Source organism: Bacteroidales bacterium (assembly GCA_021157585.1).
Taxonomy (GTDB): domain Bacteria; phylum Bacteroidota; class Bacteroidia; order Bacteroidales; family UBA12170; genus UBA12170.
In genome coordinates, this window is record JAGGWH010000072.1 from 1 (window position 1) to 41,385 (window position 41,385).

A 41,385-nucleotide genomic window follows, 5' to 3' on the forward strand; every position below is an offset into this window, starting at 1 on the left:
ATCTTCTTTCGGTCCCCAGAAAACCAATTGAGCATCGTCTTTCTCTGCTTTAAGTAACTTTCTTATCTTTTTAAAATCGTCTTCTGAAATTATTGGATCTATACTTTCTGACTGTGTCATATTCGGTTTTTCCAAACAAGCTATCACCTTTAATCTATCCGTAATTTCATCGGCAAAAACTTTTCCTGGCTGTGTAAAATGCGAAAGCAATTTATTAAACTTTGGCAAGTTTACTGCCCATATTTGAAAACCATTTTCATTGGCAAAATCAATTTCTTTACTCGGAAACTGAAACAAATAATAGTTAAGTTTTTCTGAATTCATTTTCCAATCTGCCTTGGTAACCCTTGCTTTTAATTCTTTTCGGATTTGCAATAAAGCCCACTGCCGATAAACCTCAACGTGAGTAAGTTCCGGTATCCATTTAGTATGAGCTACTCCTTTTATTTCAACACGTGTACCACCTTTACAGCTCACATTTACATCTTGTCGACCCGCACCAATACCTGTTCTAACCAAACCCGTACTTCTATTTAAAAAGCGGATATAATCACAAGCTTCTTTCACCTCGTCGGGATTTACCATTTCTGGATAAGTCACGGTTTCGATAAGTGGCATTCCCAAGCGATCGGTCTTGTAAATCCTCTTATGACCAATATCAGAAACCTCACGACAGCTATCTTCCTCAATGCTTAATTGAATAAGTTTTACGGTTTTGTTTTTCAGCTGAATCTCTCCTTCTACACCCAAAATTGCAGTTCGCTGAAAACCCGTTGGAATACTTCCATCCAAATATTGTTTCCGTGTAATATGCACCTCTCCTACAATATTCAATCGCGATAGCAATGAGATTTTAAGTGCAATTTCCAAAGCTTCTTTATTGATTGGAAAAGGTGGAGTATCGTCAACTTCATAGGTACAAGCCGTTTCATTTTTAAGTCGATAAGTAATCTCTTTACGCGTTTTAAATTCCATTAACGCGGTTCCATCATACTCGCCTAACTCACTTAAAGTTGGACGCATATGCCGGATTACTTCCGCATCAAAATCGTTATGCTTTTGAAACTGCCCAGCCGGGCAATGACAGAAAAGTTTTTCTTGGGTAAGTAATTGTTGGTGCACTTCTAAACCCGACATAAAACCAATACGGTTATAATCGGCTTGAACGGCATTTTTACGTTCAATATATCCAACGGTTTTTTTAGTGTTTTGGTAGTTCTTGAGAGGATCGAACTTCTTCATCTGTTTATAATTTTATATTTTGGCCAGATGCAGCTCGCATCCTATAATTATTTCTTTCAATAGATAAATAATTTGTCATGGCTTGGTTCATTTGAAAGTGAATTTTACAAAAAATTGTTGAACCGAAATTACTCGATTCTAGTTTATATTTATGTTCCTCAAATGTAGGAAATTTTATCGATAGATTATTCTTTAGAAACCTAAAAAAAGATGAATCACCTTAACTTTTCCTCCAAAAATAAAACTTAGTGACTTTGCAGCTTAGCGAGAAAAATTCATCACGCGAAGACGCAGAGACGCAAAGAAAAATAAAAGAGAAGACTAGCAGCAAATACCTTTGAGCACCTTTGTGGCATCCTTTGCGAACCTTAGTGATAAAAATTTTAATTCAAAAATGAACTGTTTTCACTATTTCAACACTCCTAAGATCCACTCAAATACTTATCATTTCTTTCAAACAAAATACAACACGAAATGTTTTTTCTTACTTTTGACGAAAGTCTAATTTATGTATGCCATCATCGATGTGGAAACAACAGGAGTAAATGCTAAAAGCGATCGCTTAACAGAGATTGCAATTATCATTTTTGATGGCGAAAAAATCGTTAAAGAATATTCCAGTCTGATTAATCCTGAGCGAGAAATCCCCTATTACATCACACGAATAACAGGGATAAACAACAGTATGGTAAACTCAGCTCCCAAGTTTTATGAACTAGCAAAAAGTATTGTTGAAATTACCGAAGGCTGCACTTTTGTTGCTCACAACGCTGCTTTCGATTACCGTTTTATTCGTGCCGAATTTGAAAGCTTGGGCTATAATTACGAACGCGAAACAATTGATACCATAAAACTGGCTCGGAAATCTATTCCTGGATTGAGGAGTTATAGTCTGGGCAAATTATGCAATGAAATTGGAATTGAAATAAACAACCGTCACCGTGCAATGGGCGATGCACAGGCAACCGTAGAGCTCTTTAAACGTATTTATCAATTTTAAGCAAAAAGTATACAAATCATTTATTTTTGACAAATGAATGCTGCAAAAAATAAAAAATAGAAGAGCCACGAAAACACCAATACACCAAATGCCACAAAAAGAATCAACCAAAAAAGCATAACAAACAATGAGAAAATCACTTCTGAATTTAGTCCTTATTATCGTTTCCATCGCAATGTTGATTGGAGCATTTATTTATTTTCAAACAGAAGACAAGAATCCGTCCATCATCTTTGAAACGGAGTTAGGAAATATTACAGTGGAATTGTATTTGGATAAAGCTCCTATTACAGCTGCAAATTTCCTTCGTTACGTTGATGAAAATAGACTTACAGAAGCCACTTTTTATCGTACAGTAAGAGATGGGAACCAAGAAAATAATCCGGTAAAAATCAATGTCATTCAAGGCGGATTATATGAAGATAATCACCCTATGATGCTTGAGCCAATCGCTCATGAAAACACAAAACAAACAGGAATAAAACACTTGGATGGAGTAATTTCAATGGCGAGATATACACCCGGAACAGCCACTTCAGAATTTTTTATTTGTGTTGGAGATCAGCCTGCTCTTGATTATGGCGGCGGCAGAAATAACGATGGTGCAGGCTTTGCTGCTTTTGGAAAAGTGACTGAGGGAATGGATGTCGTTCATCAAATTCATCAGGCAGCAGCCGATGGTCAATATCACAATCCAAGAATTAAGATTTTTTCTATTAAAAGAAAGATTAACACCAATTAATATCCTTTATGATTTGTCTTCGTGATACTTTGTGGTGAAAAAAAATTACCACAGAAACTCTAAGAATATAATCAAGATAAATCAGTTTTTCAAACAAAAAAAGGGCAACCCCAGTATATTGAATTCGCCCTTTTAATCGAAATTTAATTTTACACCTCAACTCTTGGTTTAAAAACATTCGATTTCATTAAAATATCAACATATTGCGCACGTTTATAAGCATATGGGTCTTTAATCTTATCGCGAGAAAGGATAGCACGAAATTCATCTACCGAAGCATAATCGTTCTTATCCATCCAAGACTGAAGATCGTCTAACATTTTGGTAATATGATTGATACCATTTTTATAAAGTGTTGTAACAACCTGAACAACGTCAGCACCGGCCAAAAGCATTTTAATCATATCCTCACCTTCCATAATACCGGTATTAGCAGCAAGACTCATATTTACCTGTCCGGCTAAAAGTCCAACATAACGCAAAGGTAAACGGCTTTCATCTGAATTGGAGAAATTATAAGGGAAATGCATTTTCTGATCATTGATATCAATATCGGGCTGGAATAATTTATTAAACATCACAACAGCATCTGCACCTGAACCTTCTATCATATGCACCATACGAAGTGTATTGGTATAAAATGGACTAATTTTAGCAGCAATCGGTATATTTACGGCTTCTTTCACATCGTGAATGATATTTAGTTGTTCTTGCAAAACATCGTGACCACTTAAACCAAAAGGCTTCGGAGTAGAAAAGAAATTAAGCTCTATTCCATCAACACCCGTTTTTTCTATCTCTTTGGCATAATCTACCCAAGTATACTTATAAACACAATTTAAACTGGCAAAAACAGGAATATTAACTGCTTTTTTAACCTTGCTTAAATTTTCCAAAAACTCTTGAGGTCCAATTTCTCCCATATCAGGAAATAAAGAAATCATTTCTGCATTCCGTTCATTATAGGCATTTAAATCTTCGTCGGCTTCAAAATTTTCAAGCTGAATTTGTTCTTCAAATAAGGATTTATAGACAATAGCACCAGCACCTGCTGCTTCAATTTTTTTAATATTCTCAATATCAGCTACTAAATTACTGGCACCCACAATTAAAGGATTTTTTAATTCGATACCCATATAGGTTGTTTTTAATTCGGCCATATTTTTAAATTTTAAATGATTTTTAATGATAATTATCACCAAAGGTACAAAAATTGAGAGTCAAAATATGACATTTAGGTATTTTATGTCCGAAATACGACATGTAATGGCCTTTTTAGTCAAAATGAGTAATTTACGTCTGATGATTGAATGCAAACGTTTGAAAAAAATCACATAATTCATATCCTTTCTAAATTATATTTTAATGTGATTCTAAACATCATATTCTTTATCAAACAGATTAAAATTAGTACTTTTGTACTCCTTTTTTAAGGAAATACGTATTGCGTTAAAAATAAGAAAGTTAAATATTTTTAAAATGGAAAATAAGAAAAAATTTATTACTTGTGATGGAAACTATGCAGCTTCTCATATTGCTTATATGTTTAGCGAAGTTGCTGCCATCTATCCCATCACTCCCTCCTCAACCATGGCTGAATACATTGATGAGTGGGCGGCTCACGGTCGGAAAAATATATTTGGAGAAACTGTTAAGGTTTCAGAAATGCAATCTGAAGGTGGTGCTTCCGGTGCCGTACACGGTTCCCTACAAGCAGGTGCTTTAACAAGTACATTTACAGCTTCTCAAGGTCTGCTACTGATGATTCCTAATATGTATAAAATGGCTGGTGAACTTTTACCTGCTGTTTTTCATGTAAGTGCTCGTAGTTTAGCTGCTCAAGCACTTTCTATTTTTGGAGATCATTCTGATGTAATGTCTGCTCGCCAAACAGGTTTTGCTTTTTTAGCAACCGGTGGTGTTCAAGAGGTTATGGATTTAGCCGGTGTTGCTCACTTAGCAGCTATTAAAACTCGCATTCCATTTGTACATTTCTTCGATGGATTCCGTACATCTCACGAAATTCAAAAAATTGAATATTTTGAAAATGATGATTTATCTGATTTAATAGATAGAGAAGCTCTACAAAAATTTAGAGACTCTGCTTTAAACCCTGAAAATCCTGTAACCAGAGGTACAGCTCAAAATCCGGATATATATTTCCAAGCTCGCGAAGCAGCCAATAAATTTTACGATAACATTCCTGATGTTGTTGAGGAATATATGCAAGAAATTACCAAAAAAACCGGTCGCGAATATCATCCATTTACATATTACGGAGCTGAAGACGCTACAGATATTATTATCGCAATGGGTTCTGTTACCGAAACCATTAAAGAAGTAATTGACTATAAATTAGCTAATGGCGACAAAGTTGGTTTAATTTCTGTTCATTTATACCGCCCTTTCTCTGCAAAATATTTCTTAAACGTTTTACCAAAAACAGTAAAACGAATTGCAGTACTAGACCGCACAAAAGAATTGGGTGCTAACGGAGAACCATTGTATTTAGATGTTCGTGATTTATTTTACGGAAAAGAAAATGCTCCTGTAATTGTTGGTGGTCGTTATGGATTATCCTCTAAAGATACCACTCCGGCTCAAATTATTGGCGTTTACGAAAACTTACAACTTCCTGAACCTAAAAATGGCTTTACAATTGGTATTGTAGATGATGTTACTTTCTTATCTCTTCCTAAAAAAGAAGAAGTAAGTATTGTTCCGGAAGGAACTTTCGAAGCTAAGTTTTATGGTTTAGGTGCCGACGGAACTGTTGGAGCAAATAAAAACTCTATCAAGATTATTGGTGATTCTACTGATAAATTTGTTCAAGCATATTTTTCATACGACTCAAAAAAATCTGGAGGAATAACTATTTCTCACCTACGTTTTGGTGACAAACCCATTCGCTCTATCTATTTGGTAGGAACTCCCGATTTTGTTGCTTGTCACGTTCCTGCATATCTAAAAAAATATGATATGCTAAAAGGTATCAAAGAAAACGGTACTTTCTTGATGAACAGTAGCTGGGATGCAGCAACTACCTTGGAGCACCTTCCTGCCAAAATCAGAAAAACACTTGCAGAGAAAAACATTACAATGTACATTATCGATGCTACCAGTATAGCCGACGAGATAGGCTTAGGTAATCGTACAAATACCATAATGCAATCAGCTTTCTTTAAAGTATCCGAAGTAATTCCTTACGATTTAGCCGTTGAAAAGATGAAGGCTTTCATAGTAAAATCTTACGGTATGAAAGGCGAAGAGATTGTAGCAATGAACTTTGCTGCTGTTGAACGTGGTGGTGCTGTAACTAAAGTTGATATACCAAAAGAATGGGCTAATATTGATATTGATGCTGAACAGAAAAAAGCTGACGATGCAATTCCTGACTTCATTAAAAACTTTGTAAACCCTGTAAATGCTCAAGATGGTGATGATTTGCCTGTAAGTGCTTTTACCGGACGTGAAGATGGAACTTTCCCTGCAGGAACTACTGCTTATGAGAAACGTGGTGTTGCAGTCAACATTCCCGAATGGCAAGTAGATAGCTGTATTCAATGTAACCAATGCTCTTATGTTTGTCCTCATGCTGCTATTCGTCCTTTCTTAATGGATGAAAAAGAAGTAGCAAATGCTCCTGAAGGAACAGATACTAAAAAAGCAACAGGAAAAGCATTTGCAGGATTACAATTCCGCATTCAAGTATCTGCTTTAGACTGTACAGGTTGCGGTAACTGTGCCGAAGTTTGTCCTTCTAAAGAGAAATCGTTGATTATGAAGCCTCTTGAAAGTCAAATGGTAGAAGCTGACCGTTGGGATTATTTTGCTAAAAACGTTACATATAAAGATACTTTAGTTGATAAAACGAAGACCGTTAAGAATTCTCAGTTTGCACAACCTTTATTTGAGTTCTCAGGAGCCTGCGCCGGTTGTGGTGAAACTCCATACATCAAAACCATTACTCAATTGTTTGGTGATAGCATGATGGTTGCCAATGCTACCGGATGTTCTTCTATCTACGGTGGTTCGGCTCCTTCTACACCTTATTGTAAAAATTCAGAAGGAGAAGGACCTGCTTGGGCTAACTCATTATTTGAAGATAATGCAGAATATGGTTTCGGTATGGCAACGGGAGTTAACAAAATGCGCGCACGCATTCAACTACGTTTAGAAAAAGCACTCGAAAATGGAGTTAGTGATGAAGAAAAAGAAGTTTTTGAAAATTGGATTGCAAACAAGCAAAATCTTGAAGAATCAAAAATAGCTTCCGAAAAACTAAAAGCCGTTTTAAGTGCATCTCCAAATACTGAATTATCCAAAGAATTATTGAGTCTGAGTCAGTATTTTGCTAAACGTTCTAATTGGATCTTTGGTGGTGACGGCTGGGCATATGATATTGGATTTGGCGGACTTGATCATGTATTAGCTGCCGGAGAAGATGTTAACGTTTTGGTTATGGACACTGAGGTGTATTCAAACACTGGTGGACAATCTTCTAAAGCAACTCCGGTTGCTGCTGTTGCAAAATTTGCATCTGCAGGTAAACGCATCCGTAAAAAAGATTTAGGAGTTATGATGATGTCTTACGGTTATGTTTATGTTGCTCAAGTAGCAATGGGATCTAGTAATACACAATTTTTCAAAGCCATTAAAGAAGCAGAAGCTTTCCCCGGCCCATCAATTATAATTGCTTATTCTCCTTGTATCGCTCACGGTATCCGTTCAGGTATGGGAACAACACAACTTGAACAAAAGAAAGCCGTTGAAGCAGGATACTGGACTAATTACCGTTTCGACCCCAGATTGGAAGAACAAGGAAAAAATCCTTTCCAATTGGATTCTAAAGCACCGGATTGGAGTAAATTCAAGCCATTCTTAATGAATGAAGTACGCTATACTTCACTAAAGAAAGCATTCCCAAAAGAAGCTGAGGAACTATTCCAAGCTGCTGAAGAAAATGCTAAATGGAGATACAATAGCTACAAACGCTTGGCTGCCGCCGATTATTCGCTTCCTGAAAACGAGTAATGCTAATTATAAATTTCATAAAACCGGAAGCTTTTGTTTCCGGTTTTTTTATGCCAAATCTTCTTATTTTTACAAAAAAAATAACAAATGAAAAATTATACAATCATTTTATTATCGGCCATCCTACTTGGCTTTACTTCTTGCCAACCTAAAGTTGAAAAACAAAGCAATGATAAAAACGAGAAACTGCTTATGGCTACACTTTATGTGCAGCAAGCTGCCGAATTTAAAGCACTCAATTATCAGGCTTATAATATTGGCAAACTTCGTTTGGATCAAATATTAAGCAAAAAACAAAGCGATAAAAAACTAGCTATTGTTGTAGATATCGACGAAACTGTTTTAGACAACTCCCCTTTTGAAGCAAAAAGTATTTTAGAAAAAACATCCTATCCCATGTACTGGGCTGAATGGTGTAATCTATCCAGAGCCGAATCTATTGCCGGAGCACAAGAATTTTTAAGTTATGCTGCAGAAAAAGGAGTTGAAACATTTTATATCTCCAACAGAAAAATAGAATTATACAAAGGAACTTTAAGCAACCTGATAAATAATGGTTTTCCTTTTGCCGACTCGACTCACGTACTTTTAAGAACAACAACTTCCGACAAAGAACCGCGTAGAAGTATTGTTAAAGAAAACTACGAAATTGTTTTACTCTTTGGCGATAATTTAGGCGATTTCTCCTCCATTTTCGATAACAAAAGTACAGCTAATCGTTATGCAATGGTTGAAGAGCACAAATCCGAATTCGGCTCAAAATTTATTGTATTACCCAATCCAATGTACGGAGCTTGGGATGCTGCTATGTTTTACGATTTGGTAGTCGATAATAAAGACTCTGTTTATAAAGCACGATTGAAAAGTTTTTAATAAGACCTTTTCACTCCAAACAAAAAGCAGCATTGAAATATCAATACTGCTTTTTTTATTTCACAATGCCATCCAAATAAGCCTTAATTTATCTCCAAATCAAAAGGCATTCTGGCTTGAATTAAATCTTGGTTTTGTAAATTGTTGAAATACTTTATGTACTTAGCAAACACACCAAATTCTTTTCCAATAAACACACTACTTTCTCCCGTTAAATCTTCAATCATTTGCATAACAGGATCTTTCTGAACAGGTAGTGATTGAATACGATAATCATCCATTTCGGCTAATTCTGCTGCTGCTGCAATGGCATCCTCTAAGCCCCCAAGTTCATCAACAAGACCTAAACCAATAGCTTGCTCTCCTGTCCACACTCTACCTTGACCAATAGCATCAACATCCTCAAAAGTCATACTTCTGCCCTCAGCGACTTTATTTACAAAACTAGAATAAACATTTTCTATACTTCTCTGAATAACAGCACGCTGAAATGGCGATAAAGGTTTTGTTAAATCCATAAAGTCTGAATTATCATTAGTCATCACCTCATCAAAAGTAATTCCTAATTTATCGTTCATCAGCTCTTTTGCATTTGGAATCATGCCGAAAACGCCAATAGAACCAGTAATTGTTGTCGGTTCAGCAAAAATATAATTAGCATTACAAGCAATATAATAACCACCCGAAGCAGCCACATCACTCATAGAAGCAACTACCGGTTTTTCGGCTTTAGTCAACTCAAGCTCACGCCATATTAAATCAGAAATCAAAGCACTACCTCCGGGAGAATTTATGCGTAAAACAACAGCCTTAACACGATTATTTTCTCTAGCCTTTTTTAGTGCTTTTATAATATTTTTTTCTCCTATATATGTATCATCTCCTTTGCCCTGCATAATCTCTCCCGAAGCATAAATAACAGCAACTCTATCGCGCGATTTACTTCCTTTCTTATAAAAAGAGGTATTAATATATTTTCCAACATTCAATAAATTCAAATCCTTTTTTTCTTTTCCTCCGGAGAAAGAAACAAGATAATCTTCAACCTCATCCTTATATTTTAACTCATCAACAAAACCATAGTCAACAGTCGATTTTGCATCATTCAAAGCTAAATTATCTGCATATCTATTTAAATCATCAACAGTAAGCCCTCGGGATATAGCAATAGGATTTAATATCTCTGTCCAAACCGAATTGATTAAAGCAGTAGTTTGCTTTTTACTTGCCTCACTCATTTTATCAAGTATAAATGGCTCAACAGCACTTTTAAACTGTCCGTGCCTAATAATCTGCATATCTATTCCTAGCTTATCTAAAGCGCCTTTATAAAAAGTTACTTGTCCATGCAGACCATTAAAAAGAATAAAACCTTCGGGATGCAAAAAAAGATGATCGGCAACAGAAGCCAGATAATAAGCTTTCTGATCGAATACAGTAGCATAAGCAACAATAAACTTTCCATCTTCCTTAAAATCTTCAAGCGCATTTCTTATTTCTTGCACACTGGATATACCAGCAAGAATACTTGGCGCACTCAAATATATTCCATCAATATTAGGATCGGCTTTAGCCTTTTTAATAGCACGAATTATTTCGTCTAAACCGGGATTTTTTTTCATCGAAAAATCGGTGAAATCCATTTGAGCAAATGGATCATTACCACCTCTATCGTTAATTTGATAATCCAAATCAAGATGTAAAATACTATGTTCAGTAGCAATTACTTCCTTATCTTCTGCAGAAGAAACAATAGCACCAATAATTCCTAGAAATAGAAAAAACGAAATTATTCCGGCAATAAAAATACCAAGAACAGTTGCGAGTGTATATTTAAAAAACTGTGACATATAGCTTAAATTTTAACGATTAATGTAAGCTGCAAGTTAAGTATTTTTCTTTGTTCAAAGGTTAATGATTTTATTGAACTATGCTAATTCTTTGTTAACAATGGACTGTGAAAACTTTAGTTATTTTCATTTGTCAAATTTTATGCTTTTAAAGCAACTTTGTATTAGATGAGAATAAATAAAAATATAGGAATCTTTCAGACGATAGCTTTAATCTTTTTTCTTCTGTTGGGCTTATATAGTTTAGCCAACAAACCTTACTCTCATTTTAATGCGAGGCATACTGTAAACAATTATTTTTCGATTTACATAATGGATCAGGGACAATGTACAGCACAAGATTTTTGTGCTATGCTATTGTTTTACAACCCAAATCTAAAAATAGAAAAAGCAGAATCACTTGCCAAAATGTATATACTCGAAGCTCAAAAAGAAGGAGTAAATCAAGACATTGCTTTTACTCAAATGTGTTTAGAAACAGGCTTTTTAACCTATAATGGAAATGTAAAATCCCATCAAAATAATTTTGCCGGTTTAGGTGCCATAAATAAAGATGAAAACGGAGAGTGCTTCCCCGATATTCAAACCGGAGTAAGAGCTCATATACAACACCTTAAAGCCTACGGATCAAAGCGTAATTTATTTTCCGATTTAGTTGATTCACGCTTTAGATTTGTAAAACGCGGCAGTGCTCTAACAATTTACGATTTAACCGGTAAATGGGCATCAGATAAAGAATATGCACTCAAACTGGAGGATCTCCTTTCTCGCCTATTTTTTATCCGAAATCAAATTGCTTTCAGAGAATCTTTAGGGATTTATTAAATTTTCCTACACTTAAAACTCCTAAAATAAGCTCCTTATATTTGAAGACTAACAAATGGTTAATAAGTTAGCTTTATCAATGAATTCCTAAGTCCTTTCTTTTTTTATTTTTGCTATTGGATGCATAAAATTACGATACTTTTAGGAAGTAATCAAGGCAATAGAAGAGACTTGATTTTAAGAGCAATACAATTGCTCGAAACCAAACTTGGCAAATACCTAAAAGCATCTTCTATCTATGAATCAAAAGCTTGGGGTTTTGAAGCAGAAACAACATTTCTTAATCAGGTTTTAATATTTGAAACACAATTAAAGCCACAGGAGATTTTACAGATTAGCCTCGATATAGAAAAAGTATTAGGAAGAATAAGAAATACCAAAGGATATGCTTCTCGCACTATGGATATCGACCTGCTTTTCTACGATAATCGAATTATTGAAGAAGCAAACTTACAAATTCCTCATCCCCGATTACATTTACGCCGTTTTACTTTAGAGCCATTAGTAGAAATAATACCAAATTTTATCCATCCAAAATTTAAAAAAAGCATGAGTGAACTTTTGCAAGCTTGCCCAGATAATTTAATGCCAAATAAACTTGAAAAATAAAATGATTCATAATTTTGTTGCCATAGAAGGAACCATAGGTGCGGGGAAAACATCCTTAGCAACTAAAATTGCTGAGGAGAACAATGGAAAACTTATACTGGAACAATTTGCCGACAATCCTTTTTTACCAAAATTTTATGAAAACGGCGACAAATACGCTTTTCCCTTGGAACTCTCCTTTTTAGCAGAACGCTACCAACAACTTAGTGCTCAACTGAGCTCACAAGATTTATTTAAAAATTTTACTATTTCGGATTATTTATTTAACAAATCATTAATCTTCGCACAAAAAACACTTCCTCCCGATTTATTTGGCTTATATAGTAAACTCTTCGGCATTATCAACTCCTCCATTCCAACCCCCGACCTTTTAGTTTATCTTTATTTAAGAGTAGACCGACTAAAAGCCAATATTAAATTGCGTGGACGTTCTTATGAGCAAAGTATTGCCGATGATTATTTGGAATCGATTCAACAAGGCTATTTTGAGTTTATCAGACAGCAACAAAATATGCGTATTTTAATCTTAGATACCAACAATATCGACTTTGTCAAAAATCCCGAAGATTATAAAAAAATAATGTATCATATCAATCAAGAATACTCTGTTGGTATTCACCGAAGAGTACTTTAACAGCTAATTATCAGAATTTTTTAACCTCAAACCACCAATACTAATTCACAAATTAATGTTGATGATTTTCATATTAATAAAAATCTCTTTACAGTTTGATTTGTAACTTTACGTCTAAATGGGAAGTGCATGCAAACAAATACTAAAGTATCAACAATAATTATCACGCTCCTGCTTGGGGCTTTTCTTGCTGCTGCTTGGTTTGGATATAAATTATTATCAACCGAAAGCCTGAATCCTTTACAAGCTTTTCCCAAAAACACAGCTTTTGTCCTTGAAATTCCTAAAGCAGAAAAATTCTTCCGAAAACTAAATAATGAAAATATTTTTTGGAATGATTTATTATTGAACAAAAAAGCAAAGGAATTTAATGACGTTTTTAATGAATTATTGACTGAGAGCCGAAATGATGAAAAATTAAAATCTTTTTTTAATCAAACTTTTTATTTGTCTTTAATCTCTACAGATGAAAATTCAACAGATTTTTTACTAATAACAAAGCATAATAGATTCAATCTAAAATCTTTACAAACAAAACTTCTGAGTAAAATAAAAGGAATACAGTATTATGCTCCAATTAACGATTCTAATTTTGCCAAAATAACAACTGCTACGTCAAGCTATTTTCTTGAAGAAAGTAAAGGTTTATTCTTTATCAGCTCTAATCCAAAAGTAATACAAAAAGCAAAAAAACAGTTAGCAGAAGAAAAAGAGCTAATCAAGTCTGTTGACTTTAACCAATTAAAAACAACTAGAGGAAAACGTGCAGATGCCTACCTTTATATAGAATATCCTTCTATAAACGAAAACCTGAAAAACATACTTAATACCAAGGGAATCGCCAAGCTAAAACCATCTTCCGTAGCTAATTACAGCGTTTTAGATATTATATTAAAAAAAGACGAACTCCTGTTAAACGGATATACTTCGGCTTTCGATAGTTTAAACCAAAACCTAAGCGCTTTCAAAAATCAAAAAGGACAAAAGTCGCAATTAGCAATATCACTCCCCTATTTTACAGAAAGTTTTATTGGCTATAATCTTTCCAACTATCGTTCTTTTATTGAAAAGCAAACTGTTTTATCGCAACTTAAAAAACAGCGTACTGCTATTGATAAAATGATAAATGGAAAATCTTTGGATATTACCGAAAAGTGGTGGGCAGGAGAAGTAGCTTTAGTCGTTGATAATAAGCAAAGAGAATATGTTGTAGCAACGGCAAAATCCGGAAGAGAGGCTTATCGATTATTATCGGATATTGCTCATCAATCGCAACCGGAAATTATTACAATAAACTATCGTGAACAAAAGATTAAAGAAATCAATTCTCCACATTTTCTTGTCAGTCAGTTTGGAAACTTATTTTCCAACTTTAAAGAAGTTTACTTTTGCGTTATTGACGACGCTGTAATTTTTTCGAAAAATATTCCTGATTTAAAAAAATATATTGATGCTTTGATTTTAGGAAATAATTTAAGCAAAAACGAAAGTTATATTAAATTTTCCGATAACCTTTCTGATAACGCCATAATACGGATTTACAGCAAAACACCAAAAACCACACATCCAATCTTCGATTTATTCTTATTAAACGGTAAAACTCTTTTCAATAATTTCGGGAATCTTATTAAGCATATCCAAGGGCTTGGAATTCAAATTAGCAATAAAAACGATCTGTTTTATACAGGATTATTTATAAGCCACGGAGAAAATATTATAGAAAAATCGAGTGCATGGCAAGTTGACTTAGAAGCAGAAATTGTTGCCGGTCCATTCTTAGTAAAGAACCACAGTACAGGCGGAAAAAGCATCTTAGTACAAGATAAATTTAATACACTTTATCTTTTAAATGCCAAAGGCGATATCATTTGGAATCAAACACTTAAAGAAACGATTAAGAGTCAGGTTTTTTCTGTCGATTTTTATAAAAACGGAAAATGGCAGTATCTTTTCAATAGTGCAAACTTTTTATATTTAATAGATATAAATGGGAATCCGGTAGCAGATTATCCTATTCAACTGAATGCTGAGGCGAGCAATAGCTTACAAGTCTTGGACTATAATAATAAAAAAGATTATCGTATAATAATTGCGGCTAAAAACGGAGAAATATATAATTACGAATTAAGCGGAAGGCTCCTAAAAGGCTGGCAAGCAGAAAACACCAGAAAAGAAATAAGTAAGCCTCTTACCCATTTAATTTCCAACAAAAAAGACTATTTAATATTTGAAGCATCAAACGGGAATATAATTATGACCGACCGACGAGGAAACAAACGAATGGAAATACGTAAATCATTTACCAATGCCTTAGGATCGGATATTTATATCAATCGTACAAATAGCAAAAAGGGGATGATGCTCACTACAGATACTAAAGGCAACTTGGTTTATATTCCTGAAAAAGGAAGTGTTATAAAAACATCTTTCGGAAAAATGTCGAGTAATCACTTTTTCCTTTATTCAGATTTTGATAAAAATACAGAAATGGATTTTATTTTTCTAGATGGTAAAAGATTACAAATTTTTGACAAGTTCAAAAAAGTATTACTATCGTATGATTTTAATAATTCTATTCAGCTAAAACCACAACTATTTAGTATTAATAATCAGACAATATTGGGAATTGTTGATCAAACAGAAAATCAGCTTTATCTATTCAATAAAGATGGTATTTTAAAGGATAAAATAAGGAAAGGAAATACTCCTTTTGTAACAGGAAGATTAAATAAAAGCGCAAGCCCTTCCCTGCTTATCGGTTCGGGTAAATCACTTTTCAACTATCCTTTAGATTGATTTTCTATCAGTATAGAATTTACAGTATTCTTTTAAACCACAACTTTCACACTTCGGTTTTCTAGCCAAACAAACATATCGTCCGTGCAAGATTAACCAATGATGAGCGATTGCCAATTTTTCTTCAGGAATATATTTCACTAACTGTTTTTCGGTTTCCAAAGGTGTTTTAGCGTTATACGTTAATCCCAAACGTGCAGCAAGCCTAAAAACGTGAGTATCAACGGCCATAGCCGGCTTATTAAAAATTACAGAAGCAATAACATTAGCCGTTTTTCTTCCAACTCCGGGCATTTTCTGCAATTCATTGATATCCGATGGAAGCTCACCTTTAAAGTCTTGGTGTAACATTTTAGCCATTCCAACTAAATGTTTAGCCTTATTATTTGGATAAGAACAACTACGAATAAAAGTAAATACATCTTCCGAACTGGCTTTTGACATGCTTATCTCGTCAGGATATTGCGCAAATAATGCAGGCGTAATTTGGTTTACACGTTTATCTGTACATTGTGCCGAAAGAATTACAGCAACCAAAAGCTCAAAAGGGTTTGAATAATGCAGTTCTGTTTCAGCAATAGGCATATTCTCTTCAAACCACTGAATCACAGCTTCAAAACGCTCTTTTTTACGCATAGTATTAAGTGAGATTTGCCGCTAAAACATCAACAATATGTATACATTTTATTGGGAGTTTATGCTTTTCAACATAACCGCAAATATTCATTAAACAACTGGAATCTGTAGATACAATATATTCGGCTCCTGTTGCTAAAGCTTTTTCCACTTTTTGCTGAACCATAGCACTGGAAATACCTTCAAACTTAACAGAAAATGTTCCGCCAAAGCCACAGCAACTATCAGGCTCTTCCATTTCAATCAATTCCAAACCTTTAACTTTACTCAAAAGCAAACGAGGTTCGTTTGTCAGTCCGTACTCTCGCTTTGAAGCACAAGACTCGTGATAAGTAACTTTATGATTAAACTCGGCACCAATATCTGTCTTTTTAAGCACATTTACCAAAAAATCGGTAAATTCAAAAATAGAGTTTTGTAATTGTTTCGATTCATTATGCAAGGCAGAATTATGAAATAGCTTTGGATATTGCCTTCTCACCATTCCCGTACAAGATGCCGAAGGTCCTACAACATAATGTTTACCGTGAAAATCTTTAATAAATTTCGCTCCTAAGTCTTTAGCCTCATCCCAAAATCCGCTATTAAAAGCCATTTGTCCACAACAAGTTTGTTTAGGATTATAATTTACATCTGCCCCTAAGTTCTCAAGGAGTTTAATCATATTCTTTCCTGTTTCAGGAAAAAACTGGTCAATAAAACATGGGATAAAGGCTTCTACTTTCATTTGTTTTAAACAATTAAGTGCAAAAGTAGCGAAAGCCTTTTAATATCCAAGAATAGCGGTACCGAATTATTTTTGCATTTTTTGTATCTTGCAGAAAAATTAAATCTAAATCCCATGAAATCTAAAATCACAAAATTTTTCCTTTATTTAATTGCAGCCCTTATTGTTTTATTCTTGGCTGGTCCTAAAGTTGAGAAACCTTCGGTTGATGGCTTTGTTGCACCGGTAGAACAAACTATTTCATTAAGTGAATTAGAAAAACAAATTAATGATTCAGAAGCAAAAGTAAAATATCTAAAACCCGATAATGAATCGCGTATTTTATGGGCAAATGCCGACAGTTTATACAAAACAGAATATGTTTTGCTTTATTTACACGGCTTCTCGGCCAGTCCAAAAGAAGGCTACCCTATTAATTATGATTTTGGTAAACATTACGGAATGAATACCTATATTCCACGTCTTTACGCACATGGTTTAGATTCGCCTGCAAATTTATTGGATATGACTCCTGATAAATTAATAAATTCAGCTAAAGAAGCTTTAACTGTAGCCCGTCAACTTGGCGACAAAGTGATAATTATGAGTACTTCTACAGGCGGAACACTATCTCTACTTTTAGCTGCTGAGAATCCGGATATTTTCGCACAAATTCTTTATTCGCCTAATATCCAAATAAAAGACGATAATTCTAAAATTCTTACATACCCCTGGGGATTAAATCTGGGAAAAATGATAGCGGGAGAGACTTTAGTGTACGATGACGAACCGGAAGTACAAAAATACTGGCAATCTACTTATAGAATTGAAGGAGTTGTATATTTACAAAGCTTAGTAGAAAATACTATGATTAAAAGCACCTTCGAAAAAGTAAATCAACCACTATTTTTAGGCTATTATTATAAAAACGAAACAGAACAAGACCCAACTGTTAAAGTAAGCGCAATGCTGGATATGTTTAATCAAGTTAGCACTCCTGACGAATTAAAAAGAAAACACGCATTTCCTAATGTTGGAGTCCATCCTCTAGCATCTGGCATAAAATCAAAAAATATTGATGCTGTTAGAGATGAAACATATAAATTTGCCGAAGAAATATTAAAATTAAAACCTATACAAGAAAATTAAATATGAGTATACATATTGGAGCTAAAAAAGGCGAGATTGCCGAAACTGTTTTACTACCCGGAGACCCCTTACGTGCAAAATATATTGCAGATACATTTTTAGATAATGTTGTAATGTACAGTAAAGTTCGTGGAATGTACGGATTTACAGGATTTTACAAAGGAAAACGCTTGTCTGTACAAGGTACAGGAATGGGAGTACCATCTATTTCTATATACGTAAATGAGCTAATTAACGATTATGACGTACAAAAGCTTATGCGAATAGGAACTTGTGGTGCTATCCAAAATGATATTGAACTGAAAGATGTTATTTTAGGGATGGCGGCATCTACAGATTCCAGTCTGAACAAAATTCGTTTTGATGGAATGGATTATGCTCCTATTGCAGACTTTGAATTGTTAAATCAAGCATATCAATACGCTATGAGCAAGGGGAAAAAAGTAAAAGTGGGAAATATTCTTACTTCTGATATTTTTTATAATGATGACTATTTAGCCGATCCTTTTCAAAAATGGAAAGATTTTGGTATTATGGCAGTTGAAATGGAAAGTGCCGCATTATATACTTTAGCAGCAAAATATAAACGCAAGGCTTTAACAATTCTAACTGTAAGCGATCATATTACAAAAGGAGAATTCTGTTCAGCAGAAGAACGCCAAACTGCTTTTACCGATATGATGGAAATTGCACTCGAAATTGCCTAAGAAATCATAAAGACTTCTTAATAAGAAACCCAAATTCATAATAAATGAATAAAATAGTTTTAATTAGCGGGGCAACTGCCGGCATTGGAGAAGCGTTAGCATGGAAATTTGCCGAAAACAACTACAACCTTATTTTAACCGGTCGACGTAGCGAGCGCCTCAAAAAAATTAAAGCTGAATTATCAGCTAAATTTAGTGTTGAAATACTTAGTTTAAACTTTGATATTCGTGAATTAAAGGAAGTAGAAAAAGCCGTTAAAAGCATTCCTGAAAATTGGCAAAAGATTGATGTTTTAATTAATAATGCAGGACTAGCTGTTGGAGTGACTCCCATACAAGATGGTATTTATGATGATTGGGATAGAATGATAGATACCAATATTAAAGGGCTGCTTTACCTTTCGCGTAACATAATTCCATTTTTAAAAGCTCGCCAAAAAGGTCAGATTATAAATATCGGATCCATTGCCGGCAAACAAGTCTATCCTAATGGAAATGTATATTGCGGAACAAAAGCTGCCGTTCAATCCATAACCGAAGGGATGCGTATCGACTTAGTTAAATACGGAATTAAAGTTACTCAGATTGCACCTGGAGCCGTTGAAACAGAATTTTCAATTGTACGGTTAGGCGGAGATACCGAAGCTGCTAAAAATGTTTACAATGGATACAAACCGCTAACAGCTAAAGATATAGCCAATATAGCTTATTATACAACAACACTCCCCGAACATGTTAATATTAACGATATTTTAGTAACACCAACAGCCCAAGCAAATGCATATGTTTATAATAAAAAATAATTTTTTTAATTCAATAATCATATATGGCTATTTTGTAAATATTTTTTTTACCTTAGCTCTTCTTCTTGGAGAGAGGAAAGAAGAAAAGATTAATTATAGAGAATACAAATAAATCGATATGGGAGCTTCAATTACACATCAAGATTGGTCAGACAAAACAGTTTTAATTGCTGAAGATGTAAATGACAATTTTCTTTTTCTTAAAACATATCTACGTAAAACAAAGATTAATGTTTTATGGGCAAAAGACGGACAAGAAGCTATTGATATGTGTTTAAAAAACCAAGATATTGATATTGTTTTAATGGATATTCGCATGCCTAATGTTGATGGCTACGAAGCTACGGCAGAAATAAAGAAGGCATTTCCCAAAATGCCGGTTATCGCACAAACTGCCTATGCTTTAAACTCAGACTATCAAAAAGTATTTGACTCGGGTTGTGATGATTATATTACAAAACCTATATTGGGAGCCAGCCTTTTAGATAAAATGGCCGTTTTCTTATAAATATCAGACTTCCTTTAGTCGTGTAAGATTTTATATATCAACTCTCGGAGAAGTTCTCCCTGAGATGCATTTGCATTGCCTAAACCTTTTGCTTTCATATCATAATCCTTAATCTCTTGGATTATAGATGCTAACTTCATAACCCCATACTGACTCAAAGCTTTTTGATATTGTGCAAGTTGACTAGGTTTTATTTTAAGCTTAGAAGATATTTCTCTAGGCTCAAGCTTTTTTAATTGAGATAAAACCATTGTCCGAAAAAAGAAATTATGTAAAACCGGCAAAACCATAAAAATGCTATTTTCCTTAGGATTAGCAGCAAAATGATTAATTATCCTATTGGCTTTCATTACATCGCGACTGATTAGGGCATTCTGCAATTCAAATACATTATAATCCTTACTAATGCCAACATTTTCTTCAATAAGAGTATCAGTAATTCGAGCTCCGGGAGAGATATTCATCGACATTTTTTTCAGCTCATTATCTATCTTGGCTAAATCAGCACCCAAATATTCTGCCAAAATAAAACACTCTCTATATTCAATTGTAAAACCCATAGAACGAACACGTTTATCAATCCAGTTTGGCACTTGATTATCCCATAAACGAGGGGAACTAAAAACCACTCCTTTTTCTTTAGCCAACTTATAAAGCTTTGTTCGTTTATCTATTTTTTTGTGTTTATATGCTAAAACTAATATTGTTGATTTTAACGGATTTTTAAGGTATATCTCTAAATTCTCACTTCCTTTTAAATGCTGTGCTTCTCTTACAATAAGAACCTGATAATTAGCCATCATCGGGAATCGTCTAGCCATGCTTATCAAATCAAAAACATTAGAATCTAAGCCATAAACTATTGTTTGATTAAATTCCTTTTCCATGGGGTTAAGGATATTTTCATCAATATAGTCTGTTAACTCATCAATAAAAAAAGCTTCATCACCAGCCAATAAATACACAGGATGATAAATCTTATTTCTAAGATCACTTAATATTTCATCAAATTTCTGTTCAGGCATAAATTTAATCGTTATTAAATCGCAAGTGCTTTACGGATAAACCTTTATTTTTTAATTCTAATAAGGCGTCTATGCCTACATCTAAGTGAGTATTTACAAAATTCCGTGTCACTAATTTATCGCTTTTAGAAGTTTTAATACCTTCGGCAATCATAGGTTGATCTGTGACGAGTAATAATGCTCCTGTGGGAATACTATTGTGAAAACCAACCGTAAAAATTGTAGCTGTTTCCATTTCAATAGCCATAGCACGTGTCTTTCTTAAATATTTTTTAAATTCCTCATCATGCTCCCAAACTCTTCTATTTGTTGTATATACTGTTCCTGTCCAATAATCTAAACCTCGAGAACGGATTATACTCGAAAGTGCTCTTTGTAAACTAAACGCAGGTAAAGCAGGTATTTCAGGAGGGAAATAATCATCGCTGGTACCATCACCACGAATTGCAGCAATAGGTAAAATAAAATCTCCTAATTTATTTTTTCTTTTTAACCCTCCACATTTGCCAAGAAAAAGGCAAGCTTTTGGAGAAATAGCACTTAATAAATCAACTATGGTAGCCGCATTTGGGCTCCCCATACTAAAATTTATTATTGTAATATCATTTGCTGTTGCCGAAGGCATAGGAACATCCCTACCAGTATATTTTGCATTATATTTTTCCACAAAAATATCAACATAATTCTGAAAATTTGTGAGTAGAATATACTCTCCAAATTCTTCAATTTTTAAGCCTGTATATCTGGTTAACCAATTCTTTACTATCTCTTCTTTTGTTTTCATCAATATAAATTTCATACAAATATACAGCTTTTGCCCATTTTCTTTACTTTTACACTATCTTAAACACTATGAAGAAATTAAACTTACCGTCTTTTCAAGCTAATATTAGAAACAAAAATGAGAAGACAGAAATCTTTGATGAATTTCGTAAAAAATTTGTAGCTCTGAGTCCTGAAGAATGGGTAAGACAAAATTTTGCTCATTTTATGGTAAATAACAAATATTACCCTAAAGGATTATTGGCAATTGAGTACACATTCAAATTACAATCTCGTACAAAACGAGTTGATATTATAGCTTTCTCAAAAAACGGCAATCCACTATTAGTAGTAGAGTGTAAAGCAACAACCGTAAACATTGATCAAAAAGTTTTTGATCAAATTGCACGCTATAATATGGCTTTTAAGGTAGACTATTTGGTAGTTACCAACGGAATAGAACATTATGTATGTAAAATAGATTATAAAACGCTTAGCTATAAATTTATTCGAGAAATACCTTCGTTTAAAGATTTAGTATAATACATATATCGCTAAAGAGTTTACAGTTTTAAGAAAATTATGTAATTTAGACTAAAATTATTAATATGCCTACTGAAATAAAAACCTTACTTTTAGATGATGATCTCTCAATATTATTATTGTTGGAAAATCTATTAAAGAAACAATTTCCCAACATACAAGTTATAGGAAAAGCTAAAACTGTTAAAGATGGTATAGAGTTGATTGATACATTAAAACCTGATTTGATTTTTTTGGATATAGAATTTCCCGACGGTGATGGATTTAAAATTTTAGATTCAGTATCCTATACTGAATTTGAAACCATATTTATTAGCTCTCACGATCAGTTTGCGATGAAAGCTTTCGAGTATTCTGCTTTACATTATTTAAAAAAACCCATAGTCCCTTCCGAAGTAGAAGAAGCTCTCTGTCGTCTGGAAACAGAGTCCGACACCTCTTCTGTAAACACACAAATTGCCAAAATTAAAGACGGCTTAATACATAAAGAGCCGAAATTAATTATTCCAACCACAGAAGGCTTAGACCTTATTAAGATAAAAGAAATAAAACGCTGCGAAGCTAGTGACGTATACACCATATTTTATATGGTAGATGGAAAAAAATACATGGCTTCTAAATCTTTAAATAATTACGAGCGATTACTTAGCGATATAAACTTTTTCCGCATTCATAGTAAGCATCTCATTAATATGCAATATATAAAACAATATATTAAAGGAAAGGGAGGCTATGTTATTTTAGAACAAGGAGATGAAGTGGAAGTATCCGTTCGAAAAAAAATGGATTTTATGAACCGTTTAAAAGATTATGCTCGCTCTTTAAAATAAATAAGTCAATACTAAATACTTAAGAGATTTTTAAAATATTTTTAATACATTTGAAGCAGATATTACTAACTCGACACGTAATAAAATAAACATAATGAAAAAAATATTAGTTATAGAAGATACGCAAAATGTTCGTGAAAACATTTGCGAAATTTTAGAATCGGAAGACTATGAAGTTTTCGCTTCGGAGAATGGTAAATCGGGAGTTGAAATGTCAAAAAACATACAACCCGATTTGGTTTTATGCGATATAATGATGCCCGGAATGGATGGTTATGAGGTTTTAACCGAAATGCGTAAAGATGTTATCACATCTACAGTTCCTTTCATTTTTTTAACAGCTAAAAATACTCGTGAAAATCAGCGATTAGGAATGGAATTAGGAGCCGATGATTATATAACTAAACCTTTTACGGTTGAGGATTTATTAAATTCTGTAGCAACCCGTTTAAAAAGGGCTGAAGAATTTAAAGAAGAAAGCGAAAAGAAGTTAAACGAATTAACACAGAATCTTGGAGCTCCCATTACTCAAGTAATATCTGAACCATTACGTGCAATACTTGGATTTTCTAAAATGCTAATGACAGAATACAATAGCATGGAGAAATTCGAAATGGCAGAGTTTAACAGCTTAATATATAAAGCCGGGATGAAACTAAATACCGTAGTTAAAAAATCGTTCATGTTTTACCAGCTTCAATCTTTGGCATATGATAATGAAAGTTTAATGAAGCTAAAAGAAGAAAAAACTTCTGACATCAAAACGCTTACCGAAAATATTGCAAACGAAATTGCAATAAATAATAAGCGTCAAGATGATTTTATGATAAATATTGAAAATGCAAATCTTAAAATTCCGTCAAAATATTATTTAGAAATACTACACGAAATTATTGAAAACGCAATCATTTTCTCCCCAAAACGGTCAGTTATCCACATTATTGGAGGTGTAGAAGATGGTCAATATGCACTAACAATACGTGATGAAGGTATGGGAATGACAAAGGATCAAATTAGCCATATAGGAGCATTCCAAAAATTCAATAAAGATTTAAATGAAAATTCGGGTGTAGGACTTGGACTTATCAACACCAAAAGCATACTAAATTTATTTAATGGTAATATGGTGATTAAATCTATATTAGGAATTGAAACTACAGTAAGGATTACTTTTCCTCTTGCATAAATAAGCAGACATATTTAAAAAAGCATCCGTCAGTTGACGGATGCTTTTTTTATACTCTTCAATAAGTTACTTTTCAAAAATCCAGTTTTGTTTATTTACGAACGATTTTCTTAACTTACTAAAAATATCATTTCCAAGCTACAAACCATATTCTTTGGCTTTATTACTTGATTTTATAGGATTCCATGGATCTTTATATGATGAGTAGAAGAATATCTCTTTAATATATGCCATTGTTCTTATTATACGCATATAATAACCATTATAAATCATCATTAACGGAATATACACAACAAGCTTAAACTCTGTTTTCCAACGCTCTGACATAGCCATTACCACCAAAAACTGTATAAAACTTGCCGTTCCGTAAATCATAATTTTTAGCGGAATAATAAAAGCCAAATAATCAACATTAACAATGATAATTTGCAAGATATAGAAAAACCAAATAACATCTAAAATCAAATTAAAGAAGACATTTTCAAAAACGGCAAAAAAGTTTGAAAAGTTAAACGATGCTTGAGGTTTAAATAAATCTGCATGCTTACGTAATCTGAATCGAACTAAAGATTTATTCCAACGTAAACGTTGTTTAGATAGTTTCTTAAAGCTATTTGGAACATTTGTTAGTCCAACTGCCGTTGGTTCAAAAGCAATATTGTAACCCATTTTTCGTATTTTCACAGTAATATCACCATCTAAACCAGGTCCAATATCCCATCCACCAATACGCTCAATAATATCTTTTCGAAAAGCTCCAAATGCACCTGACACTATCTTATAAATTCCTAAATATGAAGTAACGACACGCCCTACAGAGATAGTCTGCATATATTCAATTGCCTGCAAACTTGTAGCAATATTATAATCCTGATTTCTTGCTTTAATGTTTCCGCCAACCGCACCTGTATTTTCATCTACGTAAAACGGTATAATAATACGTTCTATGGCATATTCATCAAAAGAAGTATCAGCATCAAGGTGGACTATATACTTTCCTTTAGAGTAGCGCAAAGCAAGATTAGCAGCACTGGCTTTTCCTCCCCTAACGTCATTTCTTAAAAAAACATCGATAAATCCATTATTCAATAAACTTCTACAAATGGTTGCAGTATCATCATCAGAACCATCGTCAACAATAATAATTTCGATATTAGAATAGGATTGTTTATTAATGGAATCTACAAGTTTATAAATATGCTCTCCTTCGTTTTTTCCGGGAGCAATAACAGATATCAAAGGATTTTCAAATAATAATTTTTGTCGAGCTTCTTCGAAAATTTTAGCTTTTTTATGTCTGCTCCGATAGTATGCAAACAAAACAACCAAGTCCATTAATAAAAAGCGAGGAGCCTCTAACAAAAAGAAATACCAAAAAATATAAAATACTTTTTCGAAACCATTGGAATACCAATACCAAAAAAATTCGTCCCAAAAAGTGTATATCATTATATAGACTGATTAGTGGTTAGTAAATCATTAATCAAATCATTATGTCCTTTAGAATTATCAATATTACGTGCTTTTATCTTAACCCTTATATCGGCAGCCTCAATATTACTATCCAATAGTTTTTGAACCGACTGTTGAATATTTTTCAAAGTAGATTCTAAGCGCAATTTATCATTATCGGGAGAAACGACTAAGAAGGTATTATTGTTTATAAAGGATAATATATCTGTTGCTAATGTTGCATTCTTAATAAAGTCGGCAACTTCGGTAATTACATTTTGATATTTTACGCCAAGATTACTTGCTACAGCCACAGGAGCGCGTAAGCTTAAAACACCGATAGAAGAAATTTTACCTGTTGATTTAATACGCTCGATTTCATATTTCAAGAAGATATTGAAAGTACTGAAAGCAACAAATCCTGATAATTCAGCTTCCCTACGTTCTTCAGGAGCCAATCCGCCAATTGCAGCTTCTTCACCAAGAACGGTAAGCTCATAATTATTAATTTTACGCTCGATAAGAGCATCTACACTCTGTACTGTATTACAATTAAAGCAGGCTGCTTGCATAACAGATTCCTGCGAATGATGCCCACAACTGTTACAAGTATAAACTAAAGAAGGTTTGTCATAATCAACACCAATGTGATGAAGCAACTTATTACACTTAGGACATACCATTTGATTCCCCGAAATAAAATCGCTTTCAGGGGCAACTTTAGCACAAACAAAGTGATGAATTAGATTTTCCATATCCAAGTCGGAAGAACCACATTTTGAGCATACTTCGCGATAATTAATAAATGCCGAATAACAATTACTACACAAATGAACAATATCTTCGTAACGTGGGCGTATAAATTCTTTACTCTCGAGCTCATCAATTAGCTTAAACATATCTTCTGTATTTGCATTTTGATAATGCAAACTAAGTAGTGGATAGGTGTATCCGGTATGTGCTTTAACTGAAGTAATAGAATTCATTCGTTTATGACGAGTGTAATAGTAACGTAGGACTTTGTTCTGAATACGAATTACCAGATCGTTAGTATCCGATGTCTGTAACTGACGAATACGTTGATCTATAACATTAAAATTGCCTTCAAAAGTTTCTTCTGAAAGACTTCTTAAAACCCCATCGCTCAAAGCTAATGTAAACTCATCAACATCATCGTTTAGTGAAAGTATAAAAACAGGCACTAAATAAATAGACTCGATAAAAGAGGAACGAATAAGTTTTAAAAATGAGAAGCAGGCTTCCTTATCAGCATAATCCAGAATAAGGCCATCGCTGATAACAACCTTTTTTATATCCAATTCACGGTAATCGGAAATAAAATAAATTTCTTTATCGCTTTGCGTTTGAACCCGCTTTCCAAATTGAGTAATAGCCATATTAATTTATATTCAAGATGCTCTTGGAGCGTCTATACATTATTGAAATTTCGTTTTACTAATCCGTACTTCATACATATAATACTTCCGCCAAAGATCTTGTTCTTCTTCAGAAGTCGGAATAATTTTAGCAACAACAGATCGTTTATCACGCTCTTTGGGCTTCTTAAATTCTAAAGGCAGCTCTTCTGTATTTAGATAAAAACTATGAATTATTCCTTCGCTAATAGTACCATCAGGAAAATCAAGCTGTAGTGTTTCTCCCTCTTCAAAATATCCAATATCTTGCTGATCGATAAAGGCATATATAAACATCTTATCTGTATTATTAAGAAGCATAACTATATCTTTCTTATAGCTTGTTTCTTTTGGCTCATTTGTAATTTTACTGATAATCCCGTCTACAGGTGATTTATAATATTCCCATCGCACAACATTGCCATCACCACCATTACCGGCAGTAGCAGCTGAGGGCTGTCTCGATTGATATTCGTAAGCATTTAGTAAAGCCAAATACTTTCTTAAATATCTAACTTCTTCTTCAAGTTTTGAACGACTAACTTTATAAGCTTTTAACTTTAATTTAGCAGCTTCCAATTCTAATTTTGGATAAACATCTAAATATACTTCCTTTTTCAAGCGTTCGAGATCGGCAAGTATCCTAATAACATTATCATCAATTTCTTGAATATCGATAATTTTTAAACTTATATTTTTTTGTGTCTGAATACGTTCTTTTAAATACCAGTCAGAATTATTTGAGTTATTTGATGCCGCAACAGCAACAGCTATTCCTCCTCCACCATCCCAATCCCTATCGAGATTATATTTGTAATAAAATAAAGTATCACCTTTTTCTATGGTATCACCTACTCCGTAGAAATACCTTTCAACAATCACATCTTCAGGGAAGTTAACGGTAAAACGTTCCGTGATAATCTGACCATCGACATTTACAAAAACATTTTTTTGTAAGGTATAAAACAGCAAGGATACAAAGATGAGCAAGAAAAGTATTAAATAAATAACCCGATCCCAATTTGTTTTATTGGGCGACTTATCCTCTTTAACTCCTCGAAGTACCGTTGCTTTCGATTTAAATTTAAATGGCTTCATGCAAATTATTTATTTTTATTCATAGCTCACTATAAAAGCCGAAGTATTTCCTGATTCTGCTTTATAGTCTTTTAACGCTGCTCTTGCTTCGTTTTCATTATTATAACTTCCAATAGTATACTTATTGTATCCATTGACCTTATATACATTTATTGTTTCAATAATTTTAAATTTATTTTTCAAAAACTCATCGGATAAATTAACTTTTGCTGCAGCAAATTGAATTTGCCAAACTCTATCGCTCGAATCTTCAACGCTTTTTCTTGTTTTAGGAACAACAACTGCTTTTGCCCCAACAACCTCATCAGGCTCAAGGGTTATTGTTTCGTCTTCACCATAAACAATTACGGGTTTTTTATCACTCTCAACACGCTTATCTGTAATAGTAATCTCTACTTTCTGATTATTTGCCGCTTCGTTAAGGTCGTTATTTTCTTTCACAATATTAGCAATAGTATCTAATTTTGCTTGCAAAATTTCTTTGTTTTTTTCGTCATCAGCAAATATTTGATTACGGAGAGCAGCCATAACATCTACAGAAGAAGAAGAATTTTTTTCTCCCATTTCATAGGTGCGTAAATCAGCATTTATCATATTCTTAATATTGGAGAAAGCAAAATTTTCAACCCCAGTCTCCTCATTTAAATTTGCCATATAATTTTCAATATGAATACGATCGGCAAAATCATTGGCATCTAAGATAACAGTCAATTTTTCTTTTCCTAATGATAACTCTTGTATTAATTTATTCTCAAGTTTTTTACGATTTGGCGTTCCATCGGTAGGAACAAATACCAAATCAAATTTAGAATACACCTTACTTAAAACATTCATTGGTAAATCATCGGCTATTGAAATACTAAGGCGAATATCTTTTGATTTTTTACTGATATCAATTCCATTTACCCAATCAGAGAAATCAACTTCCTGTATTTCGCGAGCAATAGAAGTATCATTATCTAATACTAAACTATAATGCAAACCACTTATGTATTGATTATTTATTTTTGAAATTTGTTGCAGATCGCCATTAACATCGGGATAAGTTTGTCCGTCAGGAATTTTCATATTTAAGGTAAAATAAATATGGTCGCGCGATGCTTTTTCAATTAAGTCGCCAATTTTAGGACTTAAATTCCAAGAATCTATTTCCAAGACCACATCTCTAAATTCGTTCTTCCACAAATAATTAACTAAATCGGCATTGCTCATACCTTGGAAAGTAGCATTATCAACAAAAATCTGAACTCCTGTTTTATATCTTGAGGTAAAATCCCGAGGGTTTAATATTTCGACAAAAGCGAGAGGCGATTTTTCGTCAAGATAAAAAGCCATTTGTACTAATTGTATATAAAGACGTTTTTTAATATCAATAATTTCCGCTTCAATATTTTTCTTATCATCAATAAGGCTTAAAGTAAATATAGGGTTAAACCCAATATCCTGATAATCTTTTTTCACCAATTCTTTACGAATCAACTCATCGGCAAATAATTTCTTATAATAAAAGTCTTTAATCTGCTTTAGTTTAAAGGCAAATTCAGCATAATAATTTACTAACTCATTATCGCCAGCCTGAGATACTGACATACTTTCAGCTTGATAAATTTGCTTTTGTGCACTTATCAAGTTTTCCTTATTTTTAAAGCGTAAAGGAACACTCAAAGAAACTCCACCTGAACCAAATCTACGAGATGCATTCAAAGGATCGATATATAAATTATAGCGTAAGTATGGCCTTAGAGAAATATCTTGCCACCACTTCATGCCATCAGAAAACATCGCTAACTTTAAAGCAGCTATAGTATCCGTTGTTTCATTGTTATGATAAATTTTCATCAATTTATCTAAATCAATATCTACCAAAGGAAGATTTTTAGCTGAATACTGACTCGTTAATAAGGTATCGGGAATACTATTGGGGATATGCTTATTAAAAGTCTCCAGTTGAGTAATCTGTTGATTCAAATCCTCAAGCTTAGCACGGACTTTTAAAACATTTTCCCAGCCAACATAGCGCAAATGATAAAGCTCAGTGGTAAATTTCAACTGTTGCTCAATCAAACCTGAACGCTCGTGCAATACATCAATTTTTTGCTTATTAAATATATAATTTATATAATTAAAAATATATCTGTAATTTTCTGCATCCTCACGTTTTTGAGCGTCAATATCTTTTAAATAGTATTCTTTCTCTAAAGCGTTTGCTTTTGCACGCGATGCTAAAAACCCTCCTTTAATTACGTTCCACTCTACGCCAAAATAAAAACGTCGTTTATAATAAATATCTTCATCAGGAGAAAAGCCGGGTTTAAAATTCTCAGAATAATCAGCTTTAAAATTAACTCCAATATCTCCTCTTTGCGATTTAATGCGAGCTTCAACATCATTCTTATAAGCTTCGGCTACATCGTTAGAGCCATAATTAGCAGTAAATAACGCATTTAAATAAACCGTATCACCATAAATATCATTTAAAGAAGTGTATCTTACAGCTTCTGAAAAAATATTACTAACCTCTTTAGCAATTTTAAACACATTTACTGTATCAGGCAAAAAATCTCCATTACCGGCATCAACGATAGGAGTGGTGGGCACAAAATTTTTCTCCGGCTGATCGGCTAAAACAGTAAAAGCAATAAAAACAAATATAGTCATCAATATTCGTTGAATATTAACCTTAAATATTTGCTTGTTTGGAATAGGCATTTACCTTTTATGTTTTATTAATACAGATATAGCGTAGGACAAAATCCCCCACAAATCAAATTTAACAGTATCGTATTAGCTCTTCTTGATTTCACTTACAATCTATTAACAGACTTCTTAACATTCATGAATACTAATTATCAATATATCAAATATTTACGATTTACATATTAACAATTGTTCATAAGAAAAACTTCTTTTTATAGTTAAATTATTAATTTTGTTATAGTAAAAATAGCTCTAACGGGCTGTTACCTAAGTTTAGTAAATACGCATAAACAACAGCTAAATGCAAGAATCTAACATTTCTATTTTAATAGCAGAAGACGATGTTCTCTCCGGCAAAATGATGACAATTACCATAAAAAAACTGGGTTATACTTTTTATGGATTAGCAACAAATACCGATGACTGTATTAAGATGGCAGAAGACCTTCGCCCCGATCTAATTTTGATGGATATTGACATGCCCGGTAAACAAGACGGTATTGGAGCAGCCCAAATAATTTCCGATCGTTTTGGAATTCCAATTATTTACGTTACTGCCAATGCCGAAGACAGCGTATTTGCCAGAGCATTAAAAACTTCACCTTTTGGTTATGTTCTAAAACCAATAAGCAAAGAACTTATTCGTACCGTTATTGAAATGGGTTATGCCAGACATATAGTTGATATTCAATTAAAAGAAAAACAATTAGAGTTAGAAAAATTAAATACTGTATTAGAAGACAAAGTCGCAGAACGTACAATAGAACTTAAAAACAAAAACAAACAATTAGAGGAATCTCTACTAAGAGAAAAAGAAGTTAATGAGTTTAAGTCAAGAATAGTGACTACTATTTCTCACGAATTCCGAACACCAATGACAACCATTATGAGTTCGGCAGAGCTTATGGAACGTTTGATAAATAAAGATCAACCTAAGGAAAAAGTATTCAGACATACCAATTTGATAAAACAATCAGTTACCGAATTAATAGAATTACTTAATGATGTTTTACTTGTAGAAAAGTTTGATTCCGGTAAATATGAAGTAAATCTTGAACCACTAAATTTAGATGACTACTTTAAAGACTTAATCTTTAAAACAGAAATTGGAATTGGAAAAGCACATAAGTTTATTGCTAATATTGATGAGAATTTAGGGACTTGCAAGACTGATAAAAAACTTCTTGGCCATATTCTAAACAACTTGCTTTCAAACGCTTTTAAATACTCTGATAGCAATACTACGGTATACTTAAATTTAAGAAAAAATGATTCTGCTTTTGAAATTGAAGTTCAAGATGAAGGTATAGGAATGAATAAAGAAACTGTAGCTATGATTTTCGACTCTTTTTATCGTGCCAAGAATGTTACAAATATTGAAGGAACGGGTATGGGTCTTTCTATTTTAAACAATTCTATAAAAATGCTAAATGGCGAAATAAAAGTTGAAAGCGCCCCTAAAAAAGGGAGTAAGTTTATTGTAAAGCTACCTTTTAATAGCTAATTTTCAAGCAATTGCATAAACTCCTCTTCGGAGATAATTGGAATATTTAACTTTTCGGCTTTTTTTAGTTTTGCCGGCCCCATTTTTTCACCTGCTAAAATAAAATCGGTCTTTGCCGAAATAGATCCTACATTCCGACCTCCGTTTTTTTCAATCAATTCCTTAATCTCGTTTCGGGCTTTTGAAAAAGTGCCACTAACAACAAAAGACTTCCCTTCCAAAACATTAGACGTATTTTGCTCTTTTTCATCTAATTCAAAATGCAAACCTGCTTCCATTAATCTCTCTAATTCTTGCTGAATCCCATCAGCGGCAAAATAAGCAATTACACTTTCTGCTATCTTATCACCTATCTCATCAACATCAATAAGTTCTTCTAAACTTGCCTGCTTAAGCTTTTCTAAGCTTTTAAAATGGCGAGCCAATTTCTTTGCCGTTGTTTCGCCAACATATCTAATTCCCAAAGCATACAGCACTTTTGGAAAAGGCATTTCCTTTGACTTTTCTATACCGGCAAGGATATTCTCTACTGACTTTTCGCGCAAACTCATTGTTTTTGTCTGAGTACCATCTTCCGAAACAAATGTTTTTTCAAGTCCAAGCAAATCGTCATATTTCAATTGAAAAAGATCAGATAATTTTTTTACCAAACCATTATCAAAGAGCATCTCCACCTTACCTTCTCCCAAACTATCTATATTCATCGCTTTACGCGAAATAAAATGCTCTATTCTTCCTTTAATCTGAGGTGGACAATTTAAATCATTCGGACAATAATGCTTGGCTTCTCCCTCATCTCTAATAAGCATTGTTCCACATTCCGGACAATTTTCGATATAATGTAAAGGCTTACTTTCCTCATCGCGAGCAGCAGTATTTACACCCACAATTTTTGGAATTATTTCTCCGCCTTTTTCCACATAAACCAAGTCATTTAAACGAATATCCAATTGTTCAATAATATCGGCATTATGCAAAGAGGCTCGCTTAACAACGGTACCTGCTAACTGAACCGGCTCTAAATTTGCTACCGGAGTTATTGCTCCTGTTCTACCCACTTGAAAAGTAACAGAATTCAAACGAGTTTCAACGCGTTCCGCTTTAAATTTATAAGCTATCGCCCATCGGGGTGATTTTGCCGTAAAGCCCAACTTCTTTTGCAGAGCAAAATCATTGACTTTAATTACAACGCCATCAATCTGAAAATCGAGCTGATCTTTAGCACTTTCCCATTCTCTTATAAAATCAAAAACGCCTTCGATATTATTATAACGCGCCATTGTATTGGGAATATTAAAGCCTAATTTTTTGGCAAATTCCAAACTTTGGTAATGGGTATCATAACTTTGCTCATCTACAATTACGTAATACAAAAAACAATCAAGAGGCCGCTTTGCAACCACCGAAGAATCTTGCATTTTAATGCTCCCCGAAGCTGCATTTCTGGGATTAGCAAATGGTGTTTCACCAAGTTCTTCCCTCTCAGCATTTAACCTAAGAAAGCCTTTTTTTGGCATCAAAATTTCGCCTCGCAATTCTAACTCATCGGGAATATTTTCTGCTTTTAGTCGCAAAGGAATAGAACGAATAGTTTTAATATTATTGGTTACCACATCGCCTTTTACACCATCGCCACGGGTAACCGCCTTGTCTAACACTCCGTTTTTATACAGCAAACTAATGGCAACGCCATCATATTTTAGCTCACAGACATATTCAACGGTCTCAACATTGGCAAATTTCTTTACCCTTTGGTCAAAATCTCTCAGGTCTTCTTGCGAATAGGTATTTCCGAGTGAAAGCATTGGATTTTTATGCGTATGCTGTTCAAAAGATTTAGAGATGCTTCCGCCTACTCTTTGCGATGGAGAATCGTCCATTTTAAGTTCAGGAAACTCCTTTTCCAAAGCAATCAGCTCTTCCAATAACATATCAAAATCATAATCACTAATTATTGCATTCGACTGATCGTAATACAATTTATTGTGCTTATTTATTTCAGCACTTAATGCCAAAATCCTCGACTTAGCCTCTTCTATATTCATTCAAAAATATTAATCTACAATTTTAATGATTTTTTTATCTTTATCGCATTAAAAACTTAGCAAAAACATCAACAATTGAAATTTTCCACTCTCGGTCGCATCTTAAGGTTCATTCGTGTTTTCACAATCACAAAGCTGTGGAATTTATTTTTGCTATACTTCAGTTTTTATCTTTCCCGTATTACTCGAAAAGCAAAACATTGGGGAATGCCTTGGAGTCTTTCCATTGAACCTACTACCGCTTGCAACTTGAGTTGTCCTGAATGCCCTTCGGGATTAAACCAATTTAGTCGACCAACGGGGCAGATGTCTCTAGAAAATTTTAAAACTATCATTGACAAACAGTCTAAATGGCTTATTTGGTTAATTCTTTATTTTCAGGGAGAGCCTTTTTTAAACCTACATTTTTTTGAGTTTGTGCGCTATGCGCGAAAGAAAAATATTTTTACTACGACTTCCACAAACGGTCATTATTTAAGTCCGACTTTAGCCAAGAAAACCGTTGAATCAGGCTTAGACCAATTAATTATTTCTTTGGATGGATTGGATGCTGAGACTTATAAGAAATACCGAATTGGCGGTAATTTTGATACGGTGATAGATGGAATTAAAAATTTGGTAGAAGCAAAAAAAGAGGCCGGTGTTTCTCATCCCTATTTGATTGTTCAATTCATTGTTTTTAAAAGCAATGAGCATCAAATTAAAAAAGTTCAACGACTGAAAAAAGAATTAGGCGTTGATAAGGTAGAGCTTAAAACAGCTCAGTTTTACGATTTTGAAAAAGGCAAAGATTTAATGACTTCTATTGATGAATTTTCTCGGTATGAAGAAACTGAAATCGGTGAATTTAAAATCAAAAATAAGCTCAAAAACCATTGCTTGCGTATGTGGCAAGGTTCAGTAATTACCTGGGATGGCGATGTGGTTCCTTGTTGTTACGATAAGGATGCAGATCATAAGTTTGGAAATTTGATTAAAGGCGATTTTGAAAGCATTAAAAATAATAAAAGCTATTCAAACTTTCAACAACAAATTTTGGAAGATCGGTCACAGATTGAGATTTGCAGGAATTGCCCAGAATAATTTATCAGTGAGGGCGCGACTTTAAGTCACACTCTCACTAATTAAACCACTTCCGCCACAGTAAAAGTACTTCTTTCAACAAAAACCAGATTATCCTTTGATGCTGTACTTAAAACAGCCATAACGTTTTATTATGTTTTTTTAATTAAAATTCAATTAACCATTGAATACTAGGTATTATTGGGAATATGCTTAACTGTTTCCAAGTGAAATTATCATAGAAAATTAAATATGGGTTCTTTGTATTTAGCACATTAAAAAACCCAACAGTAAGTTCACGTGTATATTTTTTCTTTTTCTTCTTAAACGTATACCCTATATCGACGCGAAAATAACTAGGCAATCTATACCCATTAACACTTGACATCAATTGCCGATAATATGAATTCTCATCCATTAATACATTGGTATAATTACCTCCAATTAAATCCCAGTAAGGAAGTTCCACACCTTCATAAACTGCTATAGGCAATGTTTCAAAATGCCCCGATAAGAATGATACCGTCGCATTTAAGAGCTGTTCCTTTTGGAGCTCTTTTTTTACTCTCCATTGAGAGGTTAAATTTATTAAATGAGTTCTATCAAATTTAAATGGATAAGGATTCCCATTATTTAATTCAGCATACTGTCGTGTTGTTTTAGAAAGCGTATATGAAAAAGCCGTATTCCAATTTTCACCTCCTTTTTCTAATCTAAGTTCTAAACCATAGCTATATCCACTACCAATAACTACTTCATCGTACCAATTCGTATTTTGAACTCCAAACATATTTGTTGAGTTTTTATAGCGTACAAGATTATTCATATACTTATAGTAGATTCCTGCCGACATCATAAATTTCGAGCTTGTCCAATACCCGCCCGTATAGATTTGATTTGATATTTCTGGTCGAAAATTATTATCTGCAGGCACCATCAAATCAATAGCCCAACCAGATGCGAGACCCTCAAGCGTATGATTAGTTTGCGACATTAAATCATAACTCATTTCAAAACCACTATGTTCATTAAATTGATACATTGCATTTAGCCTTAGGTCTGTTAACCACAATCTGTTGTTGACAGTGCTATAGTAACTTTGTCTTAGTCCAAGATTTGCAGTAACCCTCTCACTTGGCTTATAATTTAAATCAAAAAACACGGTGTATAATTGAGTATTCAATGTATCAGCAAAGAAAGTGGTATTAGCCTGATTAACTAGTTCTTTCTCCGAAGCAGGCAAATATTGACGAAATTTAGCACTCACACCTGTATTCAAAGTAAGTTGATTTTTGTTAATCAAAACTGACGATTTAAACAAACCTTCTTTTAATGCAGAATGAACACTTAATGCTGAACTTAACTCTCCTTCAGAATCGTAATACTTTTGGCTTTGCCCCGAATAAAAATTATTGAAATAGGCGAATGTATGTATATTAACAGTAGAAGAGACTTTATGATCCCATGCCAATCGAAGAAAACGACTACCCCAATTCATAGCAATATCGGATTCCTCAAAACTAAACCCAAAATAGTCATTACTAATATATCCGCTAGAAATTATAGTGTTTCTCTCATCTATTTTATAATTTACTTTTAAGTAAAAATCAGCTACTTGCGGATTAATGTCGGTATCTGTTTTAGTAATCGCTTTTACTAGCAAATACTCTGGGCGAAGCAAAGATACTCTGGCGGCAGAAACTATTCCTATTTTTGTATTTGGTATATAACCATTTGCAGAAATCCCAAGCATATATGGAGACAAGCTCAATGTAGCATGGTATTTATCCCGATCGGGTTGAATAGTTGAGATCTGAGCAATAGAAGCCAAAAAATCTCCTGATGAAGCTGGGATTCCTCCCGTTCTAAAATCAATAGACTTAACTATATCTGGATGAAAGCTGGAAAATAACCCAAAAATATGAGTACTCCCATAAACAGGGACTTCATCTAGCTCTATTATATTATTACTACTATTTCCACCACGAACAAAATAACCCAAGCCACCTTCAACACCTTGCGAAACACCAGGAAGAGTAGATATATACCTAATCACATCTGTTTCTCCCAATACAGTAACTAGAGATTTTGCACTTTCCGAACGGTATATGTACTCATTATTACGACTACGAGTAGCACTACCAAATACCGAAACCTCTTTTAAATTAATTTTGCGAGCAAACTTAGCGGTATCACTTTGCATTTCCTCTTGTTCTTTAATTTCCTGTCCATAAGAGATATTAAAGAATACCAGACTCAAAATAATTAAACCAATAATATTGTATTTATTTTTCAAAAGCAGGGTCTCCATCATCATTGTAATTATAAAACCTATCTGAATACGCCGCAAAAATCCCTACCCCATTATTGATATTTGAAAATACTTCTGTCTCGTCAAACCAAATAATAGGATCCGAATCATCCAACCTCATCCATATTTTCTGAAAACTCGTTTTTAAATACTTGTCGTATTCGAGCGAAGCTGTTCGAAAACAAACAAAAGAATGCTCACCATAACTTGCTTGTAACTTAAAAGGAATATTGGATGAATTATTTATTGTGGAATCTGCTTCTATTCTAATATAAAACAAAAATGAAGGAGTATCGGCAGAAGGAATTGACGACACAAGATTCCCATCACTGTTAAACCTATCTACATTAGGATGATCTGTCCCAATTTCCTCTATAAAACCATCTCCATAAACTGGGCGCGCATCGTATAATAAAACATGGTCTGATGATAGAATACTAACCCAACATGGTAACTCTGCATTACACTGAAAATAATTCTTAGAAGGAAATCTATCTTCCGCAAAATTCGGGTAAATAATTAAGTTTTTAGGCATAGTAGTGGTAGCTGTTAACTCTGTACCATTTCCAAGCTTTACCATTAACTGATATTCTGTATTTGGAATGGGAACATACTTCAATTGCCAGTTTTTATAACTAGCGTAAGCAAAGTTTCCAACCAAACTATCACCTATTAGCAAATAAATTTCAGCATCCTTAATTTCCTTGAAAATGTATGCTTCACTAAGCTTAATACTACGCGTCAAAGTAAGCGTTTGTATACTATCGTTCTTTAATACACAGTTTACTACTGGAATGCTGCTATCTTCTTCGTTAAAAGGAAGTTCCTTTACACAAGAAGAAGATAGCAAAAGAATGAGTAAATAAATATAATTAAGTCTCATCGTTTCAAAACTTCTATTCATTTTCTAATGTAATAAGGCTTGTGGTATCCCTCAGTATTATCCCTTCTTCGGTTTCCAAAGCTATTACAAATTGAACCGAAAGCGGTAAGTTTTCTGGATTTGAATTCAGTCTCAAAAGCATACTATTCTGTGCCAAAGGAGATAAACTTAACCACTCATCAATTCTTTTGGGCTTTTCGGTATCGCCAAAACCATAGAGCAAGCGCTTGCTTACGGAGGATGCTATAAAATCAGGTTCGTATTTTACAATATCAAAGTACACGTTTAAAGAACTTCCTGCCGCAATATTAAAGAGTTCCTTATCTAGGGCAGATATTTGAAAACTCTTTATTCCTGTCAACCTATACTCAATATCTATAGGTGTATCATTTTCTTCATCTGATTGACTAATTTCTCCCGCTTTTAATCTTGATCTGTTATAACTACTTTCCAATTCACTTTCTAACTGCGGCAATGGCTCATCAACTGAATTATAAATGATTTCATTTCCATTTTCTAGTAAAAAAACAGAATCTAAATTTATATTTGAGGTAAAAACGTCTAACACAAATTTATCTATTGTAAATACATCCGTATTCCAAGCTTGGTGGTATTCATAGATGATCCGATTATCATAGTCCCAGGTAATACGTTCATAATTTCGAGCAAAAACATAATTACATTCTCTTGGGTAAAATACTAACCAAGGGTCACTTGGTTCATCAATATCACATGAACTGAACATTAATGTAAAGAATAAACCATAAAGGAACAGCTTAAAGCCTAAGAAGTTTAATTTTAACATTGCTATATTATTTTAAATAAAAAAAATTGAAAAAGAATCTTCTTCCTTAAAATGAATTATTAAAAATAAAATTTAAAGGTAGAAGATTCCTATTAATTAAGTTAATTAAATCCATACATCATCTTTCTGTCATAAATATAATTACGATCGGGATATGGCTCCCAATCAGAAATGAGCGAATATCTTGCCAGATCACCACTTCCATCCCAACCCCAATTCATAATTAAATAAGTAGTCGCTGAAACATAGGTTTCTGTTTTCTCACCATAATCCTCAATAATATACATACTCGGTTCCGTTGGTTCTCCATTATCTATAACAACCCATTCATATGTTCTGGTATATTCCGTTCTTGTTGTCTCATAGCCATCTATAAGCCAGGCATGTCCAACATAAGTCTTCCATAAGTTTATCCCTAAAAACGAAACCCATTTATCAAAACGCTCTGCTCTTACTATAACTGGCATATTACTATTTAAACTAGATAATACTGTTGAATAATTATAATCTGTGTAATTGCAATCTATATTATATGACTTAATATAGCTTTCTAGATCACCTGTAGAGGCAGATGAGCCCTCATCACTATAATCCATATTTATTGAGTTTCCAACAAAACCCATTAATGTACTAACTCTATCCTGCCCCCCAGCATCATAATACTTTTTGGCCATTAAATCCCAAGTTGTCGAGTTAGAATTACTAAAATTAAAATAGTAACTACTTGCATCATCTTCTGACCATCCATAACAGCTCCCAACCGAATACATATTTAGAGGTTTACTAATATTATAATGTAAATAATATAACATTTGAGCTCCAGCAACAGCTACACATCCCGTTAAGCAACGCTCAGTATATTCCCTGTTATAAGGCACACAAGAATTCCAAGGAGTACCCTGTCCCCATTTTGTATTAACTAATGGCCCTACTTGGAAAGAAGGCAATGCTGTTGAAGTAATGCTTACTAATTGCCAATAACCATTTTCCGGGTCTATTCCATCAGGAGGAATCATCGTTTTAATATCATCTTTTTGAGATTTAAAACTTCTGTAATTTTTAATATCTGACCATATATTATAAGAAACATCCGATGTATCAAATTCGCCATGCTTTTTCAAAACAAAGATACGTTCAGCCAAATCATCAATCCAAGTAGCTATACCAGGATTCAGTTTGTCAAGTTCAAATTCTCCAGTATTTTCCTCCGCAAAAACACATTGCGTACGTTTATCAGCTGAAATAATTTTCCAACCATTCGCCTGATCATAATTTACAATGTACAAAAGAGTATCACCACTATAAATGACTGGCTCAATATTCCAACTGATACCTAAAGAGTTATTACTTTCCGATATTTCCAAGAAAGTATTCACATCAGCTAAACTTACATTAAAATCTAAAGCTAACTCCTCTTTGCTTTTAACGATAAAATTTTCATCAAAATCAATCTGCTGACAGGATATAAGAGCAGTAGATAATAACAAATAAAAAAAATATTTAGTTTTCATACGTAAAAGGATTTATGAATGCTTGTTTTTTTCAAATTAAGCACTCCCGTTAATAAAATTATTTAAAAACTTCCCCCTTAAATAATATTACGCATATAATAAATTCCCACTTAGCAGTAAGAGCTATACATAATTACTGTAC

The 41,385-nt window shown here is 33.5% G+C and carries 33 protein-coding genes; 17 read left to right on the forward strand and 16 right to left on the reverse strand.

Going from position 1 to position 41,385, the window contains the following annotated elements; all coding sequences use genetic code 11:
* The coding region (locus tag J7K39_04675; protein MCD6179176.1) for a hypothetical protein at window positions 1-1,242 on the reverse strand (1,242 nt) is incomplete at its 3' end.
* Between the two features lie 508 nt (window positions 1,243-1,750).
* Between J7K39_04675 and J7K39_04680 the strand changes: the two genes are divergently transcribed.
* On the forward strand, window positions 1,751-2,242 hold the full coding sequence (locus tag J7K39_04680) for a 3'-5' exonuclease (protein ID MCD6179177.1): 492 nt from the start codon (window positions 1,751-1,753) through the stop codon (window positions 2,240-2,242).
* Between the two features lie 175 nt (window positions 2,243-2,417).
* Window positions 2,418-2,984, forward strand: a complete 567-nt coding sequence (locus J7K39_04685) for a peptidylprolyl isomerase (protein ID MCD6179178.1) — start codon at window positions 2,418-2,420, stop codon at window positions 2,982-2,984.
* A gap of 149 nt (window positions 2,985-3,133) precedes the next feature.
* On the opposite strand, the gene J7K39_04690 is transcribed toward J7K39_04685, so the two are convergent.
* Window positions 3,134-4,144 (reverse strand): dihydroorotate dehydrogenase-like protein, encoded by a 1,011-nt coding sequence (locus tag J7K39_04690; GenBank protein ID MCD6179179.1) that lies wholly within the window; start codon window positions 4,142-4,144, stop codon window positions 3,134-3,136.
* A 319-nt stretch (window positions 4,145-4,463) separates the two neighbouring features.
* Here J7K39_04690 and nifJ point away from each other — a divergent pair, with 319 nt between their 5' ends.
* Together nifJ and J7K39_04700 are read left to right on the forward strand one after the other, a co-directional pair.
* Window positions 4,464-8,018 carry a pyruvate:ferredoxin (flavodoxin) oxidoreductase gene (gene nifJ / locus J7K39_04695; GenBank protein MCD6179180.1) on the forward strand — a complete coding sequence of 1,185 codons (3,555 nt, stop codon included), beginning with the start codon at window positions 4,464-4,466 and terminating at the stop codon, window positions 8,016-8,018.
* A gap of 87 nt (window positions 8,019-8,105) precedes the next feature.
* Window positions 8,106-8,891, forward strand: a complete 786-nt coding sequence (locus tag J7K39_04700) for a 5'-nucleotidase, lipoprotein e(P4) family (protein ID MCD6179181.1) — start codon at window positions 8,106-8,108, stop codon at window positions 8,889-8,891.
* 83 nt (window positions 8,892-8,974) lie between these two features.
* Here J7K39_04700 and sppA read toward each other — a convergent pair whose 3' ends face one another.
* Complete coding sequence (sppA, locus tag J7K39_04705) at window positions 8,975-10,741, reverse strand: signal peptide peptidase SppA (GenBank protein ID MCD6179182.1); 1,767 nt, start codon at window positions 10,739-10,741, stop codon at window positions 8,975-8,977.
* A gap of 168 nt (window positions 10,742-10,909) precedes the next feature.
* Here sppA and J7K39_04710 point away from each other — a divergent pair, with 168 nt between their 5' ends.
* From J7K39_04710 to J7K39_04725, 4 genes are all read left to right on the forward strand, one after another.
* The gene (locus tag J7K39_04710) at window positions 10,910-11,566 is read left to right on the forward strand and encodes a glucosaminidase domain-containing protein (GenBank protein ID MCD6179183.1); all 657 of its coding nucleotides are present in this window, start codon (window positions 10,910-10,912) and stop codon (window positions 11,564-11,566) included.
* Window positions 11,567-11,686: 120 nt separating this feature from the next.
* Window positions 11,687-12,175 carry a 2-amino-4-hydroxy-6-hydroxymethyldihydropteridine diphosphokinase gene (gene folK / locus J7K39_04715; protein MCD6179184.1) on the forward strand — a complete coding sequence of 163 codons (489 nt, stop codon included), beginning with the start codon at window positions 11,687-11,689 and terminating at the stop codon, window positions 12,173-12,175.
* A 1-nt stretch (window position 12,176) separates the two neighbouring features.
* Window positions 12,177-12,809, forward strand: coding sequence for a deoxynucleoside kinase (locus J7K39_04720; GenBank protein MCD6179185.1), 633 nt, complete (start codon window positions 12,177-12,179; stop codon window positions 12,807-12,809).
* A 129-nt stretch (window positions 12,810-12,938) separates the two neighbouring features.
* Window positions 12,939-15,605, forward strand: a complete 2,667-nt coding sequence (locus J7K39_04725; protein MCD6179186.1) for a hypothetical protein — start codon at window positions 12,939-12,941, stop codon at window positions 15,603-15,605.
* Here J7K39_04725 and nth read toward each other — a convergent pair.
* A complete protein-coding gene (nth, locus tag J7K39_04730) occupies window positions 15,597-16,241 on the reverse strand; it encodes an endonuclease III (GenBank protein ID MCD6179187.1) in 645 nt (214 codons plus the stop codon). The genes J7K39_04725 and nth overlap by 9 nt on opposite strands.
* Before the next feature lie 4 nt (window positions 16,242-16,245).
* Window positions 16,246-16,968 carry a (Fe-S)-binding protein gene (locus tag J7K39_04735; GenBank protein MCD6179188.1) on the reverse strand — a complete coding sequence of 241 codons (723 nt, stop codon included), beginning with the start codon at window positions 16,966-16,968 and terminating at the stop codon, window positions 16,246-16,248.
* A 114-nt stretch (window positions 16,969-17,082) separates the two neighbouring features.
* Between J7K39_04735 and J7K39_04740 the strand changes: the two genes are divergently transcribed.
* The 4 genes from J7K39_04740 (at window position 17,083) to J7K39_04755 (ending at window position 20,114) form a co-directional block, all read left to right on the forward strand.
* Window positions 17,083-18,096 carry a hypothetical protein gene (locus J7K39_04740; GenBank protein MCD6179189.1) on the forward strand — a complete coding sequence of 338 codons (1,014 nt, stop codon included), beginning with the start codon at window positions 17,083-17,085 and terminating at the stop codon, window positions 18,094-18,096.
* A 2-nt stretch (window positions 18,097-18,098) separates the two neighbouring features.
* Window positions 18,099-18,803, forward strand: a complete 705-nt coding sequence (gene deoD, locus J7K39_04745) for a purine-nucleoside phosphorylase (GenBank protein ID MCD6179190.1) — start codon at window positions 18,099-18,101, stop codon at window positions 18,801-18,803.
* Window positions 18,804-18,847: 44 nt separating this feature from the next.
* Window positions 18,848-19,606 carry an SDR family NAD(P)-dependent oxidoreductase gene (locus J7K39_04750; GenBank protein ID MCD6179191.1) on the forward strand — a complete coding sequence of 253 codons (759 nt, stop codon included), beginning with the start codon at window positions 18,848-18,850 and terminating at the stop codon, window positions 19,604-19,606.
* A 118-nt stretch (window positions 19,607-19,724) separates the two neighbouring features.
* Window positions 19,725-20,114: a response regulator gene (locus tag J7K39_04755; GenBank protein ID MCD6179192.1), complete on the forward strand. Its 390-nt coding sequence runs from the start codon at window positions 19,725-19,727 to the stop codon at window positions 20,112-20,114.
* 14 nt (window positions 20,115-20,128) lie between these two features.
* Here J7K39_04755 and holA read toward each other — a convergent pair whose 3' ends face one another.
* Entirely contained in the window at window positions 20,129-21,139 is a 1,011-nt protein-coding gene (gene holA / locus J7K39_04760; GenBank protein MCD6179193.1) for a DNA polymerase III subunit delta, read from the reverse strand.
* A 4-nt stretch (window positions 21,140-21,143) separates the two neighbouring features.
* On the reverse strand, window positions 21,144-21,923 hold the full coding sequence (locus tag J7K39_04765) for an AMP nucleosidase (GenBank protein ID MCD6179194.1): 780 nt from the start codon (window positions 21,921-21,923) through the stop codon (window positions 21,144-21,146).
* 68 nt (window positions 21,924-21,991) lie between these two features.
* Between J7K39_04765 and J7K39_04770 the strand changes: the two genes are divergently transcribed.
* The 3 genes from J7K39_04770 (at window position 21,992) to J7K39_04780 (ending at window position 24,460) form a co-directional block, all read left to right on the forward strand.
* On the forward strand, window positions 21,992-22,444 hold the full coding sequence (locus J7K39_04770; protein ID MCD6179195.1) for a type I restriction enzyme HsdR N-terminal domain-containing protein: 453 nt from the start codon (window positions 21,992-21,994) through the stop codon (window positions 22,442-22,444).
* Between the two features lie 65 nt (window positions 22,445-22,509).
* Window positions 22,510-23,274 carry a response regulator transcription factor gene (locus J7K39_04775; GenBank protein MCD6179196.1) on the forward strand — a complete coding sequence of 255 codons (765 nt, stop codon included), beginning with the start codon at window positions 22,510-22,512 and terminating at the stop codon, window positions 23,272-23,274.
* Between the two features lie 94 nt (window positions 23,275-23,368).
* Entirely contained in the window at window positions 23,369-24,460 is a 1,092-nt protein-coding gene (locus tag J7K39_04780; protein MCD6179197.1) for a response regulator, read from the forward strand.
* 138 nt (window positions 24,461-24,598) lie between these two features.
* On the opposite strand, the gene J7K39_04785 is transcribed toward J7K39_04780, so the two are convergent.
* From J7K39_04785 to J7K39_04800, 4 genes are read right to left on the reverse strand one after another with little or no spacing between them, the layout of a single operon-like run.
* Window positions 24,599-25,909 carry a glycosyltransferase gene (locus tag J7K39_04785; protein ID MCD6179198.1) on the reverse strand — a complete coding sequence of 437 codons (1,311 nt, stop codon included), beginning with the start codon at window positions 25,907-25,909 and terminating at the stop codon, window positions 24,599-24,601.
* Complete coding sequence (locus J7K39_04790; GenBank protein MCD6179199.1) at window positions 25,909-27,309, reverse strand: hypothetical protein; 1,401 nt, start codon at window positions 27,307-27,309, stop codon at window positions 25,909-25,911. Before J7K39_04790 ends, J7K39_04785 begins: the two co-directional genes overlap by 1 nt.
* Before the next feature lie 39 nt (window positions 27,310-27,348).
* Window positions 27,349-28,425 (reverse strand): HlyD family secretion protein, encoded by a 1,077-nt coding sequence (locus J7K39_04795; protein ID MCD6179200.1) that lies wholly within the window; start codon window positions 28,423-28,425, stop codon window positions 27,349-27,351.
* Window positions 28,426-28,440: 15 nt separating this feature from the next.
* A complete protein-coding gene (locus tag J7K39_04800) occupies window positions 28,441-31,134 on the reverse strand; it encodes a hypothetical protein (protein MCD6179201.1) in 2,694 nt (897 codons plus the stop codon).
* A gap of 289 nt (window positions 31,135-31,423) precedes the next feature.
* On the opposite strand from J7K39_04800, the gene J7K39_04805 reads away from it, so the two are divergent.
* On the forward strand, window positions 31,424-32,626 hold the full coding sequence (locus tag J7K39_04805) for a response regulator (GenBank protein ID MCD6179202.1): 1,203 nt from the start codon (window positions 31,424-31,426) through the stop codon (window positions 32,624-32,626).
* Here the strand turns inward: J7K39_04805 and ligA are convergent.
* Complete coding sequence (ligA, locus tag J7K39_04810) at window positions 32,623-34,671, reverse strand: NAD-dependent DNA ligase LigA (GenBank protein ID MCD6179203.1); 2,049 nt, start codon at window positions 34,669-34,671, stop codon at window positions 32,623-32,625. The genes J7K39_04805 and ligA overlap by 4 nt on opposite strands.
* A 207-nt stretch (window positions 34,672-34,878) precedes the next feature.
* Here ligA and J7K39_04815 point away from each other — a divergent pair, with 207 nt between their 5' ends.
* Window positions 34,879-35,754: a radical SAM protein gene (locus J7K39_04815; GenBank protein ID MCD6179204.1), complete on the forward strand. Its 876-nt coding sequence runs from the start codon at window positions 34,879-34,881 to the stop codon at window positions 35,752-35,754.
* 145 nt (window positions 35,755-35,899) lie between these two features.
* On the opposite strand, the gene J7K39_04820 is transcribed toward J7K39_04815, so the two are convergent.
* The 4 genes from J7K39_04820 to J7K39_04835 all read right to left on the reverse strand — a co-directional run bounded on the left by J7K39_04820 (window position 35,900) and on the right by J7K39_04835 (window position 41,243).
* Complete coding sequence (locus J7K39_04820; protein MCD6179205.1) at window positions 35,900-38,047, reverse strand: TonB-dependent receptor; 2,148 nt, start codon at window positions 38,045-38,047, stop codon at window positions 35,900-35,902.
* Window positions 38,019-38,948, reverse strand: a complete 930-nt coding sequence (locus J7K39_04825) for a DUF4249 family protein (protein MCD6179206.1) — start codon at window positions 38,946-38,948, stop codon at window positions 38,019-38,021. Before J7K39_04825 ends, J7K39_04820 begins: the two co-directional genes overlap by 29 nt.
* Window positions 38,941-39,732, reverse strand: a complete 792-nt coding sequence (locus tag J7K39_04830) for a hypothetical protein (protein ID MCD6179207.1) — start codon at window positions 39,730-39,732, stop codon at window positions 38,941-38,943. The genes J7K39_04825 and J7K39_04830 overlap by 8 nt, the downstream gene beginning before the upstream one ends.
* A 101-nt stretch (window positions 39,733-39,833) precedes the next feature.
* The gene (locus J7K39_04835; protein MCD6179208.1) at window positions 39,834-41,243 is read right to left on the reverse strand and encodes a C10 family peptidase; all 1,410 of its coding nucleotides are present in this window, start codon (window positions 41,241-41,243) and stop codon (window positions 39,834-39,836) included.
* Window positions 41,244-41,385 lie beyond the last annotated feature (142 nt).

Bases quoted from the DNA above. Each gene is read 5' to 3' on its own strand.
- J7K39_04700 (MCD6179181.1), top strand. From the start codon at position 8,106: ATGAAAAATTATACAATCATTTTATTATCGGCCATCCTACTTGGCTTT.
- J7K39_04795 (MCD6179200.1), bottom strand. From the start codon at position 28,425: ATGAAGCCATTTAAATTTAAATCGAAAGCAACGGTACTTCGAGGAGTT.
- ligA (MCD6179203.1), bottom strand. From the start codon at position 34,671: ATGAATATAGAAGAGGCTAAGTCGAGGATTTTGGCATTAAGTGCTGAA.
- J7K39_04835 (MCD6179208.1), bottom strand. From the start codon at position 41,243: ATGAAAACTAAATATTTTTTTTATTTGTTATTATCTACTGCTCTTATA.
- nifJ (MCD6179180.1), top strand. From the start codon at position 4,464: ATGGAAAATAAGAAAAAATTTATTACTTGTGATGGAAACTATGCAGCT.
- J7K39_04780 (MCD6179197.1), top strand. From the start codon at position 23,369: ATGAAAAAAATATTAGTTATAGAAGATACGCAAAATGTTCGTGAAAAC.
- J7K39_04825 (MCD6179206.1), bottom strand. From the start codon at position 38,948: ATGAATAGAAGTTTTGAAACGATGAGACTTAATTATATTTATTTACTC.
- deoD (MCD6179190.1), top strand. From the start codon at position 18,099: ATGAGTATACATATTGGAGCTAAAAAAGGCGAGATTGCCGAAACTGTT.
- folK (MCD6179184.1), top strand. From the start codon at position 11,687: ATGCATAAAATTACGATACTTTTAGGAAGTAATCAAGGCAATAGAAGA.
- sppA (MCD6179182.1), bottom strand. From the start codon at position 10,741: ATGTCACAGTTTTTTAAATATACACTCGCAACTGTTCTTGGTATTTTT.
- J7K39_04800 (MCD6179201.1), bottom strand. From the start codon at position 31,134: ATGCCTATTCCAAACAAGCAAATATTTAAGGTTAATATTCAACGAATA.
- J7K39_04785 (MCD6179198.1), bottom strand. From the start codon at position 25,909: ATGATATACACTTTTTGGGACGAATTTTTTTGGTATTGGTATTCCAAT.
- J7K39_04680 (MCD6179177.1), top strand. From the start codon at position 1,751: ATGTATGCCATCATCGATGTGGAAACAACAGGAGTAAATGCTAAAAGC.
- J7K39_04720 (MCD6179185.1), top strand. From the start codon at position 12,177: ATGATTCATAATTTTGTTGCCATAGAAGGAACCATAGGTGCGGGGAAA.
- J7K39_04820 (MCD6179205.1), bottom strand. From the start codon at position 38,047: ATGATGGAGACCCTGCTTTTGAAAAATAAATACAATATTATTGGTTTA.
- J7K39_04770 (MCD6179195.1), top strand. From the start codon at position 21,992: ATGAAGAAATTAAACTTACCGTCTTTTCAAGCTAATATTAGAAACAAA.
- J7K39_04755 (MCD6179192.1), top strand. From the start codon at position 19,725: ATGGGAGCTTCAATTACACATCAAGATTGGTCAGACAAAACAGTTTTA.
- J7K39_04710 (MCD6179183.1), top strand. From the start codon at position 10,910: ATGAGAATAAATAAAAATATAGGAATCTTTCAGACGATAGCTTTAATC.
- J7K39_04685 (MCD6179178.1), top strand. From the start codon at position 2,418: ATGTTGATTGGAGCATTTATTTATTTTCAAACAGAAGACAAGAATCCG.
- J7K39_04735 (MCD6179188.1), bottom strand. From the start codon at position 16,968: ATGAAAGTAGAAGCCTTTATCCCATGTTTTATTGACCAGTTTTTTCCT.
- J7K39_04740 (MCD6179189.1), top strand. From the start codon at position 17,083: ATGAAATCTAAAATCACAAAATTTTTCCTTTATTTAATTGCAGCCCTT.
- J7K39_04830 (MCD6179207.1), bottom strand. From the start codon at position 39,732: ATGTTAAAATTAAACTTCTTAGGCTTTAAGCTGTTCCTTTATGGTTTA.
- J7K39_04790 (MCD6179199.1), bottom strand. From the start codon at position 27,309: ATGGCTATTACTCAATTTGGAAAGCGGGTTCAAACGCAAAGCGATAAA.
- J7K39_04725 (MCD6179186.1), top strand. From the start codon at position 12,939: ATGCAAACAAATACTAAAGTATCAACAATAATTATCACGCTCCTGCTT.
- J7K39_04750 (MCD6179191.1), top strand. From the start codon at position 18,848: ATGAATAAAATAGTTTTAATTAGCGGGGCAACTGCCGGCATTGGAGAA.
- J7K39_04690 (MCD6179179.1), bottom strand. From the start codon at position 4,144: ATGGCCGAATTAAAAACAACCTATATGGGTATCGAATTAAAAAATCCT.
- J7K39_04805 (MCD6179202.1), top strand. From the start codon at position 31,424: ATGCAAGAATCTAACATTTCTATTTTAATAGCAGAAGACGATGTTCTC.
- J7K39_04765 (MCD6179194.1), bottom strand. From the start codon at position 21,923: ATGAAAACAAAAGAAGAGATAGTAAAGAATTGGTTAACCAGATATACA.
- J7K39_04815 (MCD6179204.1), top strand. From the start codon at position 34,879: ATGCCTTGGAGTCTTTCCATTGAACCTACTACCGCTTGCAACTTGAGT.
- holA (MCD6179193.1), bottom strand. From the start codon at position 21,139: ATGCCTGAACAGAAATTTGATGAAATATTAAGTGATCTTAGAAATAAG.
- J7K39_04775 (MCD6179196.1), top strand. From the start codon at position 22,510: ATGCCTACTGAAATAAAAACCTTACTTTTAGATGATGATCTCTCAATA.
- nth (MCD6179187.1), bottom strand. From the start codon at position 16,241: ATGCGTAAAAAAGAGCGTTTTGAAGCTGTGATTCAGTGGTTTGAAGAG.